Below are 55635 nucleotides of genomic sequence, written 5' to 3'. Positions count from 1 at the left end.
GTCAGGAACTCCGGCAGGCCGCTGAGCGACAGCATGCGCGAATACATGCTGGCCGCGATGATCAGGAAGCAGATGGCGGCGGTGACCTGGCCGGTGTCGGTCAGCACCCGCCAGATGCGCCCGGGCGGCAGCGCGCGCCGGAACAGTCCGATCAGCACCGCGCCCAGCGCGCCGACGGCGCCGGCTTCGGTCGGTGTGAAGAACCCGCCGTAGATGCCGCCCAGCACCAGGGCGATCAGCAGCACGATGGGTAGCGCCTTGCGTCCCATCGCGGCGGCGGACAGCGGCGCGACGTCCTCGGAGATGCTGGAGCCGGCGAAGTCGGGGCGCTTGCGGGCCATCCAGTAGACGCCCAGCCCGAAGGCGATCGCCAGCACGATGCCCGGCACCACGCCGGCCAGGAACAGGTCGCCCACCGATTGCTCGGTCAGGATGCCGTACAGGATGAGCAGCAGGCTGGGCGGGATCAGCATGCCCAGCACCGAGCTGCCCGCCACGATGCCGTAGGCGAAGCGTTTGGTGTAGCCGTGCCGCAGCATCTCGGGCACGGCCACCCGGGTGAACACCGCGGCCGACGCGATCGAGATGCCGGTGATCGCGGCGAAGATCGCATTGGCGCCCACGGTGGCGATGCCCAGGCCGCCCTTGATGCGTCCCAGCATGCGATTGGCGACGTCGAACGCGTCGCGGCCGATGTCGGCCTGCGATACGACGAAGCCCATCAGCACGAACAGCGGCACCACGCCGAAGATGTAGGAGTCGATGGACTCGGTGGCGGCCAGGGCCAGCATGCGGCCCGTGATCAGGAAACTGCCCTTGATCGCCAGCACGCCCAGGAAGGAACAGACGGCCAGCGCGATGGCGACGTGCATGCCGGCATAGATCAGCCCCACCATCCCGAGCAGCGCCAGCGCGCCGATGATCAGATCATTCATTCACGCCTCCGCTTCCACGGCCCGGCCGTTCGTCGCCACGGCCGCGCACAGCGCGCGCGCCGTCCTGGCCAGGAACTGCAGGCCCAGGGCCGCCGTCCCCACCAGCATGACCAGGCGCACCGGCCAGATCGGCGCGGTGAAGTCGCCGATCGCGCCGACGAACAGATCGCGTGTCCAGGCCCGCTCGAACAGCGGCAGGAGGCCGTTGAACAGCACCGCGCAGAACCCGGCGCCGATCAGGCAGTACAAGGCTTCCAGTCCGGCGCGCCCCCGCGGCGGCAGCTTGTCCAGCAGCACCTCGGCCCGCGTCAGCCCGCCCAGCCGCAGCGAATGGGCAATCTGCAGGAAGACGATGGCGACGATGGACATGCTGACCATCTCGGGCACGCCCGAGATGGGATGGCCGAAGAAGGCACGGCCCGCGATGTCCGAGTTGATGGCGATCATCACGCCGACGATCAGCAGCGTACCCAGGGCGTTCAGGACCGCGGTGCAGGCATCCAGGATGCGCAGCAGCGGGTGGACGGGCGCGGGAAGGAAATCGCCCTCCCCGGTGGTGGGGACTTCAGACATGGATGACCTCGCCGCCCGGTTCAGTTCCGATCCCAGTCGCGCACCGGCTTGGCCCCGGCCGCGCGCACTTCCTTCATGTAGGCGTCCAGCACCTGCTTGGCCGGCAGCTTCTGCTTCTGCAACTCGGCAATCCAGCCCTTGGTCGGGTCTTCCAGCACCTTGGCATAGGCGCCGCGCAGGGCGGCCGAATCCGGATTGAGCTTGCCGCCCTTGGCCACCAGTTCGTCCAGCGCGGCCTGCGTGGCCTTGCGCAGGTCGTCGGTATAGGCTTTCTCGAAGGCCTGGGCGCCCGTCTTCAATGCCTTCTTCAGGGCTTCCGGCTGCGCGTCGTACCAGTCCTTGTTGGCCGCGATGCCGCCCGAATACTGCGCGCCGTAGCCGACCTGCGTGATGTAGGGAGCCACCTCCTGGATCTTGGCCGGCAGGGCCGCGGTGGCGAAGGTGACCACGCCGTCGTAGAGCCCCGTCTGCAGCGAGTTGTAGTACTCGGTCAGATTGCCGGCGACACCCACGGCGCCGGTGCCCTTCATCCAGTTGATCGAGGGGCCCGGCGTACCGATCTTGCGGCCCTTCAGATCGGCCACGCTCTTGACCGGAAACTTCGTGAACAGCAGGTAGTCGTCAAGCCCGAAACCACCGCCGATATAGACCACGTCGTTCGCTTCCCAGGCCTTGGCCATGGCCGGGATCTTGCTTTGCACTTCCTGCACGGCATGGGTGACCACGCCGGGATCGGTCGAGACGAAGGGCGTGTAGTAGGTGACGTTCTGCAACGGCAGCTTGGCCGGCTCGAAGATCGTGGGCACCAGCGCGACGTCGGCCACGCCGTCCTGGGCCGCTTCCAGCTCTTCGCCGACCTTGGCCAGCGAACCGCCGTACTGCTGCTTCCACTCGATCCTGATATCCGAACCTTCCAGCGCCTTGTTCACCGCCGGCACGAAGGTCTCCTGCAGATGCTTGACCCAGCGGAATACCGGCGGGTGGCCGTTGACCAGTGTCACGGTAATGGTCTTGGCCTGTACCGCCATCGTGGTGGTGGCCAGCAAAGCCGCCAATGCGGCCGGCAGAATACGCATGCATGTCTCCTTGTCAGGGGGCCGGGCTCATTGCGGCCCGGTTCTCGGTCGGGGCGCCGCCCCGGGGAATCAGCCGGCTCCGGAACCGGAGCGCGGGGGAAAAACAGGAGGACGGCCCGTGCGGCCGGCGGCGCGATCGGCCGCCAGCGCCTCGATGCCGGCGCTGATGAAAGGCACCAGGCGAGCCATGACGGCATCGACGTCGCTGTCGTCGCAGGCGCCGTCCGACAGGCGCCCGGCCCGGCCGGTGGCGGCCATCATGGTCATGCCCACGCCAATGGCGAACATGTAGGACCACACCGCGTCCTCTTGCTGCAACTGGGGCAGGATGCGGCGGAAAGCGTCGATGAAGCGGCGGGCGATCGCGTCGTAGTGGGCGCCGATCAGCGTGCGCGAACGCTCGTCCTCGGCATTGGCCGTGGCCGCCAGCACGCGCGAGAACAGATTGCCCGCGGGCCCCTCGTGGCCGAACTCCACCGTGGGCCGGAACAAGGCCTCCAGCAGGTCGCCCAGCGTGGGCCTGCCCTGCCCGTCCGGCCCGAACAGCCGGTCCAGCGCAGCCGCGCGCACGGCGTTGATGGCGTCGGAGCGGCGCGCGAACATCGCCTCGTACAGCTTTTCCTTGGTGCCGAAGTGGTAATGCAGCAATGCCTGGGCCACGCCCGCCTCATTGGCGATCTGCCGCATGCTGGTGCCGTCGAAGCCATGGGCGGCGAAAACCCCTTCGGCGGCGTCGAGGATGGCGGTTCGGGCGTTCTGGTCGGTCAAGGCGCGCTTCCTGGGTAGGGATGCGCTAGCCTAGGCCCTGACTGATCGATCAGTCAACATAGGGTTAGCGAGCGGCCCATTCGCGTTGTCGGCGGCCCGATGCCGTAGAATGCCGTGGCGGCTCCGCAGGAAAACAAGCTGCGCCACAAACAACGGCTTGAAAAAACGGCGGCTTTCGTGCTATTCTTGCGAGCTTTACGGCGTTGCCCTTGGTCCGCGAGAAAACTCGGTCCGGGAAAATAAAACGTTTCGAGCCTGGCAAACTTGGCTCGCGATGTTTTTAGCGCACGTTTTCAACGCATTCTGGCCCTGCGCCGGGATGCCTTGAGAACCCGTGCGAACCGGGTCGGCATCCATCCTGCCAAGCCGCGCCAGAACTTCGGGGCACTATCCGGCATTGCCGGTCCCCGGATCCGTCTCCCGAATTCACGAAATAGTAGAAGAGGTGTCGCCATGGCACGAGTATGTCAAGTAACCGGTAAGGGTCCGATCACGGGCAACAACGTTTCCCACGCCAACAACAAGACCAAGCGCCGTTTCCTGCCGAACCTGCAATCCCGCAGGTTCTGGGTCGAAAGCGAAAACCGCTGGGTTCGCCTGCGTGTCAGCACCAACGCCCTGCGCACCATCGACAAGAACGGCATCGAAGCCGTCCTGGCCGACCTGCGCGCTCGCGGCGAAGCCGTTTAATCACCGGATCCACAGGAGCACACCATGGCCACCAAGGGTATTCGCGAAAAGATCAAGCTCGAGTCCACCGCCGGAACCGGGCATTTCTACACCACGACCAAGAACAAGCGCACCACCCCGGAAAAGATGCTGATCAAGAAGTTCGATCCGGTCGCGCGCAAGCACGTGGACTACAAGGAAACCAAGCTGAAGTAATCGGCTCGGTTTTGCAAAAAAAACCCCGCCCAGGCGGGGTTTTTTTTGCCTGCGGCAAACGCGCCGCTATGCCCCGCCGGCGGCCGCCATCGTCCGCCGGGCCCGCGCCAGCACCGGCGCATCGACCATTCTCCCGTCCAACCGGAACGCCCCCCGCTGCCCCGCCGCCGCCTCGACGACGCGGCGGGCCCATGCCAATTCCGCGTCCGAAGGACTGAAGGCCTCGTTGATCGCGGCGACCTGCATGGGATGCACGCACAGCATGCCGCCCATGCCCGCCCCGCGTGCCCGCGCGGCTTCGGCGCGCAGGCCGTCGGCGTCGTCCAGTGCCGGATGCACGCCGTCGAGCGGCGCGGGCAGGTCCGCGGCGCGCGCGTGAAGCAGCATGCGGTGCCGGGCATCGTCCAGGACCGCACGGCCCACCGCCGATACCGGATCCAGGTCGAGGTCCAGCGCGAAATCCAGGCTGCCGAACACCAGGCGCTCCACCCCCGGCGCACCGGCGATGGCCTCCAGCGCCAGCACGCCGCGCGCGCTTTCGATCAGCGGCCAGACGGGCCGGCCGGCCGCCGCCGCCCGGGCCACGTCCGCCGCCGACTCCGCCTTGGGCAGCATCACCGCGGCCACCGCGGGACTGGCGGCGCACAGCGCGATGTCCTCGTCGAAATAGATCGTCTGGACCGCATTGACGCGCACCACCACCGGCCGATCCCCGCAAGTTTTCAGGGATGCCGCCACGGCCGCGCGCGCAGCCGCCTTGACATCGGGTTCGACCGCGTCCTCCAGGTCCACGATGACGGCATCCGCGCCGCTGGCCAGCGCCTTGGGCAGCCGTTCGGGCCGGTCCCCCGGCACGAACAAGGCGGAGCGCACGCGCTTCATGGCGCCACCGCCCGGGCGGCGCGCAGGGTTGCGCACGGGATCAAGCGGCCACCACCCGATTGCGCAGCCTGCCGATACCATCGACTTCGCATTCGATCAGATCGCCCGGCCGCAAATAACCCGAGGCGGGGACGATGCCGTTGCCTCCCGACCATTTGCCGCCGAGTTCCTTGTCGGTGGACCAGGCCGTACCGCTGGGCGTGCCCGTGATGATCACCATGCCCGGCCGCAGCGTCAGGTTGATGGAAAACACATGGACGAGTTCGGCCACGCTCCAGATCATCTGTGCGGTATTGCTGCTTTGCCGCAGCTCACCATTGACCCAGGAACGGATGTCCAGGCTTTGCGGGTCGGGGATGTCTTCGGCGCCGACGATGTACGGGCCCAGCGGAGCGCTGGTATCGAATACCTTACCGCGCCCGAGCTCGTACCAACTGCTGCCGTCCGGCCGAAAGCGCACCTGGCGGTCGCGAGCCGTGACGTCGTTGACGATGGTATAGCCGAACACATGCTCCAGCGCCCGTTCGCGTGGGATGTGCCGCCCCGGCTTGCCGATGACCACGCCCAGCTCGACCTCGCCGTCCAGTTTGCGCGTCAGCACCGGATCGTGGACGATCTCGTCGTTCGGGCCGACGACGCAGTCGGCGGTCTTGAGGAAGAACTCCGGCTCTTTGCCGCTTGTGTCGGAGCCGGCCTTTTCGGCATTGTGGCTCAGGTAGTTGCTGCCCGCGCACAGGATGGTGGAAGGCAGCATGGGGGCACAGAGCTGCACATCATCCAGCGCCACGCGTCCCACACCTCGCTCGGCGGCCAGCGCCACCGCCCGCGCGCCCAGTTCCCGGGACTGCGGGGCATGGCGGATGACCTCGGTCATGTCGGCAAACCAGCCCACTTGCGGCCCCAGCCCGCCCACGGCCTGTTCGACCGCTTGCGGATCAACCAGGCACGCACCGTCGAGGATGGCCACGCGCTTGACGCCATCACGGCGATACATTGCATATTTCATGGATTTCCTTTTTATTCGAGTTTGCCGATGCTGTTGATGATCTGCGTCTGATGCCGTTCGTCGGCCCGCCAGAAGGCCTCGAACTCCGGCGCATCCAGATACTGGACGGGCGTCCCCATTCCTGTCATGGCCTTGACGAATGCCGGATCGGCCGCCGCTTCCTTGACGACGGTGCGCAGCTTCGCCATGACGGGCTCGGGCAGGCCCGTCGGCGCGAACAGTCCGGCCCAAAGATAGTATTCAGCGTCGTAGCCGAGCTCTTTCAGCGTCGGCACATCGGGCAGGCTGGCCAGGCGCTCGGCGCTTTGAACCGCCAGCGGCTTGAACTTGCCGCTCTTGATGTGGCCGGAAATGTTGCCGTAGGTCTGCGTCGAGGCCTGGACATGTCCACCCAGCAGCGCCGTCACCTGTTCACCACCGCCCCCATACGGCACGTGCAGCAGCTTGATCCCGGCGGCGTGGGCGAAACGCTCCATCGCTACATGCGTGGTGCCGTAGATGCCGGATGAACTGAAGCTGATCGTGCCTGGCTTGGCCTTGGCCGCAGCCACCAGCTCGCTCACGGATTTCCAGGGCGCGTCGTCGCGCACCACCAGCACGGTGGGATCGGCCGATATGCGAGCGATGGCGGCAAATTGCGAGGTGGAATATGAAGGTGCCTTGCCCGTCAGCTTGTCGGCGGGGGGAATTGCCGAAATACTGGCCAACGCCATCATGAGCGTATAGCCGTCCGGAGCCGCCTTGGCCACATGGGCCATTCCCACTCCACCGCCTGCTCCCGGCCGGTTCTCGATGATGACCGGTTGCCCCAGACGCTTGGCGATGACAGGCGCCAGCGGACGCGCCGTGGTGTCCGACACGCCACCCGGCGAGAACGGCACGACCAGCGTAATGGGACGGGAAGGGTAGCTGTCCGCCGCCAACGCGGCGAGTGGACACAATAAAGCGGCGGCGAAAAGCGCACGGCCTCGATTCATTGGTAGTCTCCTGAGTCGTTTCTTGCTTTCGTTTTGGCGCGTGCCGCTGGCGGCCGCGCAGTGCCTACACTATCACGCGCGGCACGATTTTTTCTGCCGAAGTCGCCCCCCTGCCAGCTAACGGCCCGGCATTTCCTGCCGCGCATGCAGCACGGCGATCTCGGCTTCGTCATAGCCGAGTTCGGCCAGGATGGACAAGGTATCTTCACCCAGGGCCGGTATCCGATCCATGCGGGCCGCGTACGCACCGCCCGTCCCCGGCGGCAGCAACGCGGGCAACATGCCCGCCGGGCTTGCCACCTCGGTCCAGCGGCGCCGGGCAGCCAGCTGCGGATGCGACCAGACGCCGGCCATGTCGTTGACGCGCGCATTGGCGATCTGCGCATCGTCCAGCGCCGCCATGACCTGGCCGGCGGTCATCCCGGCGAAGACCTCCACGATGATGTCGCGCAGCGCGGCCCGGTTGTCGGTGCGCCGCGAATTGGCATCGAAACGGGGATCGTCGGCCAGGTCCGGCCGCGCCAGCACCCGTTCGCAGAACACGCGCCATTCTCGTTCGTTCTGCAGGCCGAGCATCACGGTGCCGCCGTCGCCCGCCGGAAACGGGCCATAGGGATAGATGGTCGCGTGCGAGGCGCCCGATCGCGGCGGCGGGGGCGCGCCGTCGAACGCGTAGTACATGGGGTAGCCCATCCACTCGACCATGCTTTCGAGCATGGAGACGTCGATGCGGCTGCCCTTCCCCGTCGTGGCCCGCAGCAGCAGCGCGGCCAGGATGTTGGAATAGGCGTACATGCCGGCGGCGATGTCGGCCACCGAGGCGCCGGCCTTGGACGGTTCGCCGGGCGTGCCCGTGACCGACAGGAAGCCGCCCTCGCTTTGTATCAGCAGGTCGTAGGCCTTCTTGTCGCGATACGGGCCGCTGTCGCCATAGCCCGAGATATCACAGACGATCAGCCTGGAATGCCTCGCGTGCAGCGCCTCGAACGACAGCCCCAGCCTGTCGGCGGCACCGGGCGCCAGGTTCTGCACCAGCACGTCCACGCGCGGCAGCAACCGCTCCAGCACCTCGCGCGCGCTCTCCTGCTTCAGGTCCAGCGCCAGGCTTTCCTTCGACCGGTTGGTCCAGACGAAGTGGGACGACAGACCGCGCACGCGCTCGTCGTAGCCGCGCGCGAAATCCCCGCTTCCCGGGCGTTCGATCTTGATGACGCGCGCGCCCAGGTCGGCCAGTTGCCGCGTGCAGAACGGCGCCGCGATGGCGTGCTCGAGGCTCAGCACGGTGACGCCGTCCAGCGGGCGCGACGCGGTCGATGAAAGGGATGGGCTCATGACTCCTCCGGCATGAAATCGGACAGGTCGCGCGCGTGCCGCAGGTTCCACAGGCGGGGAATCCATGCATCGATCTCCGCTGGCGTCGCCGCGCCGGAGAAGGCCGCCAGGCGCCTCAGCTTGGTTTCCAGCTCGGGACGCGACAAGGTGTTGTCCGGGTCGCCCTTGGGACTGTCGATGGCGGCCGCCAGGCGCCGGCCGTCGCGCGTCTCGACCTCGACACGGCCCAGCCAGCGGGCGGGATAAGCGCGATCGACCCCGTCGTCCAGCACCATGGTCGTGCGCCGGCGGATGTCCGCCACCGCGGGATCGGTCAGCGCATGGTCGCGGAACTCCTCCAGGCCGGCACGGCCATGGACCGCGATCAGGCCCAGCACCGCCCCCATCGAGAACTTCGCCTGGTGCACGGTGCTGGGTTCGTCCACGTTGCCCAACACGTCGATGGCGGCGCGGTGCACCCGGGCGCGGATCGAAGCGATGTCGCCGTGGGCGATGCCTTCGGTACGCATCAGGTGCAACAGCGCATCGGCGGCCGGATGAGTGTGGCGGCACGAGGCGTGGAACTTGAACGACGTCTCCAGCGTGGCCCAGCGCTGGCCCAGGCGATCGCTCAGCCGGCTCGGATCCGCGTCCGAGGACATGCCCGCCGCCATGCCCTGCCGGCCTTCGAGCACGCCGTGCGCGCCGGTCAGGCCATCCTGTGCCAGATAGGCGGCCAGGAGCCCATTCGCTGCCGCCTGCCCGGTATGGAGCTGCTTGGAATCGGCGGCCTCGCGCAGGAACTCCCACAGGCCCGAGGCCTGGGTTCCGGCCGACCCCAGCGTGTGCGCCAGCGTCCGCGCATCCTGCCCCAGCAGCTTGGCCACGCCGGCCGCGGCCGCCAGCGTACCCACGGTGCCGGTCGTATGGAAGATGCGATAGTGCGTCCGGCCCAGGAATTCGCCGATGCGCACGCCGGCCTCGTAGCCGGCCACCGCGGCCAGCAACAGCTCGCTGCCCGACTTGCCCAGGTCCTGCGCCGCGGCGAACACGGCGGGAAACACCACCGTGGCCGGATGCAGCACCGAGCTGTTGTGCAGATCGTCCTGCTCGACCAGGTGCGACGCCGCGCCGTTGACCAGCGCGGCGAAATGCGCCGACGTGGTGCGCCGGTTGGTCAGGATCGCGCAGCGCCCCGCTGCCGGCCCCATCGCGGCGGCGTAGCGTTCGAACAGCGGCACCGGATGCCCGCCCTTCCCGGCCAGGGCCGACGCCACCCAGTCCAGGAACAGGTCCTCGGTCCGGTCCACCACCGCCGCGGGCAGGTCCTCGAAACGCAGCGCCGCCAGGAATTCACACAGGGCGCCGGTGGCGCCGTCCCGCGCCAGGCTGGTCTTGTCCATGGAAACGCCTCAGAAGGAACGCGGCAGCCCCAGCAGGTGCTCGGCCACATAGGAAAGAATGAGGTTGGTCGAGATCGGCGCCACCTGGTAGAGGCGCGTCTCGCGGAACTTGCGCTCGACGTCGTACTCGCAGGCGAAGCCGAAGCCGCCGTGCGTCTGCAGGCAGACGTTGGCTGCCTCCCACGAAGCCTTGGCGGCCAGGTACTTGGCCATGTTGGCGCTGGCGCCCGCATGGACGCCGCCGTCGTATTCGCGGCAGGCGCGCCAGCGCATCAGGTCCGCGGCCTCGACCTCGATGTGGGCCTCGGCGATGGGGAACTGCACGCCCTGGTTCTGGCCGATCGGACGGCCGAACACCTGCCGCTCGCCGGCATAGCCGCGCGCGCGCTCGATGAACCAGCGGCCGTCACCGATGCATTCGGCGGCGATCAGCGTGCGCTCGGCGTTCAGGCCGTCCAGGATGTAGCGAAAGCCCTTGCCTTCCTCGCCGATCAGGCTGTCGACCGGCAGCTCCAGGTTGTCGAAGAACAGTTCGTTGGTCTCGTGGTTGACCATGTTGGCGATGGGGCGCACCTCCATGCCATGGCCGATCGCCTCGCGCAGATCGACCAGGAAGATGGACATGCCCTCGGTCTTCTTGGCGACCTCGGCCAGGGGCGTGGTGCGGGCCAGCAGGATCATCAGGTCGGAGTGCTGCACGCGCGAGATCCAGACCTTCTGCCCGTTGACGACATAGCGGTCGCCGCGCCGCACGGCGGTAGTCTTGATCCGGGTGGTGTCGGTGCCGGTAGTCGGTTCGGTCACGCCCATGGATTGCAGGCGCAGCTCGCCGCTGGCCAGGCGCGGCAGGAAATGATCCTTCTGCGCCTTCGATCCGTGGCGCACCAGCGTGAACAGGTTGTACATCTGTCCATGCACGGTGCCCGAGTTGCCGCCGCAGCGGTTGACTTCCTCCAGGATCACCGACGCCTCGGACAGCCCCAGGCCCGATCCGCCGTACTCGGCGGGGATCATCGCCCCCAGCCATCCGGCCTCGGTCAGCGCGCGGACGAAAGCCTCGGGAAAGCCCCGGACCTCGTCCACCCCGCGCCAATAGGCGGCGTCATAGTGGGCGCACAGGGCGCGCACGCCCTGGCGGATGTCGTCGTACTCTTGCATGCCGTCTCCGATGGACAGACAGCCGCGCGCACGCTGGCGCGGGCCGCCGTTGTTATCTCTGCACGTAGCGCAGTTCGCCGCGCTGGATCGCGCCCTGCGCATTGCCGGCCCATACCTGCGCCACGCCCTCGCCCGCCATCCGTCCGGCCGCCTCGAAGGGCGTGGGCGCGATCAGCGGCCGCACGCCGCGGTAGGAAAAATGCGTCGGCCGCAGCGACGGATGGGCGCGCACGAAGGCCCCCACCAGCAGCGTCGCGATCAGGGGGCCGTGCACCACCAGGCCGGCGTAGCCTTCCTCGGCGGTGGCATAGGGCCAGTCGTAGTGGATGCGATGGCCGTTGAAGGTGACCGCCGAATACCGGAACAGCAGGGTCGACGTGGGCACGATGGTTTCCGTCCACCCGGCCGGCGGCAGGGGTTCCGGATCGGCGGTGCGCGGCGGCGACGGCTCGCGATAGACGATGTCCTGTTCCTCGCGCACCGCCAGGACGCCGCGCTGCGCGTAATCGTGGCGCACGGTCACGAACAGCAGGGAACCGGTGCGGCCCGCCTTCTCTTCCACCGACAGGATGGTCGAATGGCGCGTGGCATCCTCGCCCACCACCAGGGGCTGGTGGAACGCCAGCCGGCCGCCGGCCCACATGCGATTGCGCCGCTCGGCCGGCGGCAGGAAACCGCCGCGCGCGGGATGCCCGTCGGCGCCGAGTCCGGCCGCGCCCACCGGCTCCTGGAAATAGGCCCAGTGCCACAGTTCGGGCAGCCCGCCGCCCGCTTCGGGCGCCGGCTGCCCCAAGGTGGCGGCGATGCGCCGCGCCAGGTTGCTCGTGATCTGGTCGGCCGAGGTCTCGGTGCGCCCGATCCAGTCGCGTGGGGATGGAGCCTGGTCCTGGCTCATGCTTGCTCCTTGCGGACCGCCCGCGGGCGCCGCCTTGCGTGGAAATGCCGCCAGCATGCGCCCGCGCCAGCCTTCTGTAAATTTTGATTTTCGTTATCCAGTCTTCGCCAAAACGGAAGGGATCAGGTAAGGTGGACGCTTTCCCCCGCCCCCGCCGCCATGCATCTCGACCTGGCCGACCTCAGGCTTTTCATCCATGTGGCCGAAGCTCCCAGCCTGACACAGGGCGCGCGGCGCGCCCACCTTTCGCTGACCGCGGCCAGCACCCGCATCAAGTCGCTGGAAACCCGGCTCGACGCCCGCCTGCTGTACCGGAACAGCCGCGGGGTGGAGCTGACGCCCGCCGGCCGGCGGCTGCTGGAACACGCCCGCCAGGTCATGCGGCAGGTCGATTCCCTGAAGAACGATTTCGCCGACGGCGGCACCGGCACCACCGGCCACATCCGCATCTTCGCCAACACCACCGCGGTCACCGAGTTCATGCCCGAGATCCTGGCGCGCTTCCTGGCCGGCCGGCCCGGCGTGACGGTGGACCTGCAGGAGCGGCTGACCCGCGACATCGTCCGCGGGGTGATGGACGGCTCGACCGACCTCGGCATCACCGCCGGCCCCATCAACGCCCCCGGCCTGGAACGCCTGCACTTCAGCACCGACCGGCTGGTGCTGGCCGTTCCGACCGCCCACCCGCTGGCCGCGCGAGGCCGGGTCACCCTGGACGATACCCTGCGCTACCCCCACATCAGCCTGCACGAGGGCAGCACCATGCTGACCTTCCTGCGGGAACAGGTCGAGAACCGGGGCGCGGGGCTCATCCTGCGCATCCAGGTATCGAGCTTCGAAGCCATCTGCCGGATGGTGGAGGCGAACGTCGGCATAGGCGTGATCCCGGAGTCGGCGGCGCGCCGTCACCGGCGCACCATGGAGCTGTCCATCGTGGAACTGGACGAACCGTGGGCCGTGCGCGAACGCGACCTGCTGGTGCGCGAACTCGAGGCCCTACCCGCCTGCGTGCGGGCGCTGGTCGATGCCGTCCGGACCTACGGCGAGCAGGCCGCCGCCGCGCATGCGGGAAGCGCCGCAGGTTCGCGCGCGAAGGACTAAAATCGCGGGCTTGCGCGGCCGCCACCGCCGCGCCCTTCCCCGCCCGATTCCGCGCGGGCGTTCCACTCATTGCACAGAGACCACGGCTTCATGGGCCATGCCACGTCCCGCCAGGGCAGCTACCGGATCATCGCGCTGATCGTCGCCAGCGCGTTCTTCATGGAGCAACTGGACTCCACCATCATCTCGACCGCGCTGCCGGCCATGGCGCAGTCGCTGGGCACCGATCCGGTCCGCATGAACTTCGCCATGACCGCCTACCTGCTGAGCCTGGCGGCCTTCATTCCCATCAGCGGCAAGATCGCCGACCGCTTCGGCACGCGCAACACCTTCCGCGGCGCGATCACGCTGTTCGTCGTCAGTTCCGTGCTGTGCGGCCTCGCGCAGAACCTGCCGTGGCTGATCGGCGCGCGGCTGCTGCAGGGCGCCAGCGGCGCGATGATGGTGCCGGTGGGCCGGCTGGTGCTGCTGCGCACGGTGGAGAAATCCCAGCTGGTCTCGGCCATGTCCTGGGTGCTGTTTCCCGCGATGATCGGTCCCGCCGTCGGCCCCCTGATCGGCGGCTTCCTGACCACCTACCTGTCCTGGCACTGGATCTTCTTCATCAACGTACCCATCGGGCTGGCCGGCATCGCGCTGGCCACCACCTACATCCCCGACATCCGCAGCGACGCGCCTCCCTCGTCGTTCGACTACCTGGGCTTCATCCTGGCGGCCGCGACCCTGGCCTGCCTGATCGTCGGGCTGGAAGGACTGGGCCACGGCGGACCGTCCCCGACCGCGCTGCTCCTGCTGGCCGCCGCGGCCGCCTGCGCGCTGGCCTACGCCTGGCACAGCCGCCGCCATGCCGACCCGGTGCTGGACTTCAGCCTGATGCGCATCGCCACCTTTCGCGTGGCGATGCGCGGCGGCTTCCTGTACCGGGTGGCCTACGGCTCCTTCCCCTTCCTGATGCCGCTGATGCTGCAACTGGGCTTCGGCCTGTCGGCCGCCGAGAGCGGCGCCATCACATTCGCCGGCGCCGTGGGCGGCCTGGTGATGAAGGCGATCTCGGTGCGCTTCCTGCGAGCCTTCGGCTACCGGAAGGTAATGATCTGGAACGGCCTGCTGTCGGCGGTGCTGCTGGGCCTGTGCGGCGCCTTCCGGCCGGAATGGCCGCTGGCGGCGATCTACCTGCTGCTGCTCCTGGGCGGCCTGGCGCGCTCGCTGCAGTTCAACGCCTACGGCACCATCGTCTATGCCGACGTGCCGCAGCCCCGCATGAGCGCGGCGACCAGCCTGGCCAGCACCAACCAGCAGATGACGGCGGCGCTGGGCATCGGCCTGGCCGCTCTGGTGCTGGACACCTCCATGCATGCGCTGGGCCATGCGGCGGTGCAGTTGACGGACTTCACCATGGCCTTCGCCGCCATGGGTCTGCTGGGCGTGCTGGCCGTCACCCAATGCCGCGAACTGCCGGCCAACGCCGGCGCCGAACTGAGCGGCTACCGCCGCCGGGACGGCGAACCGGCCCGTCGCTGATCCGTCGCCTGGCCGGACCGCCAAAAGAAAAAAGGAGCCGAGGCTCCTTTTTTCTTGCGTCCGACCGGCTGCTCAGGTCGCGTAGCTGCGCAGCCTGGCCGAGAACTCTTCAAGCCGTGCGATGCCGCTTTGCTGGGCGCGGTTGCACCAGTCCTGCAGGTCGCGCAGCAACTGTTCGCTGGAAGCGCTGGAGCGTTCCCAGATGGCGGCCAGTTCGCGCCGCATCTCGACCAGGATGGCCAGCGAACGGTGGTCGGCCAGCAGGGTGTTCAACGCGGAACGGTGCGAATCGGTCAGCGATTCGTCGTCGGCACGATGCAGGAGGGCCTTGGAGCGCCGCAGCAGCTTCCACTGCAGGTGCGATTCCTTGGCGGCCTTCAGGCGGGCAATTTCGTCGCGGCAGGCATGCTTGAGCAGGTCGGCATAGCGCGCCATGATCTCGTAGCGGTGCGTGATCACGGCCTGCAGGGTCTCCAGGTCGACCGGCTTGCCGTGCGCCAGCCGCACCTTGGGGGCGACCTTCTTGACCTTGGCCAGGCGCAGGATCTCCAGGGCCCGGATATAGCCCCAGCCGATGTCGAACTCGTACCACTTGGTGGAAAAGCGCGCCGACGACGCGTAGGCGTGGTGGTTGTTGTGCAGTTCCTCGCCGCCGATGACGATACCCCAGGGGAAGACGTTGCGGCTGGCATCCGGGCTGGCGTAGTTGCGATAGCCCCAGAAATGGCCGATGCCGTTGACCACGCCGGCCGCCCAGAACGGGATCCAGATCATCTGCACCGCCCAGACGGTCAGGCCGATCGCGCCGAACAGCGCGACGTCGATCACCATCATCAGGCCCACGCCCTGCCAGCCGAAGCGCGAATAAACGTTGCGCTCGACCCAGTCGTTGGGCGTGCCATGGCCGAACTTGTCCATCGTCTCGCGGTTGGTCGCCTCGTCGCGATACAGCTCGGCACCCTGGAAGAACACCTTGCCGATACCGTAGACCATGGGCGAATGGGGATCCCCTTCACGCTCGCAGCGGGCGTGGTGCTTGCGGTGGATCGCCACCCATTCCTTGGTGACCATGCCGGTGGTCAGCCACAGCCAGAAACGGAAGAAATGCGCGATGGCCGGATGCAGGTCCAGCCCGCGGTGCGCCTGGCTGCGGTGCAGATAGATCGTGACGCCAAGAATGGTGATATGGGTGACTACCAGCGTGAAGGCGACGATCTGCCACCACGACGCGCCAAGCAGACCATCGGACAAGAACGAAAGCACAAAATCCATATCACCTCACAGGCAGGCCGGCGGCAGTGCCGGCGCGGGAGGCGCCTCGCGCCTCGAAGAAACGGAACTCGTCGGTCCTGGCGCCGGCGGAGCCAGCGGGACCAAGGTCTTAGAAACCGGACGACAGCCGTGGTTCCCCAGGGGAAACCCGCGACCGGATGGCGAAAAGGCCGGAATCCGGCCCTTTGCCATGCGCCCGACACGATAACGCGAATCTGGGGGCGGGACGACCCTTTTCAAAGAGGGGGATAACCCTAATCGAAACAGGGTTATCGTCCCTCTTCTCCGAGGTTCTTGGCCGATCCGGCCTCGTCCCGGGCGGGTTCGCCTTCCGGAGCCTCGATTTCGTCGTCCAGGCCAGCCGCTTCCGCGTCCGGTTCGGGCATTTCGGCCTCGACCGCGGCAGCCTGGGCAGCGGCCGGACCGTGGCGCCGTTGAAACACCGCGGCAAAGAAACCATCGGTCGCGTGCACGTCGGGACGCAGCTTCAGATAGGGGCCGGGCAGCGACAACGCCCCGGCCCGGTCGGCCAGCAGCTCGGGGGCGGACAGCAATTCGAACTCGGGATGGGCGGCCAGGAAAGCCTCGACCTGCCCTTCGTTCTCGACCCGCAGGATGCTGCAGGTCGCATAGACCAGCCGGCCGCCGGGCGCCACGCAGCGCGCCGCCGATGCCAGGATGCTGCGCTGGAGCGCGCACAGGTCGGACACGCTTTCAGGACTCTGGCGCCATTTCAGGTCGGGATTGCGCCGCAGCGTCCCGGTCCCGCTGCACGGCGCGTCCACCAGCACCCGGTGCGCCTTGCGCGCCAGGCGCTTGACGCGGGCGTCGTTCTCATTGGCGATCACCACCGGCACGACGTTGGACAGGCCGCTGCGCGCCAGGCGGGGCTTGAAGCGCGCCAGGCGCGTGTGCGAGACGTCCAGGGCGTACAACCGCCCGGTCGAACGCATCAACGCCCCCAGCAGCAGCGTCTTGCCGCCAGCGCCGGCGCAGAAGTCGATGACCATTTCCCCACGCCGCGGCGCGACCAGCAGCGCGAGCAACTGGCTGCCCTCGTCCTGGACCTCGATGCTGCCGTCCTCGAAGCGCCCCCATCGGGTCAGCGCCGGCCGGCCCTGCAGCCGGATGCCGAACGGCGAATACGGCGTCGGCTCGGCCAGATCGGCAGCCACGCCCGCCCGCAGTTCGGCCAGGATGGTTTCGCGATCGGCCTTCATCGGATTGACCCGGATGTCCAGCGGCGCGGCGCGATTGAGCGCGGCCAGCAGACTGTCGCTGTCCGGTTCGATCGCCAGCGCCTCGGACAGCCAGTCGGGAATGCTCAGGCGGATCTCGCGCGGCAGGGCCGCCTGGTCGATGGCGGACACGCGGCGCAGCCAATCCGCTTCATCGGCGTCGAGGACGGGCAGGATACCGTCCCGGCCCAGCGTGGACGCCAGGCCCAGGATGGCCAGGCGGCGCGTGGCGGCGCCCCGTCCGCCCTCGGCCACGTTGCGGTAGCGCCGCAGGTGGCGCAGCACGTCGTAGACCGCCTCGGCCACCACGCCGCGATCGCGCCCGCCCAGCTTGGGGTGGTCGCGGAACCAGCGGGACAGCACCTGGTCGGCCGGACCGGACCACTGCAGGATCTCGCCCAGCGCGGAGCGCACCTGCTCGATGCGCTGCGCGACGGGATGGGTACCCGCCGGGGCGGTGCGCCGCGCGCCGGGCCGGGCCTGCTGGCCGCCGGGACGCCGGGCGCCCTGCGCCGACCGGGATGAAGAACTCGAACGCTCGGATGTCATGCCTCGTCTCCCCGCGAAACCGCCGCCTGCGGCGCCAGGCCGAACACGCGGTCGGCCACGCCGTCCACCGTGACCCTGCCGTCTTCCAGCCCTACCCGCCCGTGCGCCAGCCAGGACGCCACGGCCGGATAGACCACGTGTTCGATGGACAGCACGCGTTCAGCCAGAGCGTCCTCGGTGTCGCCTGCGCACACCGGCACCACGCCCTGGGCGATCACGGGACCATGGTCCAGCACCGGCGTGACGAAATGCACGGTGCAGCCGTGGACCCGCACCCCCGCCTCCAGGGCCTGCCGGTGGGTGGCCAGGCCGGGAAACAGCGGCAGCAGCGACGGATGGATATTGACCAGCCTGCCGGCATAATGCCGCACGAAATCGTCGGTGAGAATGCGCATGAAACCGGCCAGCAACACGTAGTCGGGTTCGAAGGCGTCGATCTCGCGCGCCAGCGCGGCGTCGAACGAGGCTCGGTCGGGATGGTCGCGATGGGGGACTACCCGGGTGGGGATGCCCTGCCCGGCGGCCCATTCGAGGCCGGAGGCCTGTTCGCGGTTGGCGATCACGGCGGCCACTTCGGCGGGCCAGCCCTGGTCGCGGCAGGCCTGCGTGATGGATTGCATGTTGCTGCCGCGGCCGGAAATCAGGATGACGAAACGGCACCGGCGGGCCGGGGAAAAATGAGAGGCTTTCACCGGCGGATTGTATCATCGGGCCCGGCGGCGGCCGGTGGTTTGCGGCAGACGGCGATCCGAACGGGCCGCCAGCCGCCTCAAGTCGTCGATGAAGGCCTCGACCACCGGCGAGCGCCGCCTCTCGGCACGGGTGATGAGCGCCACCGGACCGAACAACCCAGGCAGCGAAACGGGCAAAGCCCGCACCAGCCCGCTGCCCGAGAACTGTCTGACGATATCAGCCGGCATGACCGCGAGCGTCGCGCTTTCCTGCAAGAGCGCGAGGTTGGTCAGGAGCGAAACGGATTCGACAGCATGGCGCGGACGCGCGCCCGCCTGCTCCATGAACAGGATGTCCAGCCGCTGGCGCAGCGGCGCACTGGCATGCGGGAGGATCCAGCGCTGGTCGGTCAGGTCGGCGAGCCGTATCTCGCGCGCCTTCAGAAGCGGATGACGCGAGCCGCAGACGACCAGGAACTCGTCCTCGTAGAGCAGTTCGAGATCGAGATCGTCCATCGCGGCCCCGCCCATGACCCGCCCCAGCACCAGGTCGAGCTCGCCTCGCGCGAGCGCCGCCATCAACATGTCGTGGACGCCCTCGACGAGCGATACCCGCACGCCGGGGTGCCGCTCGAGCAGCGCGGCCACGGCGCGCGGCACGAGTTCGGACGAGGTGGACGTCATGGTGCCGACAGTAAGGGTACCCGCCGCGCCTGCGGCAAGCGCGTCCAGTTCGTCGCGAGCGGCATCGAGATCCGCAAGCAGGCCACGTGCATGCCGGATCATGGCATCGCCGTAGAGGGTAGGCGTCATGCCCCGCCTCGAACGCTCGAAGAGCGAGACACCCATTGCGGATTCCAATTCATGTAGCAGCTTGGTGGCGGCCGGCTGGGTCATGCCCAGTTGAGCCGCGGCACGGCGCAAGTTCCCGAGGTCGCCCAGCGTGGCAAGCAGCAGGATCTGGCGCATCTTGAGCCGGCTGCGCAGCAGCCAGTGGGGATGTGGAGAGGGAGCCATCGCAATTGATATCTAAAAAGAGATCAAATTGACCGAAAAATAAATTTTACGGCAATCACAGCTCTATTTACTCTTGCCGTCACTCCACGCCGCCGCGTGGCATGCAGCGATGACAAGAGGCAGCCATGGCCGTCAACCCACCCATCGACCTGTACTGGTCGTTCCGCAGTCCCTACAGCTACCTGGTACTGCCACGCGTCGAAGCGCTGGCGCGCGAGCACGGCGTGCACTGCAACGTCAAGATCGTCTACCCGCTAGCCATCCGCTATCCGGAGCACTTCAGCAGACAACACGCACTGGCGCGTCCGTACTTTCTCGCCGACTCGGCACGCGTCGCGGCTTTCCTTGGCATGCCATTCCGCCGCCCGGTGCCCGATCCGATCGTGCAGGAGCCACGCACGCTCGAGATCGCGCACGATCAGCCCTACATCCGGCGCCTGACCCTCCTAGGCATCGAGGCACGGCGGCGTGGCAAGGCGCTGCCCTTCATCGTGCAGGTAAGCCGGCTGCTGTGGGACGGCAGCGTCGATGGCTGGGACCGGGGCGACCATCTCGCTCAGGCAGCGCGGCGGGCAGGCCTGGACCTGGCCGATATGGAGCGGGCCATTGCCGCCAATCCGCAAACGCACGAAGAGACCGTACAGGCGAACCAGCGTGACCAGCACTCGGCGGGACACTGGGGCGTGCCGCTGTTCGTCTTCCAGGACGAACCCTTCTTCGGCCAAGACCGCTTCGATCTGCTGGTATGGCGCCTTGCCCAACACGGCCTCGTTCCGGTGGCCTGACCTCGCCTCGACAGGAGTTTTCCATGCTTACAGACAACCAGAACGCGGCATCCGCCTTCGATCGCCTGGGCCAGCTCATCGACGGCCAGTGGGTCGGCGGCGGCCGCCATGGCGAAACCGTCGTGAACCCGGCGACCGGCGACAGCCTGGGGCGCTTGCCGCATGCCTCGCCCGACGAGCTGGGGCGGGCCGTCGCGGCGGCGGAACGGGCCTTCGGCGCCTGGTCGGCCACGCCGGCCCTCGCCCGGCGGCAGGTGCTACTGCGGGCAGCCCGGCTGCTGGAGGAGCGCAGCGCCACGATCGCCCGCACGCTCACGCTCGAACAAGGCAAGCCACTGGCCGAGGCCCAGGCCGAGCTGACGACGGCAATCGAAGTTTTCGAATGGTATGCCGAGGAAACGCGGCGCCTGTATGGACGGATCATTCCCGCACGGGCCCTGGACGTGACCCAGGCAGTGCATCACGAACCGGTCGGCCCCGTGGCGGCATTCACGCCGTGGAATTTCCCGGCACTGACGCCTGCCCGCAAGATCGCCGGCGCGCTGGCCGCTGGCTGCACACTGGTCATCAAGCCGTCGGAAGAAACACCGGCGACCGCGCTCGAACTGGCGCGCGCCTGCGTCGACGCCGGCCTGCCTCCCGGCGTGCTGAACATGGTCTTCGGCGCGCCGGCCGAGATATCGGAATTCCTCGTCCGCAGTTCGCCCATACGCAAGATCACGTTCACCGGATCGATACCGGTGGGCAAGCATCTGGCACAACTCGCGGCCTCGAACGGACTGAAACGCTGCACGCTCGAGCTTGGCGGCCATGCCCCGGTCCTGGTCTTCGACGACGCCGATGTCGAGCGCGCCGCGCAGGTCAGCGCCGCCGGACGATTCCGGAATGCGGGCCAGGTATGCGTGGCGCCGTCGCGGTTCTACGTCCATCGTAGCGTGGCCGAACGCTTCGCCGCCGAGATGGCCAAGGCCGCCCGGGCCCTCGTATTGGGCAACGGACTGGATACCGCCACGACGATGGGGCCACTGGCCAACCCGCGCCGACTGGCGGCGATGAAGCACTACGTACAGGATGCGTTGCAGGCCGGAGGCCGCCTGGAAATAGGAGGACGGCAACCCGATCGGCCAGGCTTTTTCTTCGAACCCACCGTGCTGAGCGGAATGCCGGACCACGCGGCAGCGATGCGCGACGAAACATTCGGTCCGATCGCTCCGGTGGCGACGTTCGATACGCTGGACGAGGCGCTTGCCCGTGCCAACGGCCTGCCGTACGGCCTCGCGGCATATGCCTTCACGGAATCGCCACGTACCGCGGCGGCAGTATCGCGTGGCCTGTCGGCCGGCATGGTCGGCATCAACCATCTGGCGATTTCGATCGCTGAAGCTCCGTTCGGCGGTGTCCGCGAAAGCGGCTACGGCTCAGAAGGGGGAACCGAAGGCTTGTCCGCCTACCTGACCTCGAAGTTCGTCACGCAACTGGCCACATGATCGCCCGGCATTGAGCGGTCCGACCGCAAAAAAAGGAGCACGCCATGGAAAGAACATATCTCGCGCAAATAGCGCGGGCGAGCGGCCTCGCCGCGGCCACCATGCTGGGATTCTGCGGCGCCGCCTCAGGCGCCTATCCGGATCGTCCCGTGAAGATCGTCGTACCCTTCGCGGCAGGCGGACCCGCCGACATCCTGGGCCGCCTGGTCGCCCACGGCCTGGCGAGCCGGCTGAAGGCCACGGTGATCGTGGAAAACAAGCCGGGCGGCGGCGGCAACATCGGCACGGCGCAGGCGGCCCGGGCCGACGCGGATGGCTACACGCTCGTCATCGGCTACATCGGGCCGTTCGCCGTCAATCCCTCGCTGTACAAGAACCCGGGCTTCGATCCGATCAAGGACTTCTCCCCTGTGGCGCTGCTGGCTACCAGCCCGCTGGTCCTGGTAACCCGTCCGGGACTGGGCGCCGACAGCGTTGCCGGGCTGATCGACATGGCCAGGACGCGCAAACCCGCCTTGACGTACGCCTCGGGAGGTGTCGGATCGGCCAACCACCTGGCAGGCGAACTGTTCAAAGCGGCGGCCGGGATCGATCTCGTCCACGTGCCCTACCAGGGGATCGCCCCGGCGACCACGGACCTGCTCGGCGGACAGACCGACCTGATGTTCAACGGCATTTCGTCGGTCCTGCCGCACATCAAGGCTGGCAAGCTGCAGGCGCTGGCCGTGACGACGTCCAGCCGGCTGGCATCCCTGCCCGGCGTCAAGACGATGGAAGAGGCCGGCGTGAAACCGTTCGACGTAGCGGCATGGTTCGGCCTGCTCGCGCCACGCGGCACGCCCCCCGCCGTGCTGGACACCCTGGAGCGCGCGGTGCGCGACACCATGATGTCGGACGAAGCGTCGCAACGCCTGGCCGCGACGGGGCTGGAACGGCGCCTCATGTCGCAGGCGGAATTCGGCAAGTTCATCGGCAGCGAACTGAAAGTATGGTCGGCGGTCGTGCGCAATTCCGGCGCCAGCGCCGACTGACCGTCGCACAGGTACGACCATGGGCAACCAGAACGACAACGAGGCGGGAATGAACGGCAGGCCGAATATCCTTCACATCATGGCAGATCAATTGACCGCCTTCGCGCTTCGCGCGTATGGCAACCGCGTCTGCCAGACCCCTCATCTCGATGCGCTCGCCGCGCGCGGCACGGTGTTCGAGAACTGCTACTGCAACTTCCCCGTCTGCGCGCCTTCGCGCGCGTCCATGCTCACCGGACGGCTGCCGTCCAGGCTCGGGGTCTACGACAATGCCTGCGAGTTTCCATCCAGCGCGCCCACCATCGCCTATTACCTGAGCGCGCTCGGCTATCACACCAGTCTGGCGGGCAAGATGCACTTCATCGGACCCGACCAGCTCCACGGCTACCAGGAGCGGCTGACGACCGACATCTACCCTTCGGATTTCGGCTGGACCCCGGACTGGCGGCTGATGATTCCCGTGGCAGCCACGGGCCTGAACCTGCGCAGCGTCGTGGAGTCCGGAACCTGCCGGCGCAGCCTCCAATTGGACTATGACGACGAAGTCACGGCCCGGGCGATCCAGCGCATCTACGACTACGGACGTGACCCGGCCTGCCGCCCCTTCTTCTTCACCGTGTCGTTTACCCACCCGCACAATCCCTACGTCATCACCGACGAATACTGGAACCGGTACGACCCCGCGGACATCGACGCTCCGCGGGTGCCGCCACCGGCCCCTGCGCAGGACGATCCGCACAGCCGCCGCCTGCGGGAGATCTACCGTTTCGACGAGTACCGCGTCGACGCCGAAGACGTCCGGCGCTCGCGCCATGCCTACTACGCCATGATCAGCTACGTCGACGACCAGGTCGGCCGCATCCTGCAGGCGTTGCGCGACATGGATCTGGAAGACGACACCGTGGTGGTGTTCACTTCCGATCATGGCGACATGCTGGGCGAGCGAGGGCTCTGGTACAAATGGACGCTGCTCGAAGGCGCGGTCCGCATCCCCTTGATCGTCGCCACACCGGGACAGCTGCCAGGACGGGTCCGCGATCCGGTGTCGCTGCTGGACCTGCTGCCCACGTTGATGGACCTGGGAGGAGGTCGGGACCTGCAACCGGTGTCGGACATGGAAGGCGAAAGCCTGCTGCCCTGGCTGGAAGGCCGCCAGCGCCCCCGCCCCGATCGCCCGGTATTCGCGGAAATGAATGCCGACGGCGCGCTGGGCCCCTGCCTGATGGTACGCCGCGGTCCGTGGAAATACATCTACGCGGAAAGCGACCCTCCCCAGTTGTTCCAGGTGGAGGACGATCCCGACGAGACGCGAAATCTTGCGGGCCGTGGCGAAACCCTGCGCATCGAGCAGGAACTGCATGCGCTGGTGCATGGCCATTGGGATACCGCCCGGCTGGCGAAAGACATGGTGACGAGCGCCGGACAGAGATTGTTCATCCAGCGCACCCGCCAGGCCGGGCAGTTCCCCCCCTGGGACTACGAGCCACGCCGGGACGCCTCCCGCCAATTCGTGCGCAGCGGCGAGAACGGATCGGCCACGGAGGCCAAAGGCAGAGCGAGGTATCCTTTCGTGGCACCGAAGCCTCCCGACTCCCGCCGCTGAACCCGGCCGCAGACCACTCCCAAAGAGAATAGCCATGCTGCATGAACTTCGCATCTACCGCTGTATGCCCGGCCGCCTTGCGGACGTCGCCCGGCGCTTCGAATCCACCACGCTCGCGCTCTGGAAACGGCACGGCATCCGCCAGGTCGGCTTCTGGACCGTCTACATCGGCCAGGACAGCCAGGACCTCTACTACCTGCTGGAATGGGAAAACCTGGCGGAGCGCGAACACAAATGGAACGCCTTCGCGAGCGATCCCGAATGGCTCGCGGCCAAGGCCGAGACCGAAAAGAACGGCCCCATCGTCGCCGCCATTTCCAACCAGATCCTGGTACCGACGGCGTTTTCCGCCATGCGCTGATACGGCGCTGCGGCGTCAACCCGCGGCGGCCTCCTTGCGTGCGGCGCGGTTCCGCTCGGTCGCCGGCGCATCGATCCCGCCATCGGCGCCGAACACGACGCCATAGTCGCGGATCGCCGCCTCGCGCGAGACATAACCCTGCCGCACGTCCCATTCGACGGCCGGCAGTTCTCGCTCCAACGGATCCCCCCAGCCCCCGCCACCGTTGTTGGCGGCACAGACCCGGGTCCCGGCGGGTACCTGCACCGCCACCCGCGTCCCGGTGATGGGCTGGTCCTCTCCCGGCTTGTGGATCTCGCCATGGCCAGGCATGCCGTCCTTGCCGCCGAACAGGCCCCAGGGCGGGAACTTGCTGCGGTCAAAGTCCAGGGTCGCCGTGGCGGGCGTCGGAGTCACCACCTCCATGCGGGTCCCCAGTCCGCCCCGCCAACGCCCGGCCCCGCCGGAATCGGTCACCAGTTCGAAGCGCCGGACCAGGCCCAGGCCCTCGCTTTCCTCCACTTCGATCGGCACACGGCGGCAATCGCCATGGGTAGTCGTGTGCAATGCGGACTGGCCATCGCCGCCCCAGTGCGCGCCCCAGCCGCCCAGCGTATTGCCGCCGCCCTGCCAGAACTGGCGCGTGCCGGCGTAGCGGGCGCGCACGCGCCCACGCCCGTACTGCGCGTTGTTGCCCGCCGGGATCTCGTTCGGAATAGCCTGCGAGAACGCCTTCAGGATCACGTCGATGATCGTCTTGATCGGCGTCGACCAGAGTCCCATCGCCGCGTCTTCCGAAGCACTCACCAGCGTGCCGAGCTTCAGCGCGATCTTCAACGGCCGGAACTCGCCCTCGTTGGGAAGCAGGAATGGCGCCACCGCTCCCTTGAAGGCTACCTTGGCGGCGCTCTCGCCTCCCCCCGTGGCGCCCGAGTTCAACGGCCCGGCCACCTGCGGCGGCATGTCGGTGAGATCGACCGTGATGTCCTCGTCCTCGACTACCACCGTGACGCGGATCGGCACCGGGTCGTCGGTGATGCCGTCGCCGTCCAGGAAAGACTCTGCGTAATAGCGGCCGTTGGGAATCTGGCGGATGCGCTGGCGCACGTAGCGCTCGGACTGGTCCCAGCACTCGTGGATCGCCGCCTCGACCTGGTCCCAGCCATAGCGCGCGACCAGGTCCTCGAAGCGGCGCTTGGCCAGCTGGCAACCCGCGATCTGCGCTTCCAGGTCGCCGAAGGTCTCGTCCGAGTGCCGGGTGTTGTAGCGGATGATGCGTTCGAGTTCGACGTCGATCTTGCCGTTCTTGTAGATCTTCGCGTTGCGGAACTGAATGCCTTCCTGGTAGATCTCGGTGGCCGGCCGCGCCTGGAAGCCGCCGCCGACATCCGGCCAGTGCGTGCGCAGCGCCGAGAAGGCGATGATGCGCCCGCCGTCGAAGATCGGGGTGTACATCACGACGTTGTTCAGGTGCTGGCCGCAGACGCCCGCGTGGTTGTTGATCAGGTAGTCGCCGTCGTGCAGGTCGTCGCCCCACATGGCCACGCCGTCGAGCACGGGCGTGCCCAGGTCGGCCACGAACGAAGGAATGCTGCCGCGGCCCTGGGCGATGGTCTCGCCCCTGGCCGTCACCAGGCCGACGCTGTAGTCCTTGAACTCGCGGATGATGGTGGAAAACGCGGTACGCGTCAGATTGGCCTCGGTCTCGTCCATCATCGCCACCAGCGAATAGCGGATGACTTCGAGGGTGATCGGGTCGACGCGGCGCGCGCCCGGTCCGGTACGCGGCTTGGGCATGGCGGTCATGCGGGGCTCCCTGCTGGGGGTTTCGCGACGATCGGGTTGCCGTAGCGCCCGATCCGGGGGATTTCGAACTCGATGCGGTCGCCGGGCTGCAGGAACCAGGAGCCGTCCTTTTTCTCCATGCCCGTGCCCTCGCATGTGCCGGAAGCGAACAGGTCACCGGGATAGAGCGTCTGGTCCACCGAGTAGTACTCGATGATGCGGGCGAAATCGTGGATCATGTCGGCCGTCGTGCCGTCCTGCCGCAGTTCGCCGTTGACCCACGTGCGGATCGCCACGTCGTGCGGATCCAGCCCTTCGTCGGCCGTCACGATCCACGGCCCCATCGAGGCGGCGCAATCGAAGTTCTTGTGGTGCCGCACCCAGTTCATGTCTTCGAGGTCGCTGTTCTGGTCGCGGGCGCTGTAGTCGCAGAACACCGTGTAGCCGAAGGCATGGCGCAGCGCCTGTTCGCGCGGAATATCCTTGCCCTGCGCGCCGATGATGAGGGCGATCTCGACTTCGTAGTCCAGCTTGCGGGTGCGCGATGGGTAGAGGACCGGCTCGTCGGGCCCGACCACGGTGTCGGCGAACTTGATGAAACCGGCGGGCCGCTTGGGAATCTGAGCGCTGGCCGGCATCTGCGGCCGCGTGTCGCCCGCCGCGGCACGTTCCGCATTGGCTTTCTGCGCCGCCTTGCTGTGCCCGGCGAAATTGCGGCCCATGCAGATCAGCTTGGAGCCGAGGCTGGGCAGCGGCGCCAGCAATGGCGTGGCGGCCAGGTCCATGACCAGCGGCCCGTCCGCCGTGGCGCGCGGCGCCGGCCCTTCGGCCAGCACGAAGTTCAAGGCCGCGTAAGCCGCATCGAGCGCCGCCGGGCCCGCCTTGATGAAATCGAGCAGATCGGCCGGCACCTCGCCCTTGTCGGCCCCGCGCAACTGTGCCGAACGGGCGCGGTTCAGGTCGACGAGCCGTTCCCCGACGACGGCGGCGATTCGGCCGCTTCCGTATTTGGCGATTTTCATGGCAATTCCCGGCGGCCTTGTCGCGCGAACCTCATTCGCTCCATGACATCTCCAGCACGTCGTCCTCGAGCAGCCTGACGTTCCATCCCTGCGGCACGTGCGTGGTGGTCGCGTGGTCCTCGATCAGGCAAGGTCCGGGATAGGACGCACCAGCAGCCATGCCACCGCGGCGGTGCACGGCGTAAGTCTGGAAGTCGCCGGCCTGAATCGAGTAGACCTGGCGCGAGGTGGACGCCTCGTGCACGCGCGCCGACGGCACGCTGGCATCCTGCCCGTCTCCCAGCGCCGCCTGGCAGCTCACGCGCAGCGACACGATCTGCACCGGTATGGGACTGACGTGGCCGTAGCGTTCCGCATAGATCTGATCGAAGCCGCGCTGGAGCGCGGCCGGGCTCAGGTCGTCCAGCAGGCGCACCTTGACGGTCTGGTCCTGGCCACGATAGCGCATCTCGGCATAGTTCTCGAACCGCATCTCGCGCGACGCCCCCAGCTTTTCGGCTACCGTGCCCGCCAGGCCCTGCTCGAGCGTGCGCAGCACATCGGCCAGGCCGGGAACCTCCGCTCCGTGCTCGGGCAGGTCGCAAGTCCAGGTGCGCGAGGCATCGTAACGGGCATCGGCGTACAGCATGCCGAACGCCGAGAAGTGCGCGGGCATGCTGGGAATCAGCAGCGTCCGGATGCCCAGTTCCTCGGCAAGCTCGGCGGCATGCAACGGGCCATTGCCGCCGCAGGCCACCAGGGTGAAGTCGCGCGGATCCTTGCCACGCTCGATCGAGACGCGGCGCAACGCGCCCGACATCGTCACGTTGGCGATCCGGATGATGCCCGCGGCCATCGTGCGGGCGTCATAGCCCAGCTTCGCGCCCAGATTCCGGAGCGCCTTCATGGACAGGTCGCCGTCGATCTTCATCTCCCCGCCCAGAAAGCGCGTGGGGTCCAGACGTCCGAGCGCGATGTTGGCGTCAGTGACGGTGGGCTGGTCGTTGCCCAGGCCATAGGCGGCCGGCCCCGGATAGGCGCCGGCGCTGCACGGCCCCACGCGCAGCGCGCCAAGCTCGTCGATCGCCGCGATGCTGCCGCCGCCGGCCCCCACCTCGACCATGTCGACCACCGAGGTCTGCAGCGGATAGCCGTGCTCGAATCCATCCACGTAGTACAGCGAATCGAAGCTGACCACACCGTCCTGCACGAGTGCGCTCTTGGCCGTCGTGCCCCCCATGTCGAAGGTGATCAGATTGCGCCGCCCCAACTTTTCACCAAGCTTGATCGCGCCTGCGATCCCGCCGACCGGCCCCGATTCCATCAGCAGCACGGGCAGGCGCTTGACGGTCGCGACGTCGGCCACGCCGCCGTTCGACTCCATCAGGAAAAACCGGCCCTTGAAGCCGCCTTCGGCCAGCAGCCTCTCGAGCTTGCCCAGGTAGGTGCTGACCTTGGGTCCGACGAAGGCGTTGAGCACCACCGTGGACGTGCGTTCATACTCGCGGTACTCCTGCGACAACGTATGCGATGCCGTCACGAACCAGTCGCCACACTCGGCGGCAATCTCGGCCGCGCGCCGTTCGTGCTCGGGATTGCGATAGGAATGCAGGAAGCAGATGGCGATGGCCTCGGCGCCCTTGTCCCGGGCCTCGGCCAGTACCTCGCGCAGTTGCGCCTCGTCCAGCGGCACGACGGCCTTGCCGTCGGCGCCCATGCGCTCGTTCGCTTCGAGCCGGAACTCGCGCGGCACGAAAGGTTCATGGCGCTTGAACAGGTAATTGAATGATTCGGTCCGGTTGCCCCGGCCGATCTCCAGGACATCGCGAAAGCCGTCGGTGGTGATCAGGGCCGTGCGCGCGCCCTTCTTTTCCAGGCAGGCATTGATGACCAGCGTGGTGCCGTGCACGAATGTCTCGAACTCCTCGGGCGATCTGCCCAACTTGGCCAGGCAGTCGCGGATGCCGCGCGACGGATCGTCGGGCGTGGTCGACGCCTTGGCGAACCAGCGTTCGCCGGTACTCGGGTCGACCGCGGCCAGGTCGGTGAACGTGCCGCCGATGTCGACGGCGACCCGCAGCGCCGATGGCGCCGCGGACTCGGAAGGGTGGCTCATTGCGGGCGTGCTCTCTTCAGTCGATCTTGAGGTCTTTCATGCGCGCGAGATAGTTCTTGCGCGAGGCATCCAGTTGCTTCGCCAGTTCGGCGCCGCGATAGGGATAGGCTTCCATGCCGTTGATATCGAGGAACTCTTCGGCGAACGCCGGCGCATCGACGATCCTGGCGGTGTCCTCGGCAAGCTTGTCGACGATCGCCTTGGGCGTGCCCGCGGGCAGGTAGAACGAGAACACCCCGCTCGGACGGTCGAAGCTGTACCCCAGTTCGGCCAGCGTCGGGACATCGGGCAGCAGCTTGGACCGCTGGCTGCCGGTGTAGGCGATGGTCTTGATGCGGCCCTGCCTGGCCAGCGGCAGCGCGGTGCTGACGGTGGTCACCGCCATCTGTACCTGATTGGACGCCAGCGCCAGCATGAGTTCGTTGCCGCCCTTGTAGGGAATGTGCGAGAACTCGGCATCGATCCCCTTGGCGAAGGCGGCGGCGTCGAGGTGGGCGACGCTGCCGACGCCCCAGCTTCCGTAGTTGAGGGTACCCGGTTGCTTGTGCGCCAGCGCGGCGAGTTCCTTGACGTCGTTGGCGGGAATGCCGTTGCTGATGGAGACTACCGACCGGACCTGGGCCAGCCCGACCACCGGGATGAAGTCCTTGACCGGGTCGAACGGCAGGTTCTTCTGCAGCAGCGGCGCGGCTTCCATGTTGTTGGCCGTGCTCATGAGAATGGAATAACCGTCCGCCTCGGCCTTGGCGACCTGATTGCCGGCGATGCTGCCGGTGGCTCCGGGCCGGTTCTCGACGATGACCGGCTGGCCCCAGGCCTTGGACAACCGCTCGGCCACGCCGCGCGCCAGCAGGTCCTGCACGCCCGCGGGCGGAACGCCGATGACGATCCGCACCAGGCGCGAGGGATAGGCCTGAGCCGAAGCCACGGCCGGCAGCACCGCCGCCAGCGCGGCCAGTGCGAGCAACGCTCTGCGAGAACTCATGGGATGTCTCCTTGTGCGCCGTCTGCGTGCGGCCATGGGTATGGGGCAGATATTCAGCGAATCAGCGAATTGATTCAATCGGGTCTTTTGGAAATAATTGTTCCATACACGGCACAATCCAGGAGCACCGATGAAGCCCGAACTGCTGCGCAATGTCGCGGTATTCGTCGAAGTGGCCAAGGCCAGGAGTTTCACCAAGGCGGCATCCGCGCTGGACCTGCCCAAGTCCACCGTCTCAAGGCGCATCCGCGAGCTGGAGCGGGACGTGGGGCTGCGCCTGCTCAAGCGCTCCACGCGCATCGTCCAACTGACCGAGGAAGGCATGAACTATTACGCGTCATGCCGCACGCTGCTCGAAGGACTGGAAGCCACCCACGACGAATTGCTCAGCGCCCGGCACCGGGTCCAGGGACACTTGCGCGTGGCGATCCCCACCAGTTTCGCCTTGCGCCTGATCGACAACCTGCCCGCGTTTGCCGCGAAACACCCGGAACTGCACATGGAGTTCGACTTCACCATGCGCCCGGTCGACCCCGTCAGCGAAAACTGCGACATCGCGATCTGCTTCGGAGAACCGGCCGACTCCGGCCTGACGGCCAGGAAGCTGGCCGACATCCCGATGTACGTCTACGCCTCGCCGGCCTATCTCGCGGCGCACGGCGAACCGGCCGTACCGGCGGATCTGTCGACCCACACCTGCGTACTCGGCACCCGCATCGACCACGTCGGCAACCAGGGCGTCTGGCGGCTGCGCAGCGGCCGCCGGCGCATCGAGGTCATGGTCGGAGGCACCATGTCGTTCAACAGCGTCGGCATCATCCGCCAGGTCGTGCAGGCAGGTGGTGGCCTCGCCATTCTTCCCGAGAAGCTGTGCCGGCAGGACGTACAGGAAGGCCGTCTGGTGCGCGTGCTGGACGACTGGAGCGCCCCGCCGGTGTCGGCCTACGCGCTGACGGCGACGCGGCTCATGCCCGCCAAGACGCGCGCCTTCCTCGATTTCGTTTCGGCGAATCTGTAGCAGCGCATGCCCTGACGCTGCGGCTCGATGCTATCTGCGACCGGCCGCCAGCGGCGCCAGCACACCGACGTCCTTCGCCTGCGGCAAGCCCCGCACCTGGTCGACCAGCCGGTCAACCTCGGGTTCCGTATAGCGCCGCGCCAGTTCGGCACGAACACGCATCACGTGGTCTTCTTGTGAATAGGGCCGCGACACCGAGCCCTTCGGTGCCGCGACAAACCGGTTCACGCGCCGGCCGTCGCGCAAGGCCAGCGTCACGCGGGCCCCGACCGATTCGGCGGTGCTGGCGCGCTCGGCCTCGTCGTCGATCACGCACTCGACCTTGGCGGCCAGCCCCATCACCACGGGATCCTCCAGGCCTGCCTCGAAATCGTCGATGTTCAGCGCGTAGACCTCGCTGCGGATCCGCTTGCGGATCGCCAGCGCCACGCTGAAGGGTGCGCTCATTTGCGCGCCTTGCAGGCTGGCGGGCGCATTGCCGGTCAGGCGGCCCTGGATGACGCGCGGAATGCCCAGCGTGACGGCCTTGATGTCGCCGGCCGCCACATCGTGCTCGCGGCACAGGTCCACCGCCGCCTCGACCGCCGCCAGCACGCGGGCGCTGCACGCATGCGGCTTGATCGATACCTCCGTCATCCGATAGACGGAGCCGAGCCGGTCGGACAGCGGCGCGAAATCGATCTGATCGGCATATGCGCGGGCAAAGCCGTCCTGCCCCTCAAGGATGTCGAGCGGGCCCGAAAAACCGGCCTCGGCCAACAAGGCGGCATGTACGCCGGAACGCGCCGCCTGGGCGGCATGGATACGCTTGACCGTCGACCCCGAATGGAAGAACTGCACCAGCCCGCCACTGAACGATGCCGCCAGGCCCATCGTCTGCGCGATGCGGCGCGCGTCGCCGGGGAACAGCAAGGCCGACGCCGCGACCGCCGAGCCGAACACGCCGCAGGTGGCCGTGCTCTGGAAACCCCGCTTGAAATGGCTGGGCTGGATGCACAGCGCGATGCGGATCATCGCCTCGTAGCCGGCCACCACGGCCGCCAGCATGCGCTCGCCCGCGAACCCCCGGCTCTGGCCGATGGCCAGAGCCGCCGAAAAAACGATGCAACCGGGATGCAGCATCGCACCGACGTGCGTATCGTCGGCATCGATGCTGCCGGCATAGACCGTGTTCAGGAAAGCGGCGCTGGCCGGATCCGTGCGCTGGTCAGAGAACAACACCGGCGCCTTGCCCAGGCCGCCGGTCTGCCGGACATAGTCGCGCGCCCACTGGCTCCAGGGCATGCGCTCGCCCAGCGATGCGACGCGCAGGTAGTCGAGCGCGAATTCGAACAAGGCGGACCGCAGGGGCGTCGGCAGCCGTCCGTAGGTCAGCGCGGCGGCGAATGACGCCAGTTCCAGCGTCGGGGCCGGTCTTTCCATGATTGCTCCTGATTCATCCACGCAGCGAGAACAACGGCGCCACCGACGCCAGCCGTTCGGGATGGCGGGCCTGTTCCAGCCAGGCATCGACCGGACCGGCGCCAAAGCGCGGCGCGGCGATGGCGGCAAACCGCTGCACGACTTCGTCGGCCGTGATGGGATTGCGCGGACAGCCCTTCGGGTGTTCGACGAATTGCTCGACCCGGCTGCCGTCCTTCATCGTGATGGTGACGCGCGCCGGCACCGCCTCGGCCGTCGTCAATGCCTCGACCCTGGCATCGACCACGCATCGGGTACGGGCCGACAGGTCGCGGATGGCGGGGTCGTCCAGATATTGCTCGAAATCGTCGACCGACAGCGTCAACGGGCCTTCGCGCCCAGGCGCCAGCGCCACGGCCATCGCGGCGGCGAACGGCGTGCTCAGTTGCGCCTGCTGGTAGTCGACCGGCCTGTTGGCTGCCAGCTTGCTCATCATCGCGCCATGCACGCCCAGCTCCATCGACGCCACCTGTTCGACCCGCGCGCCGGCGCGCGCCAGCATCGCCGCGCCTTCGATCGCGGCCTGCATGCGCACGCTGCCGGCATGCGGCTTGAGCGAGACCCATTCCGTGGGGAAATGCCGGCCGAGGTCCTTGACCGCCGTAGACGGGTCGAAGCGGTCGGAAAAAGCCCGCCCGAATCCCTGGCTGCCCTCGATGGCGTCGCGCGGACCGGTCAATCCGGCGCGTGCCAGCAGCGCGGCCTCGATGCCGTTGGCGGCCGCCTTGCCGGCGTGGAAGCGCTTGATGTCGGACCCTGACACGAAGAACTGCGACAGGCCGCAGGCAAAGGTGGCGGCGATACCCAGCGCATCGCGCAGGCGCTCGGCAGGCAGCCGGAACAGGCGCGCGCAGGCAACGGCCGCGCCCAGCGCGCCGCACGTGGGCGTGCCCTGGAAGCCGCGCAGCGAATGCTCGGGCTGGATCGACATGCCGACGCGAATGGCCACCTCGTAGCCGGCCAGCACCGCGGTCAGCAGCTCGCGGCCGCTGGCGCCGGCGATCTCGGCCGTGGCCAGCGCCGCCGGCCAGATGCATACGCCGGGATGGATGATGGCGGCAACGTGGGAATCGTCCCAGTCCAGGCCGCCGGCGGCCGTGCCGTTGATGAAGGCGGCGCGGCCGGCCTCGACCCGCCGGCCCGCGTACAGCAGGCTGGCGCAGTCGGCGCCGCTGGCCGAACCGAAGGCCTGCCCGACGGCACGTGTCCAGGGCTTGTCGCTTCCCACCGCGGCCGCGCGGAACATGTCGATCATCAGCACCGGCATGATGGCCTGGACATGCGGCGGCACCGTCTCCCAGTCGAGCGCGGCGGCGAAGCGCGCCAGCTCGTCGGTGACGGCAATGGACGAAGATTGGGCTGGGTTCATGGCAGGGACTTCAGGCGGCAGGACGGAAAGGGACGGCGCGGAACATCATTCGGGCGAAATGCCGGCGGCCTTGACCACCTTGCCCCAGCGATCGTAGTCGACTCGCAGATAGGCCGTCAGATCGGCCGGCGTGCCGCTCAGCAGGTCCACCCCTTCCGCATTGAAACGATTGATGGCCTCGGGGCTGGTCAGGATCTTGGTTGCCGCGGCATTGAGCTTGTCGACGACTTCCTTGGGCAAGCCGGCCGGCCCCCACAGGCCCCACCACTGGTTGGCCTCGAAACCCGGCAGGCCGGACTCGGCAATGGTGGGCAGCCCCGGCGCCAGCGGCGTTGGCTTCAGGCTGGTGATGGCCAGGCCGCGCAGCTTGCCCGACTTGACCATGGGCGCCACGCTGGCGTAGTTGGAAAACAGCACCGATACCTGGCCCGCGGCGGTATCGGCCACGGCCGGCGCCGCGCCCTTGTAGGGCACGTGCAGCATTTTCACGCCCGCCTGCTGCATGAACATCTCGCCCATCAGATGGCTGAGCGTACCGACCCCGTTGGAGCCGAACGCGATCTTGCCCGGCGCGGCCTTGGCGGCGGCGATGACGTCTCCGACGGTCTTGTACGGCAGCGTGCTCGTCACCACCAGTTCATTGGTGGCATAGCCGACCAGGGAGATGGGCGTGAAGCTGGTGAACGGGTCGTATGGCCGCTTGGCCGTCAGGTGCGGGTTGATCGACATCGTGCTGGACGATGTCAGCAACACGTATAGCCGTCAGGATGGGCCCGCGCCACGTAGCTCGTGCCGATGGCGCCGCCGGCGCCCGCGCGGTTGTCGACGATGAAGGTCGCATCCATTTCCTTGCCCAGTTCCTGGGCCATCAGGCGGATCACCACATCGGCCGCGCCTCCCGGCGGGAATGGCGTCACCAGGCTGACGGGCCGGCTGGGATAGTCCTGCGCGTGGGCCGGCGCCCCGGCGGCCAGTACGGCCAGTACGGCCGCGGCGAACAGGGTTTGAATCGTGCGTAGGTGGGTCTTCATGATGTGTCTCCTCGTTCTTTGTGGCCCATGATTGCATATTTATGCATATAAATGCAATCTTGATGCAATCCGACCAGGACGGGGCGGCGGCGGAAAACCGCTAACATCCTGTCTGCGTGCCGGATTCGCGGTGCGCAGCCTCTGCTTTTCTCCGACACGCTGATAGTCCCCACTCCGGAACATGTCGACCGCCCAACGTCCGCGCAGCGAATCCCGCACAGCCGTCGTCCCCGAACTGGCCGGCCGCATCCTCGCCCACGCCAACGCCCAGGGGCTGCCTGCCGGCACCCACCTCACGGCCCAGTCGCTGGGCGATCATTTCGGCGTATCGCGCTGGACCGTCAGCCAGGCCCTGCAGCTGCTGGCCGACAAGGGCGTGCTGCGCCACGAGGCCAATCGCGGCTATTTCCTGTCCGACGCCGAACTGGCGGCGCCCGAACAACTGGGCCTGAGCGCCCAGCCGGAACTGACCCGCGTCTACTTCCAGATCGCCGAAGACCGGCTGCGCGGCCAGCTCAAGGACCACGTCACCGAAACCTATCTGCGCCAGACCTACCGGCTCACGCACCGGCAGTTGAGCGAACTGCTGCGCAAGATCTCGCGCGAAGGCTGGGCGGAACGGCGGATCGGCTACGGCTGGACCTTCTCGCCCATCCTGCGCACGCCCGAGGCGCTGGAGCAGACCTACAGCCTGCGGCTGGCGATCGAACCGGCCAGCCTGCTGGAACCGAGTTTTCACCTGAGCCCCGAGGCCGCCGCCCGGCTGCGCGAAGTCGAGGGCCAGATCCTGGCCGGCGGCGCCGACACCATGACGGCCGACGAACTGTACGAACACGCGGTGAAATTCCACGAAACCCTGGCCGAGGCGTCGCAAAACCCGTTCTTCAGCGACGTGCTGCGCCGGGTCAACAAGGTGCGCCGCCTGCTGGTGTACCGCGCCATGGTCGACCGCCAGCGCTATTACCGCCAGGCGCGGGAGCACCTGCACATCCTCGATCTGATCGAGGCCGGCCGCAATCGGGAAGCGGCCGACGCCATGCGCGATCACCTGCAGGGCGTGGTGGTCAATCTGCGCGGCGCCCGGGCGGGCGGCGACGCGCCTATAATCAACGATCTGCCCCCAGGCAGCTAGAATTCGACTCCCAGCTTCCGCTTTGCCACCGGCTTGAATCCGTCCGCCTCGTCCGCTCCGCCGTCCGCCCTGCGCATCTTCCGGGGCCTGCCGCCGCCTTCGCTGCGTCGTCCGTGCGCGCTGGCGATCGGCAATTTCGACGGCGTGCACCGCGGCCACCAGGCCATCCTGGCCCGGGTGCGCGAAGCGGCCCATGCCCGGGGACTCGTGCCGACGGTCATGACCTTCGAGCCCCACCCCCGAGAATTCTTCGCCGAACTGCACAAGCGCCCCGAACTGGCCCCTACCCGCATCGCCGGATTGCGCGACGAGCTGTGCGCGCTGGCCCGCTACGGCATGCAGCACGTGGTGGTGGAACGCTTCAACGCGCGCCTGGCCTCGATGCCAGCCCAGGCCTTCATCGACCAGTTGCTGATCGAGGGCTTGCACGTGAAATGGCTGCTGGTGGGAGACGACTTCCGCTTCGGCGCCCACCGCACCGGCGACATCGCCATGCTGCGCGCCAGCGCCGCCCAGCATGGCTTCGAGGTCGAATCCATGGAGTCCGTCACCGACCAGGGCCAGCGCATCTCCAGTTCCGCCGTCCGGACGGCGCTGGCGGTCGGCGACCTGGACCGCGCCGCCGAACTGCTGGGCCATCCCTACAGCGTCAGCGGCCACGTCATCCATGGCCAGAAGCTGGGCCGCACGCTGGGTTTTCCCACTCTGAACCTGCGCGTCTCGCGCCGCTGCCCGGCCCTGTCCGGCATCTTCGTGGTGCAGGTGCACGGGCTGGCCCCCGAACCGTTGCCCGGCGTGGCCAGCCTGGGGGTGCGCCCCACGGTCGACGACAGCGGCCGGGTCCTGCTGGAAGTCCATGTCTTCGATTTCAGCGGCAACGCTTACGGTAAACTCGTGCAGGTGGAATTCCTGAAAAAGCTGCGCGACGAAGAGAAGTTCGTCGACCTGCCGACCCTGAAGGCGGCCATTGAAGACGATGCTCTCCAGGCGCGCAAATATTTTGGTCTCCTCCCTACGCGCTGACGCGCTCCCCCAGAGGCGAAACCGGCGGACTGGCAAAGCCAGATCCGCGGTTTCCTGAACCTAGGGAAATCATCCTGGGCTGACGCACCGTTGCTACCGCTGGCAGCCAGCGATAGCAACAACGCAGCAGGCCAAGACACTTCCCCTGGACCCAGGATGCGGTGGATCCGGCTTTGCCGGTCCACCCGCATCGCCCCCTGGGGGGCGCGCGTCAGCGCGTAGGGGGGGGCAACGACATGGACTACAAGAAAACTCTCAATCTTCCCGACACTCCGTTCCCCATGCGCGGCGATCTCGCCAAACGCGAGCCCGGCTGGGTCGCGGCCTGGGAAGAAAAGCACCTGTACCAGGCCATCCGCGCGGCCAGCGCCGGGCGGCCGCGTTTCGTGCTGCATGACGGCCCGCCCTACGCCAACGGCGACATCCACCTGGGGCACGCGGTCAACAAGATCCTGAAGGACATCATCGTCAAGAGCCGCACGCTGGCCGGCTTCGATGCGCCCTACGTGCCGGGCTGGGACTGCCACGGCATGCCCATCGAGATCCAGATCGAGAAGAAATACGGCAAGGGGCTGCCGGTGGCCGAGGTGCAGTCCAAGGCGCGCGCCTACGCGACCGAGCAGATCGACCGGCAGCGCAAGGACTTCAAGCGCCTGGGCGTGCTGGGCGACTGGGACCACCCCTATCTGACCATGAATCCGCGCAACGAGGCCGACGAACTGCGCGCGCTGGGCGCCATCCTTGAAAAAGGCTTCGTCTTCCGCGGCCTGAAGCCGGTGAACTGGTGTTTCGACTGCGGCTCGGCGCTGGCCGAGGCCGAGGTCGAGTACGCCGACCGCACCGACCCCGCCATCGACGTGGCCTTTCCCTTCGCCGATCGCGCGGCGCTGGCCAAGGCCTTCGGGCTGCCCTCGATCGACGAGGAAGGCGCCATCGTCATCTGGACCACCACGCCGTGGACCATCCCGTCCAACCAGGCGCTGAACGTCCACCCCGAGATCGACTACGCGCTGGTGCGCGTGAAGACGCCGCAGGCCTGGGGCACGCTGCTGATCCTCGCCCGCGAGCGCGTCGAGGCCTGCCTGCAGGCCTGGGACCTGGAAGGCGAGATCGTCGCCACCTGCAAGGGCCTGGCGCTGGACCACATCGCCTTCCACCATCCGCTGGCCCGCAAGGACCCGGGCTACGACCGGCTCTCGCCCGTCTACCTGGGCGACTACGTGACCCTGGACACCGGCACCGGCATCGTGCACTCGGCGCCGGCCTACGGCATCGAAGACTTCATCTCCTGCAAGAGCAACGGCATGCCGGACGCGGACATCATCAGCCCGGTCATGGGCGATGGCCGCTACGCCTCGACGCTGCCGCTGTTCGGCGGCCTGACCATCTGGGACGCCAATCCCCGGATCGTCGCCACGCTGGAGGAAGCCGGCACGCTGCTCAAGGTCGAGAAGCTGCGCCACAGCTACATGCATTGCTGGCGCCACAAGACCCCCATCATCTACCGCGCGACCAGCCAATGGTTCGCCGGCATGGACATCCTGCCCGCCGAAGGCGGCGGCACGCTGCGCGAACGCGCGCTGGAAGGCATAGAGGCGACCCGCTTTTACCCTTCCTGGGGCAAGGCGCGGCTGCACGCCATGATCGCCAACCGGCCGGACTGGACGCTGTCGCGCCAGCGCCAATGGGGCGTACCCATGGCCTTCTTCGTGCATCGCGAAACGGGCGAGCTGCACCCCCGCACGCCCGAGCTGATCGAACAGGTCGCGCAACGCATCGAACAGGACGGCATCGAGGCCTGGCAATCGCTGGATCCGCGCGAGCTGCTGGGCGACGAGGCCGACCTGTACGAGAAGAACCGCGACACGCTGGACGTCTGGTTCGATTCCGGCACCACCCACCAGACCGTGCTGCGCGGCTCGCACGCTGCCGACGGCGCCTGGCCCGCCGACCTGTATCTGGAAGGTTCGGACCAGCACCGCGGCTGGTTCCATTCGTCGCTGCTGACCAGTTGCATGCTGAACGGCACACCGCCCTACAAGGCCCTGCTCACCCACGGCTTCACCGTGGACGGACAGGGCCGCAAGATGAGCAAGTCGCTGGGCAACACGCTGGCGCCGCAGAAGATCTCCGACACGCTGGGCGCCGAGATCCTGCGCCTGTGGATCGCCAGCACCGACTACTCGGGCGAACTGTCGATCTCGGACGAGATCCTCAAGCGCGTGGTGGAGTCGTATCGCCGCATCCGCAACACGCTGCGCTTCCTGCTGGCCAACCTGAGCGACTTCGACGTCGCCACCCAGGCCGTGCCCGACGCGCAGATGTTCGAGATCGACCGCTACGCGCTGGCCATGACCGCCCGCCTGCAGGAAGAGATCACGGCGCTGTACGACCGCTATGAATTCCACCCGGCCACGGCGCGGCTGCAAACCTTCTGCTCCGAAGACCTGGGCGCGTTCTACCTCGACATCCTGAAGGACCGCCTCTACACCACCGCACCCGGCAGCGTGGCCCGGCGGTCGGCGCAGACCGCGCTCTGGCACGTCACGCAGGCGCTGCTCAAGCTGATGGCGCCCATCCTGTCGTTCACCGCCGAGGAAGCCTGGGCGCTGGTCAAACAGGGTTCGCTCACGATCTTCACGGAAACCTTCCACGCCGTGCCGGCGCAGCCGGACGCCCAGGCCCTGCTCGAGAAATGGGGCCGCCTGCGCCACCTGCGCGGGGAAGTCACCAAGAAGCTGGAAGAAGTCCGCGCGGCGGGCGGCATCGGCTCCTCGCTGCAGGCCGAGATCGACATCCACGCGCCGGCGTCCGACCACGCGCTGCTTGCCAGCCTGGGCGAGGACCTGCGCTTCGTGCTGATCGTCTCGCGCGTGGGCCTGCATGCCGCCGAAGGCGACCTGCGGATCGACGTCGCCCCGTCCGGCCACAAGAAGTGCGAGCGCTGCTGGCACTGGCGCGAGGACGTGGGCGTCGATCCCGAACAGCCCGAGATCTGCGGCCGCTGCGTCGCCAACCTCGAGGGCACGGGCGAACCGCGCGAGTTCGCCTGATGGGCGCGCCCGCCCCGCGTTCCCGGCTGGCGGCCTGGCTGGCCATCGCCGCGCTCATCATCGTCGCCGACCAGGTCACCAAGGTCGCGGTGGACAAGCTGTTCGCCTATGGCGAGCGGCTGCCGCTGCTGCCGGTGCTGGACTTCACCCTGCTGTACAACCGCGGCGCGGCCTTCAGCTTCCTGGCCGGCGCCGACGGCTGGCAGCGCTGGTTCTTCACCATCCTGGCGCTGGGAGTCTCCGGCTTCATCGTCTGGATGCTGTCCCGCCACGGCCACCAGCGGCTGTTCTCGTGGGCGCTGACCCTGATCCTGGGCGGCGCCCTGGGCAACGTGATCGACCGCTTCATCCACGGCCACGTCATCGACTTCGTGCTGGTGCACTACGGCGACTGGTTCTTCCCCGCCTTCAACCTGGCGGACTCGGCCATCACGGTCGGCGCGGTGCTGCTGATCATCGATGAAGTAAGGAAGAAACCTTCCTCTGCATAATAGAGCAGCTATTTGTCCACGTTGCGGCCTGACTCCAGCATTTCGGCCGCAGCTTCGTAGATCCCACCATCTCGGCGCCCTACGACCAGAACGACAATGTCTGGTGGGATCGCCTCGTCCCGCACCAAATAGACCAATCTGTAGCCGACGCCGCGTAGCTTGATCTTGTAGCAATCGACCAAGGGCGAGCGAAGCTGTGAGCCTGGTAGCCGTGGAGTCTCCAGCCGCTTTTTTAACGCGGCTTTGAACTGGGTCTTGAGCGAACCATCCAACCCATCCCACTCTTGCCGAGCCTCAGGCAGGAAGAATAGTCTGTACGACATTTACAGGTCGTCGAGGCTGACTTCGACGGCCTGATCGAGGGACTTCAGGCGCGAGCGCACCACTGGTTCGAGCTGGCGTTCGTCGTACAACTCGGCCATTTGCGCCATGAGCTCCGGGGAGACGGTGTAGAAGGCAGGCCGATTATGGTTGAGCACGGCCACCGGCTGCCCATGGGCCTCCTCGACCACCTTGCCAGGGTTCTGCTTGAACTCGGAGATGCTGACGCTCAGCAAGCTATGGATCTCTTCCATGCCTCCTCCTAAATAGGGCTAAATTCAGCCCTATTTTAACGGGAGCGGCGTGTAGTGTCCAGGTTCGAGTAGAGGGCCCGTTCATGCTGACAGGAGCCCCACGGGCTCCTGCGCGCAGGGGAAGGCGCGGCGAAGTGGAGCCGTATAATGAACCATTCCAATTTCCCCAGTCCGGCCCCATGTCCGACCTCGCCAACAAGCGCCTCGTCCTCGGTATGACCGGCGGCATCGCCTGCTACAAGATCTGCGAGCTGGTGCGGCGCCTGACCGAGCGCGGCGCGACGGTGGACGTGGTCATGACCGAGGCCGCGACGCATTTCGTCACGCCGGTCACGATGCAGGCGCTGTCGGGCCGGCCGGTCTACGTGGACCAGTGGGACGCGCGCATGCCCAACAACATGGCGCACATCAACCTGACGCGCGGCGCGGACGCGGTGCTGATCGCGCCCGCCAGCACCGACTTCCTGGCCAAGCTGGCGCACGGCATGGCCGACGACCTGCTGACCACGCTGTGCGTGGCCCGCGCCTGCCCGCTGCTGGTGGTGCCGGCGATGAACCGCGAGATGTGGGCCAATCCGGCCACCCAGCGCAACGCCGCGCAGTTGCGCGCCGACGGCGTCACGCTGCTGGGCCCGGCCGAAGGCGACCAGGCCTGCGGCGAAGTCGGCTCCGGCCGCATGCTGGAACCGCACGAGATCCTTGAAGACCTGATCGCCCACTTCCAGCCCAAGGTCCTGGCCGGCAAGCGGATACTGATCACGGCCGGCCCCACCTCCGAGCCGATCGACCCGGTGCGGGTGCTGACCAACGTGTCCTCGGGCAAGATGGGCTATGCCATCGCGCGCGCGGCGCGCGAGGCGGGCGCCGAGGTCACGCTGGTGTCCGGCCCCACCGCGCTGGCCGCGCCGCGCGGGGTGCGCCGGGTCGACGTGATGACGGCGCGCGACATGCTCGATGCCGTGATGGCGGACGTGCAAAATGCCGACATCTTCGTCGCCGTCGCGGCGGTGGCGGACTGGCGGGTCAAGGAGGTCAGCGCCAGCAAGCTGAAGAAGACCGACGGCGGCCCGCCGGCCCTGGAGTTCGTGCAGAACCCCGACATCCTGGGTACCGTGGCGGCCCTGCCGCGCCCACCCTATTGCGTGGGCTTTGCCGCCGAGACCGAGGACCTGGCCCGCCACGCCACCGAGAAGCGCGCGCGCAAGCGCGTGCCGCTGCTGGTGGGCAACCTGGCCCAGGACGTGCTGGGCCGCGACGACACCACCCTGGTACTGTACGACGATGCCGGCGAACATCCGCTGGCCCGCCTGTCCAAGCTCGCGGCCGCGCGACAGCTGGTGGCAGAAATCGGCCGGCGCGCCGGCTCGTGAACGATCCGAGGAGGACCGTCATGCCCTTCGACGCGGAACCCCCAAACGGCGACTACGCCGCCTATATCGACAAGATGGTCAACCGCGGCGCCGGCACGCCGGGGGAACAAGGCCTGCTCAAGACCGGCACGGGCGGCTTCCGCTCGGCGCTGCGGCTGCCGGGCTCGCAGAAGGACACGCGCAGCCCGGGCCAGCAATACACCGCCGGCACCGGCATCCCGTCCGCCCCCACGGCGCCGTCGGCTCCCTCGGCCAACATGCCGGCCGGCGTCAGCGAACCGGCCTCGCAGTCCACGCTGGCGGCGCAGGGCAACAGCGCGGTCAAGGGCGCCGTGCAGGTCCTGCTGGGCGTGCTGTTCGGCTTCCTGACCATCGGCAGCATCGCTTCGGCGCTGATGGACCACGATCCGCTCGAACCCTTCAACATCGTCCGCACCCTCATCCTGTTCTTCGTCGCGCGCTCGCTGTTCCGGCGCGGTCGCCAGACGCTGCGCGGCGCGCAAGGCATACCCGGCACGACGCTGCCGCCCTTCGTGCCGCCCAACCGCAATCAACGTTCATCCCACCGCAACGCATGAAATCCGTAGACCTGAAGATCCTCGACGCGCGCATGCGCGACTACCTGCCCGCCTACGCCACTCCGGGCTCCGCCGGCCTGGACCTGCGCGCCTGCCTGGAAGCCCCGCAAACCATCCAGCCCGGCCAGACCGTGCTGGTGCCCACGGGCCTGGCCATCCATATCGCCGATCCCGGCTACGCCGCGATGATCCTGCCGCGCTCGGGCCTGGGCCACAAGCACGGCATCGTGCTGGGCAACCTGGTCGGGCTGATCGATTCCGACTACCAGGGGCAGTTGATGGTCTCGACCTGGAACCGCGGACAGGAAGCCTTCGTGCTCCAGCCCATGGAACGCCTGGCGCAGATGATCATCGTGCCGGTAGCCCAGGTGAGCTTCAACGTGGTGGACGATTTCACGGAATCCGACCGCGGCGCGGGCGGATTCGGAAGCACCGGCAAGCATTGACCGCGCGTCCATGGCGAAGACCGACAGCGAGGGGGCCGAGACGGATCTCGAGGCAGTGCGCATCTACGAGGCGCTGCGCAAACGCATTTTCCAGGGCGAGTTCCAACCCGGCCATGAGCTGAACCAGGTCCATATTTCGCAGAAATATGGCGTCAGCCGCACGCCGGTGCGCGAAGCGCTGCGCATGCTCCAGGCCGACGGGCTGGCCGAGGCACGCTTCAAGTACCGGATGACGGTCACCCAGCTCACGGCCGAGGAAGTCGACCAGATCTACGGACTGTGGATCGCCTGCCAGGCCATCGCCACCCAGGTTTCCATGGGGCGCCTGAGCCGGACCGAACTGGCCGCCTGCAAGAAGGTCGTGGACAGGATGTCGCGCCAGGACGACGAGCAGTCCAGCCACTGGCGCGACCTGCACCTGGATTTCCACCGCCGCCTGAACCGGCCCGCGGGCCGGATGTACATCGACAAGATGGACGAATACTGGCATCGGACCGAACGCGCGCGCTACTCGCTCGAACAGACCTCGCCCTCGCTCTTCGCCGACGACCTGGGCGACCATGCCGGGCTGCTGCACGCCTACGAAACCGAAGATCTCCAGGCGGCGCAGCGTATCCAGACCCTGCAGCTCGTGCGTTCGGCCACGGCGTCGATCAAGCTGATCGACCCGGACTATGCGCCGGTCTTCATGCAGAACGCGGTCGCGGTCCTGCGCGTGCGCCTGTAGTCCGGGGCGGGGTTCAGTCCATGAAGCGCCCGCCCGACATGTTCAGCGTTTCCCCCGTGATGTAGCCGGACAGGCGCGAGGCCAGGAACAAGGCCGCCGCGGCAGCCTCCTGCGAGCGCCCCACGCGCCCGACCGGGATGCCCTTGAGCACGTGCTCCAGGTCTTCCCCCGTCTTGGTCACCTGCACGTCGAACAGCGCGGTGGCGATGGCATTGACCGTAACCCCCTGCGGCGCCAGCTCGGCCGCCAGCGAACGGCTGAATGCGATCAGGCCGCCCTTGGCCGCGGCGTAGGGACTGACGCCCGGGTGCGCGCCGGTCTTGCCCGACATCGAGCAGAACGACAGCAGGCGCCCGAATCCGCGTCCCGCCATGCGCCCGGCGGCTTCGCGCAGCAACAGCACCGGCAGGACAAGCTCGTCGCGCGCGACCTGGGCGTACAGCCCCGGATCGAGGTCCAGCGCCTTGCCCACCGAGACCGGCGGCGAGACGAAGATCAAGGCATCGAGCGGACCATTGGCGGCCTCCACCCGATCCAGGAAATCGCGGATCGCGGCCGGATCCGCGCCGGCCGGCACGCGGTCGCCGGGCCGGTCCGCGCTGCTGCCGCCCGGCGCCAGATAACCGGCATGGACCCTGGCGCCATGCGCGTCGAAACCGTCGACCACGGCGGGCCCGACACCGCCCTCCGCCCCCACCACGAGCACCGACATGCCGGTGACGTCGATCACCGCGGGAAACTGCTGCGCGCCTGCCTGCATCGCCTTACTCCTCCGCCTTGATGTTGTATTGCGCGATGACTTCGCCGTAGCGCCGGAATTCCTTGCCGACGAATTCACGCATCTCGGCGGTCGTGGACGGCCGCATCGTCAGGCCGAACTTGTCGAGCTGGCCGCGTACGGGGTCGTTGCTGACGATCGCATGGATGTCGCGGTACAGCTTTTCGGCGATCGGCGCGGGAACGCCGGTCGGCAGCATGAAGCCGTACCAGGCCTCGGTCGAGAAGTCCTTCACGCCCAGCTCGGCGAAAGAAGGAATCTCGGGTGCATGGGAATTGCGCTGCTCGGCGCCCACCCCCAGCGCCTTCAACTGGCCCGAGGCCAGGTAGGGCTTGACGGTATGGGTGGCGATGAAGAACGCCTCGACCTGGCCGCCGATCAGATCGGTCACGGCCGGGGCCGTGCCCTTGTACGGCACGTGCAGGAACTCGGTGCCCGTCTTCTGCTGCAACTGAGCGATGAAGATGTGCGAGGGCGAGCCTATTCCGGCGCTGGCGAACGCCACCTTGCCGCGGTTGGCCTTGGCGTAGTCCAGGAACTCCGTCAGCGTATTGAAGCGCGACTTGCCCGACACCACCAGCGTCATGTCGCCATAGCCGGCGATGACCAGGGGCTGGAGGTCTCGCATCGGTACGAAGGTATCGGATTTCATCAGGTGGGCGGTCACCGAGATGTTGCTGCCCATGACGCCGACGGTATAGCCGTCGGGCTGCGACTGGGCCAGGACCTGGGCGCCCACGTGGCCCGACGCCCCGAGGCGGTTTTCCACCACGACCGGGACTTTCCAGACCTTCGTCAATTCTTCGCCGACCAGGCGGGCCAGGCGGTCAGGCCCCGTGCCCTGCGAGAAGGGCACGATGAACCGCACGGCCTTGTTGGGGAAATCGTCGGCCAGCGCCGCTGACGAACTCGCGGCACAGAAGAGGACAAGCAGGAATTTCCAGACTGAACGGGTAAGCATGGCAAGGACCTCTCATAGAAGCTCTACACAGGCACATCCACCGGCAGGCGCATGGCCTGCTCGGCATCCAGAGGCGATGGCCTTCAGGCCACCGTCTCGTCCACCAGTTTCCGTACGTCGACGCAGGCATCGAGGTTCGCGACCGCCGAGATCAAGGCCTCGGCCCGCGCGGCCCGGCCCGCCCCCAGGTTCTCCTTGAACTTCTCGACCAGGGTGTCGAACGAGATCGGCACGCCGGCCGACCCGGGCGCGGCCTCGCGGCCGCCGCTCCAGCGATGGCCGGACTCGTCCTCGATCACCACCTCCGACAACAGGTTGGACGGCGAGGCCTGCCCGGCCTGCACCACCTTGATGCGGCCATCCAGCAGCCGGCGCAGTTCGGGCGACTCGCGCAGCGGCGCCTCGAAGCTGGCCGGACTGATGCCGCCCTGCACCAGGGCGGCCGCCACGATATAAGGCAGGGAATGATCGGCCGCCTCGCGCGTGCGGGGCACGAACGGATCGACGCGGATCTCGTACAGGTGGCGATACACGCCAGGATCGGCATGCACCGTCACCCTGGCGATCGCGTCCGGCGACCGCCCTGCCTCCCGCCACGCGGCACGCGCGCGCAGCGCCGACTGGATGGCGCTCTGGCCGCGCGATCCGACCGGCCAGCGCTTGAAGCTGCCGCGGGCGATGCCCTCGAAGCGCTCGATGCCCTGGATGCGCCGCACGGCCTGCTCGGCCTCGTCGGCGGTGGCCTGCAGCTTGGCGAGATAGCCGAACTTCCCCTCGAAGGGACGAACCACGCCCTCCACGCCGCACTTGGCCAGATAACAGGCGTAGATCGCGTGCCGCACACCGTCGCCGCCGTTGAAGCGCTTCCACATGGTCAGCTCGCCATGCGCATCGAACTCGGAGGACTCCGCTTCCAGCGACGGATAGTTCGCGTTCACGGTGATCGAGAATGCCTGCCGGAACTGCGCATGGTCGAGTTCCAGCATGTCGCCGATCGCGGCCGTGGCGCCCAGCGCGGTCAGGCACGGGTAGTCCCAGCCGGCCCGGTCGGGATCGATGTAGTCGCTCATGGCCACGATCATCTCGTAGCCCAGGCACAGGGCCCGTGCCACGTCCAGGCCGCCCGCGCCGGCCGACTCCGCCACGGCGATCACGCCGGTCAGGATGTCGCTGGGATGCGCGCCACCCAGGCGGCCGAGATAGAAGTCGTTGAAATCGTAGGCACGCAGCGGCGGGCTGTTGAGCAGCGCGGCGTGTTCGATGCCGACACGCTCGCCGGTTCCCCACAGCCTGGCTCCGCCTTCGGGCACCGGGAAACAGGCGGCGAACTTGCGCGCGCGCTGGGCGGCGCGGTGGTCCAGCGCGCCCAGCACCACGCCGAACGAGTCCAGCACGATTTTCCTGACGGCGTCGCGGCAGACGGCATCGATCTCGAAGCGGCGGGCACGGATACAGAACGCGGCCAGGTGGTCAAGAAACGCATCGTTGGGAGAGACAGCGCGCATGCGGAATTCCTGTGGCGAAGGGTTGACGGCGGATCAGCGGGTGATGCGGTATTTCTGCGTGCCCAGGCCGGCGATGCCCAGTTCGACCAGCTCGCCGCCCCGCAGGTAGCGCGGGGGCTTCATGCCCAGGCCGACGCCCGCCGGCGTGCCGGTGATGACGAGGTCGCCCGGTTCCAGGGTCATGCACTGGCTCAGGTAGCTGACGATGGCCGGGCACTTGAAGATCATCTGGCGGGTATTGCTCTGTTGCACCCGCTCGCCATCCACCGAGAGCCAGATGTCGAGCGCGTGCACGTCGGCGATCTCGTCGTGCGTCACGAGATAGGGCCCGACGGGGCAGAAACGATCGAAGCTCTTGCCCTTGTCCCACTGGCCGCCGCGATCGAGCTGGAAAGCCCGGTCGGACAGGTCGTTGGCCAACACGTAGCCGAAGATGCTGCCGGCCGCCTCGACCTCGGACACGTCGCGGCAAGGCTTGCCGATGACGATGCCCAGCTCGACTTCCCAATCCATCTTCTCGGCCCTGGCCGGCCTGGGCACGTCGTCGTACGGTCCGGACAGCGTCGACGGCGCCTTCATGAACACCACGGGCTCGGCCGGAATCGCCATGCCGGATTCCTTGGCATGGTCGACGTAGTTCAGGCCGATGGCGATGATCTTGCCCGGCCGCGCCAGCGGCGATCCCAGGCGCGGCGTCCCGTCGACCCGGGGCAGGCGCTCGGCGTCGACCGCGCCCAGGCTGTCCTGGAGGCCACGCGCCATGGCCCGTGGATCGATGTCCCGCAGCAGTCCGGACAAATCCCTCAACCCGCCCTGCCCGTCCAGCATGCCCGGCCGCTCGCACCCTTGGGCGCCATACCTGACCAACTTCATGTGCCGTGCTCCCCGTGTATCAGTAGATGAAGGCGAGATTGCCCTGCCAGCCCGCGCGGTCGAGCAGGTGGACGCGTTTCTCGTGGATCCGGAATCCCTTGTCGCCGCGGCGCAGGAGATAGTCGACGCGGGCGACGATGGCGTTCTTCTCGCCCAGGCCGACCTGGGTCCAGTCGCCGCCGCGGGTCTCGTGGATCAACTGACTGCTCGATACGGACCAGAGGCCGTCGCGCTCGTCTGCCACCACGTTCGAAACGAAGTGCAGCGTACGCGACGGCGGCTGCTGCGCCGGAAACCAGTGATTGACCAGGTGATACACGCGTTCTTCGCGGGCCATCCTGTCGTCGTTGACGATGGCGGCCTGCCGCCCCGGCTGCGCCTCGTCCACCAGGGGCACGATGTAGAGGCCGTCGTCGTCGAACAGGCTCAGCCAATCGTCGAGCCGCCGGTCGTCCAGCAACCGGGCTTCGCGATAGATGAACTGGGTGATGTCTTGCAACATTGCGCTTTCCATACTCGATTCCCGCCTCAAGCGTGCTTCGATGCCTGCCGCATCATGTTTTCCCAGGCCCGCCACAGAGCGCGCTGCGGCGCTTCGCTGGACGGCAGGCCGCGGTAGTCGCCGCTCTCGGTCCTCTCGTCGCTGTCCATGCCGCGGTCGAACACCAGCCACTCCACGCTGCTGGCGCGCAGGCCCTGCGTCACGCGGGCGAATATCTCGGTGTCGTCGGCCATGCCGAAACCCGACGGCCCGTAGAACCGCTCCTGGCTGCGCAGCATGCCGGCGTTGAACGCATCGGGCGCACCCTCGATCTCGTAGGGGTAGATCAGCACCTCGGTCTCGTCGACCGAGATCGGACGCCAGACCCGGATCTGCTGGTGGATCATGCCCATGCTGGGGAATACCGTGGAGGTCGCCTTGGCGGTGATGCCCGCGAAGGCCGCTTCGCCGTGCCTGTCCAGCAATTCGCGATACATGCGTCCGAATTCGCCGTCGAGCAGATAGCCCGGATCGGCCGCCGGCACCCGCGCGAAGCCATGCCCTTGCCGGCAGGACCAGGTCTCGCCGCGAAAGCGCTGCTCCCGCATCTCGCGCGAACTGCGTCCCTTGTGCACGCCGAAGTCGCCGGTGCTGTCGCCGTACTTCGCCTGCAGCTTCACGAAGGCGCCGTGGGTATGCATGAAGTGGTAGGCGTCGACGATGTTCTCGGTCTGCAGCTTCCAGTTGCCCTTGTATCGACAGACGTAGGGCTTGGAGGCGATCGCGATGCGCCCCACCGGCGAGAGGTCGAGCTTGGCATCGATGACGGCCTTGAGCTCGCCCAGGTAGGATGCCAGCGGCTCGATGCCGGCGTCGAGCGACACGAACAGAAGGCCGCGGTAGCTTTCCATGCGCGGCACGCGCAGCAGGCCTTGCGGTTCGAGGAAGTTGGCGCCGTAGCCGCCGGGGTCGCCCCGCTCGGACACCAGGCGCGTCCTGCCCGCGAGGTCGAAGATCCAGCCGTGGTACGGGCAGCGCATTTCCTGCACGACGCCCTGCGGCTCGCGCAGCAGGGTCGCGCCGCGGTGCATGCAGCGGTTGAAGAAGGCGCCGATCTTCCCTTCCTTGTCGCGGATCACGACGATGGGCTGGCGGCCGGCGTAGGCGGTCTTGAAACTGCCCGCAGACGCAAACTCGGATTCGTGTCCGACGTAGATCCAGGTCCGCTCGAAGATGTGCTTCATCTCCAGCTCGAAGACGTCCTCGTCCGTATACGCCTCGGTGCGGACCAGGAACTGCTGCCCGGGTATCTCGCGGACGTAGTCCCCAACATCGATCTCTGGTGTCCTGCTCATGCTTGCCTTTGACACTATCTCTGTCGTGAAAAAGTGGATACACTTTTAGTCTGTTGGCAGCCAGAATCTTTGTCAATCACTTTTCGTTCGAATCCACGCCCATGCGTGAAAACCCCCAACGGGAGGCAGTCATGTCCAAAGTCCTTCGCCTGGCGATCGCCGAAAAACGCACCGTGTTCGGCGGATGGTGCGCGCTACCTTGCGCCTTCGGCGCGGAACTCCTGGCTGCGGGAGGACTGGACTACGTCTGCGTGGACCAGCAGCACGGCCTGATCGACTATGCCGACGTCACGCCCATGTTCACCGCCATCGAACGCGCCGGCGCCATTCCCGTGACGCGGGTGCCCGCCTCGACCGACTGGATGATCGCCAAGGCGCTGGACGCGGGCGCGCAGGCCGTGATCGTGCCGATGTGCGAGACGCCCGAGCAGGCGGCCGCCGCGGTCGCGGCCTGCCGCTACCCGCCCACCGGCATCCGCTCCTACGGCCCCATCCGTTCGGCGCTGGTGCGCCAGGCGCGCGATACGGCCACGCTGGGCGACGAGCCCATGTGCTTCGTGATGATCGAAAGCCGCCGGGGGCTCGACAACCTGGAAGCCATCGTCGCCACGCCCGGCCTGGACGGCATCTACGTCGGCCCGGCCGATCTGGCGCTGGGCCTCGGGTTGGAGCCCGACCTGGACAAGCCGGAGAAGGAACATGCCGACGCGGTCGCGGCCATCCTCGAGGCCTGCCGCCGCCATGGGCGCGTGGCGGGCATCCAGTGCTCGGGAGGCGCCTCGGGACGCCGCTATGCCGACCAGGGATTCGGCTTCATCACCATCGCCAAGGACAGCGCGCTGCTCCAGGCAGGCACGCGGCAGGAGCTGGCGCGTGCCCGCGGCGACGCGGCCAATCCCGCCGCATCGGGCTACACCTGAAGCCGCCGTTGCGGGGCGGCCACATACTCTTAAATTTACCCGGGTAATATTGAAATTCTATTTTTATCCGGGTAAATTGTCGCTACTTTCTTTCTTGTGGTGAATGCCATGACTGCCCTGACCTGCACCGCCTTCGGCGGCCATCGCCTGCTCGCGAGCGGCCTCTTGCGCGACGTCGCGCTGGCCGTGCGGCGTGCCGCGCGCGCACCGGACCACACGCCGATTCTCATCTTCGACGACGCGACCGGGAAAGCCTTCGACATCGACACGCGCGGCTCGGAACGCGAGGTGTTGGCACGCCTGGGTCCGCCGCCGTCAGCCGTCCCCGACGAAGCCAGCGCAGCCGAGCAACCCTTGGCGCCACGAGGCAAGGGTCGGCCCAGGCTGGGCGTGGTCGCGCGCGAGGTCACGCTGCTGCCGCGCCACTGGGAATGGCTCAATGCCCAGCCCGGCGGCGCGTCGGTGGCGCTGCGCAAGCTGGTGGAGGAGGCCCGCCGCGCCCACGCGGACCAGGACGGCCAGCGGCGCGCGCGCGAGGCGGCCTACCATTTCATGTCCGCCATGGCGGGCGACCTGCCCGGGTTCGAGGAAGCCGCCCGCGCGCTGTTCGCGGGCGACGGCGAACGCTACGCGGCGCAGCTGCGCGACTGGCCGGCCGACGTGCGCGACTACGCGCTGCGCCTGGCGACGGATGCTACCCCTCGATGACGGCGACGACCTGGCCTTCCTCGACCGGGTCGCCTTCGCCCACGCGCAGTTCCAGTACCGTCCCGGCGGCGGGCGCCGGGACGGGGATCTCCATCTTCATGGACTCCACGATCAACAGCGCCGCCTCCGCCTCGACGGCCGCCCCCACGCAAGCCTCCACCTTCCACACGGTGCCGGTGATTTCCGATAGCACTTCGATACGCGCCATGCCACCCTCCCTTGTCGATGTCCGCCGGCCTTACGCGGCGTTCGCCGCGGCGGCCGCCTTCATGTCCCGCACGACCTCGGCCGCCAGGCCGGTGTCGATGTCCGCGTTGACGAACCGTTCGTTGCGCAGCAGCGCCAGCACGAACGGAATGTTGGTCCTGACCCCCTCGACCACCGTGGCGCGCAGGGCCTCTTCCAGCGCGGCCAGCGCGCGCGGGCGATCCTCGGCATGCACGATGAGCTTGGCGATCATGGGGTCGTAGTACGGCGTGACGCGGTTGCCCTGGGCATAGCCGGTCTCCACCCGTATGCCGGGGCCGGACGGCCATTCCAGCCTGGCCAGCGGCCCGGGCGAAGGCAGGAAGCGCAGCGGGTCCTCGGCATAGATGCGCGCTTCGATCGCGTGGCCGTTCAGGCCGATCGAGGACGGCAGCACCGCATCCAGCCGTTCGCCGAAGGCCAGCCGCACCTGGGCCTGCACGAGGTCGATGCCGGTGACCGCCTCGGTGACCGCGTGCTCCACCTGCAGCCGGGTGTTCATTTCCAGGAAGTTGAAGCCGCCCTCGCCGTCGTACAAGGTCTCGACCGTGCCGATCACGTCGTAGCGCATGTCGGCCAGGATGCGGGTGACGCGGTCGGCCGCGGCATCCAGCGCGGCGCGCGGCAGGCCGGGCGCCGACGCTTCTTCCACGACCTTCTGGTGGCGCCGCTGGACCGAGCATTCCCGCTCGTACAGATGCCGCACGTTGCCGTGCCGGTCGGCCAGCACCTGGAACTCGATGTGCCGGGGCCGTTCGACCAGGCGTTCCAGGTAGAGATCGGCGCAGCCGAAGCTGCGCTGGGACAGCGAACGCGCCTGCGCGACGGCGGCCAGCAGTTGCGCGTCGTCGTGCGCGGCCAGCATCCCTATGCCGCCACCGCCGCCGGCGGGCTTGACCAATACCGGATAGCCGATACGCCGCGCGGCCGCCAGGGTCGCCTCGGCATCGTCGTCCAGCAGCCCGGAACTGGGCCCCAGCGGCATGCCGCGCGCGGCCATCAGGTCGCGGGCCCGGGTCTTGTGGCCCATGGCCTCGATCCAGTCCGCGCCCGGCCCGATGAAGCCAGCGCCCTGCTCGGCCACGCGGCGCGCGAAGCCGGCGTTCTCGGACAGGAATCCATAGCCGGGGTGCAGGCCGTCGGCCCCCGTGTCGGCCAGCACCGCGAGCAGCGCGTCCTGGTTCAAGTAGCTGGCGCGCGCATCGGCGGGCCCGATCGCGCGGGTTTCGTCGGCCCACGCCAGATAGGGCAGGTCGCGGTCCGCCTCGGAATACACGGCAACGGTCCGGATACCGAGCTGCTTGAGCGCGCGCAGCACGCGGGCTGCGACCGCGCCGCGATTGGCCACCAGCACCTTATGGAACATGGCGGTCGCTCCTCATGCCGGCTCCCCGGATGCGCCGCAGGCCACGATGCCGCGCTCGACCAGGACGTCGATCTCGCGCGGCGACAGTTGCAGTTCGTCGGCCAGCACCTGCCGCGTATCCTGGCCCAGGTCCGGGCCCGTATGCATGATCTGGCCGGGGGTGTCGCTCAGCCTGGGCACGATGCCGGGATGATGCAGCGAGCCCAGCTCGGGATGCGGGATTTCCGGCAGCATGCCGCGCGCGGCGAACTGCGGATCCTCGAAGATGTCGGCCATCGTGTAGACCCGCGACACCGGCACTTCCGCCTCGAGCAGCATGCGCTCGATCTCGCTGCCATCGTGCTGCAGCGTCCATTCGCTGACGACGCTGTTGCAATAGGGAATGTTCGATCCGCGCGCGCGGATCGAACTCATGCGCGGATCATCGATCAGCTCGGGGCGGCCCATGACGGCGATCAACCGTTCGAAGGTGGGATTGCTGTTGGCGGCGATCAGCACATAGCCGCCGTCGCGGGTGGGATACAGGCTGTTGGGCGCCATGTTGGGCAGGTTGGGGCCTACCCGCTTGGGAATCAGATTCAGGGTCTTGAACGCGGGCACGTAGACTTCCATCTGCGTGAACGCCGTCTCGTACAGGGCCACGTCCACCACCTGCCCCTTGCCCGTGCGGGTCCGGTTCAGCAGCGCCGATACCGTGCCGAACGCGGCATAAACCGCCGACAGGTAATCGGTCGTGGCCACCGCCACGCGCGCCGGCGGCCGGTCGGGATCGCCGGTCAGGTGGCGCACGCCGGCCATCGCCTCGCAAATCGCGCCGTAGCCGGGCCGCATCCTGTAGGGGCCGCTCTGGCCATAGCCGCTGATGCGCACCATGACCAGGCCCGGGTTGTCACGCGACAGGTCCTCGTAGCCCAGCCCCAGCCGCTCCATCACGCCGGGCCGATAGTTCTCGACCAGCACGTCGGTCTTGGCCGCCAACCGGCGCACCAGGTCCCGGCCTTCCTCGGTCTTCAGGTCGATCACCATCGCGCGCTTGTTGCGCAGGGCCGTGGCGGCGTACAGCGACACATCGCCCACGTGCTTGCCCATGTTGCGCAGCGGATCGCCGCTGGGCGGCTCGACCTTGATGACGTCCGCGCCGAAATCCGCCAGGATGCGCCCGCACGCGGGACCGGCCACCGTGGAGCAGATCTCGATCGCCTTGTAGCCGCTTAGCGGGCCGGTATGCCCGGTCAGCCTGGCATTGCTCATTTGCCCGCCCCCAGCAGGCCCAGCTTGGCGACGATCTCGCGCATGCTCTGGTACTCCTCTTCGTAGAACCGCGCCGCGTCGCGGTGCCCCATGAAATTGGGCCGGCTCTGGTTGGTCTCGGCCAGTTGCTCCCACATCGGCGACTTGCTCATGCGCCGGCACATGTCTTCCCAGAACTGGATCTGGTCCTCGGAGATGCCCTTGGCGGCGACGATGCCCATGGCCGAACTGAAGGTCGAATCGATGCCCTGCTCCTTCCACGTCGGCACGTCCGCGAACTGCCCGCCCAGCCGCTGGCCCGCGCTGACCGCGAGCACGCGAATCTTGCCGGCCTTCTTCAGCGCGATGACGTTGGGCGTGGTGGCGGCCACCACGTCCAGGTGGCCGCCCACCAGCGCGACCATGGACTCGGCCGAGGACTTGAACGGCGCCACCACGAGCTTGCGCACGTCCACGCCCGCCGCGCCCAGGGCCTTGGCGGTGCCGATGTGGATGTGATTGCCGATGCTGGTGGCCACGCCTATGCGCTGGCTGGTGGGATCCTTG

General features: G+C 67.8%; 55 protein-coding genes (2 of these 55 running past the window's edge). 20 read left to right on the top strand and 35 right to left on the bottom strand.

All coding sequences use genetic code 11. The features are described 5' to 3' along the window. The 4 genes from WKR98_RS24005 to WKR98_RS23990 form a co-directional block, all read right to left on the bottom strand. Positions 1-935 carry the 5' portion of a TRAP transporter large permease gene (locus tag WKR98_RS24005; protein WP_341434871.1) on the bottom strand. 376 nt of this gene lie to the left of the window's left edge, so 935 of the gene's 1311 nt are visible here — the first part of the coding sequence; the start codon lies at positions 933-935; its stop codon lies off the left edge, out of view. Then, positions 936-1508: a TRAP transporter small permease subunit gene (locus tag WKR98_RS24000; RefSeq protein WP_124690265.1), complete on the bottom strand. Its 573-nt coding sequence runs from the start codon at positions 1506-1508 to the stop codon at positions 936-938. Between the two features lie 20 nt (positions 1509-1528). Continuing rightward, positions 1529-2584 (bottom strand): C4-dicarboxylate TRAP transporter substrate-binding protein, encoded by a 1056-nt coding sequence (locus WKR98_RS23995; protein ID WP_341434870.1) that lies wholly within the window; start codon positions 2582-2584, stop codon positions 1529-1531. 69 nt (positions 2585-2653) lie between these two features. Further along, a complete protein-coding gene (locus WKR98_RS23990) occupies positions 2654-3352 on the bottom strand; it encodes a TetR/AcrR family transcriptional regulator (protein ID WP_124690267.1) in 699 nt (232 codons plus the stop codon). Positions 3353-3805: 453 nt separating this feature from the next. On the opposite strand from WKR98_RS23990, the gene rpmB reads away from it, so the two are divergent. After that, positions 3806-4042 (top strand): 50S ribosomal protein L28, encoded by a 237-nt coding sequence (gene rpmB, locus WKR98_RS23985; protein ID WP_124690268.1) that lies wholly within the window; start codon positions 3806-3808, stop codon positions 4040-4042. A gap of 24 nt (positions 4043-4066) precedes the next feature. After that, positions 4067-4237, top strand: coding sequence for a 50S ribosomal protein L33 (rpmG, locus tag WKR98_RS23980; protein ID WP_124690269.1), 171 nt, complete (start codon positions 4067-4069; stop codon positions 4235-4237). A gap of 66 nt (positions 4238-4303) precedes the next feature. Here the strand turns inward: rpmG and WKR98_RS23975 are convergent, their stop codons facing one another. The 7 genes from WKR98_RS23975 to WKR98_RS23945 form a co-directional block, all read right to left on the bottom strand. Continuing rightward, positions 4304-5119, bottom strand: coding sequence for an HpcH/HpaI aldolase/citrate lyase family protein (locus tag WKR98_RS23975; RefSeq protein WP_341434869.1), 816 nt, complete (start codon positions 5117-5119; stop codon positions 4304-4306). 40 nt (positions 5120-5159) lie between these two features. Further along, entirely contained in the window at positions 5160-6125 is a 966-nt protein-coding gene (locus tag WKR98_RS23970) for a fumarylacetoacetate hydrolase family protein (RefSeq protein WP_341434868.1), read from the bottom strand. Positions 6126-6136: 11 nt separating this feature from the next. After that, positions 6137-7102 carry a tripartite tricarboxylate transporter substrate binding protein gene (locus WKR98_RS23965; protein ID WP_341434867.1) on the bottom strand — a complete coding sequence of 322 codons (966 nt, stop codon included), beginning with the start codon at positions 7100-7102 and terminating at the stop codon, positions 6137-6139. A gap of 117 nt (positions 7103-7219) precedes the next feature. Next, positions 7220-8434: a CaiB/BaiF CoA transferase family protein gene (locus tag WKR98_RS23960; RefSeq protein ID WP_341434866.1), complete on the bottom strand. Its 1215-nt coding sequence runs from the start codon at positions 8432-8434 to the stop codon at positions 7220-7222. Beyond that, positions 8431-9816, bottom strand: a complete 1386-nt coding sequence (locus WKR98_RS23955; protein ID WP_124690274.1) for an MmgE/PrpD family protein — start codon at positions 9814-9816, stop codon at positions 8431-8433. Before WKR98_RS23955 ends, WKR98_RS23960 begins: the two co-directional genes overlap by 4 nt. Positions 9817-9825: 9 nt before the next feature. Beyond that, positions 9826-10974 carry an acyl-CoA dehydrogenase family protein gene (locus WKR98_RS23950; RefSeq protein WP_341434865.1) on the bottom strand — a complete coding sequence of 383 codons (1149 nt, stop codon included), beginning with the start codon at positions 10972-10974 and terminating at the stop codon, positions 9826-9828. 52 nt (positions 10975-11026) lie between these two features. After that, positions 11027-11869: an FAS1-like dehydratase domain-containing protein gene (locus tag WKR98_RS23945; protein WP_341434864.1), complete on the bottom strand. Its 843-nt coding sequence runs from the start codon at positions 11867-11869 to the stop codon at positions 11027-11029. 159 nt (positions 11870-12028) lie between these two features. Between WKR98_RS23945 and WKR98_RS23940 the strand changes: the two genes are divergently transcribed. Together WKR98_RS23940 and WKR98_RS23935 are read left to right on the top strand one after the other, a co-directional pair. Next, on the top strand, positions 12029-12970 hold the full coding sequence (locus WKR98_RS23940) for a LysR family transcriptional regulator (RefSeq protein ID WP_124690277.1): 942 nt from the start codon (positions 12029-12031) through the stop codon (positions 12968-12970). A gap of 90 nt (positions 12971-13060) precedes the next feature. Next, positions 13061-14491 carry a DHA2 family efflux MFS transporter permease subunit gene (locus WKR98_RS23935; protein WP_124690278.1) on the top strand — a complete coding sequence of 477 codons (1431 nt, stop codon included), beginning with the start codon at positions 13061-13063 and terminating at the stop codon, positions 14489-14491. 72 nt (positions 14492-14563) lie between these two features. Here WKR98_RS23935 and WKR98_RS23930 read toward each other — a convergent pair whose 3' ends face one another. From WKR98_RS23930 to WKR98_RS23915, 4 genes are all read right to left on the bottom strand, one after another. After that, complete coding sequence (locus tag WKR98_RS23930) at positions 14564-15763, bottom strand: DesA family fatty acid desaturase (protein ID WP_124690279.1); 1200 nt, start codon at positions 15761-15763, stop codon at positions 14564-14566. A gap of 269 nt (positions 15764-16032) precedes the next feature. Beyond that, the gene (locus WKR98_RS23925; protein ID WP_124690280.1) at positions 16033-17550 is read right to left on the bottom strand and encodes an RsmB/NOP family class I SAM-dependent RNA methyltransferase; all 1518 of its coding nucleotides are present in this window, start codon (positions 17548-17550) and stop codon (positions 16033-16035) included. Then, positions 17547-18242, bottom strand: a complete 696-nt coding sequence (purN, locus tag WKR98_RS23920; RefSeq protein ID WP_445936153.1) for a phosphoribosylglycinamide formyltransferase — start codon at positions 18240-18242, stop codon at positions 17547-17549. The genes WKR98_RS23925 and purN overlap by 4 nt, the downstream gene beginning before the upstream one ends. Positions 18243-18254: 12 nt before the next feature. Then, complete coding sequence (locus WKR98_RS23915) at positions 18255-19238, bottom strand: LysR substrate-binding domain-containing protein (protein ID WP_341434862.1); 984 nt, start codon at positions 19236-19238, stop codon at positions 18255-18257. 125 nt (positions 19239-19363) lie between these two features. Between WKR98_RS23915 and WKR98_RS23910 the strand changes: the two genes are divergently transcribed. The 5 genes from WKR98_RS23910 to WKR98_RS23890 are packed head-to-tail and all read left to right on the top strand — an operon-like array spanning position 19364 to position 24505. Continuing rightward, complete coding sequence (locus WKR98_RS23910) at positions 19364-20023, top strand: 2-hydroxychromene-2-carboxylate isomerase (RefSeq protein ID WP_124690283.1); 660 nt, start codon at positions 19364-19366, stop codon at positions 20021-20023. Between the two features lie 23 nt (positions 20024-20046). Beyond that, entirely contained in the window at positions 20047-21510 is a 1464-nt protein-coding gene (locus WKR98_RS23905) for an NAD-dependent succinate-semialdehyde dehydrogenase (protein WP_341434861.1), read from the top strand. 44 nt (positions 21511-21554) lie between these two features. Continuing rightward, entirely contained in the window at positions 21555-22541 is a 987-nt protein-coding gene (locus WKR98_RS23900; protein WP_124690285.1) for a Bug family tripartite tricarboxylate transporter substrate binding protein, read from the top strand. Positions 22542-22560: 19 nt separating this feature from the next. Further along, complete coding sequence (betC, locus tag WKR98_RS23895) at positions 22561-24144, top strand: choline-sulfatase (protein ID WP_445936152.1); 1584 nt, start codon at positions 22561-22563, stop codon at positions 24142-24144. Positions 24145-24178: 34 nt separating this feature from the next. Next, on the top strand, positions 24179-24505 hold the full coding sequence (locus tag WKR98_RS23890; protein ID WP_341434860.1) for an NIPSNAP family protein: 327 nt from the start codon (positions 24179-24181) through the stop codon (positions 24503-24505). Positions 24506-24520: 15 nt separating this feature from the next. Here the strand turns inward: WKR98_RS23890 and WKR98_RS23885 are convergent, their stop codons facing one another. From WKR98_RS23885 to WKR98_RS23870, 4 genes are read right to left on the bottom strand one after another with little or no spacing between them, the layout of a single operon-like run. Beyond that, a complete protein-coding gene (locus tag WKR98_RS23885) occupies positions 24521-26290 on the bottom strand; it encodes a hydantoinase B/oxoprolinase family protein (RefSeq protein WP_341434859.1) in 1770 nt (589 codons plus the stop codon). After that, entirely contained in the window at positions 26287-27291 is a 1005-nt protein-coding gene (locus tag WKR98_RS23880; protein ID WP_341434858.1) for a fumarylacetoacetate hydrolase family protein, read from the bottom strand. The genes WKR98_RS23885 and WKR98_RS23880 overlap by 4 nt, the downstream gene beginning before the upstream one ends. 31 nt (positions 27292-27322) lie before the next feature. Then, positions 27323-29386, bottom strand: coding sequence for a hydantoinase/oxoprolinase family protein (locus tag WKR98_RS23875; protein WP_341434857.1), 2064 nt, complete (start codon positions 29384-29386; stop codon positions 27323-27325). A gap of 16 nt (positions 29387-29402) precedes the next feature. Continuing rightward, positions 29403-30371 (bottom strand): Bug family tripartite tricarboxylate transporter substrate binding protein, encoded by a 969-nt coding sequence (locus WKR98_RS23870; protein WP_161567865.1) that lies wholly within the window; start codon positions 30369-30371, stop codon positions 29403-29405. 130 nt (positions 30372-30501) lie between these two features. On the opposite strand from WKR98_RS23870, the gene WKR98_RS23865 reads away from it, so the two are divergent. Continuing rightward, entirely contained in the window at positions 30502-31389 is an 888-nt protein-coding gene (locus WKR98_RS23865) for a LysR family transcriptional regulator (RefSeq protein WP_124690291.1), read from the top strand. Between the two features lie 30 nt (positions 31390-31419). Here WKR98_RS23865 and WKR98_RS23860 read toward each other — a convergent pair whose 3' ends face one another. The 4 genes from WKR98_RS23860 to WKR98_RS23845 are packed head-to-tail and all read right to left on the bottom strand — an operon-like array spanning position 31420 to position 35250. After that, a complete protein-coding gene (locus WKR98_RS23860; RefSeq protein WP_161567866.1) occupies positions 31420-32811 on the bottom strand; it encodes an MmgE/PrpD family protein in 1392 nt (463 codons plus the stop codon). A 13-nt stretch (positions 32812-32824) separates the two neighbouring features. After that, positions 32825-34219: an MmgE/PrpD family protein gene (locus WKR98_RS23855; RefSeq protein ID WP_341434856.1), complete on the bottom strand. Its 1395-nt coding sequence runs from the start codon at positions 34217-34219 to the stop codon at positions 32825-32827. A 45-nt stretch (positions 34220-34264) separates the two neighbouring features. Further along, a complete protein-coding gene (locus WKR98_RS23850) occupies positions 34265-34969 on the bottom strand; it encodes a Bug family tripartite tricarboxylate transporter substrate binding protein (RefSeq protein WP_341434855.1) in 705 nt (234 codons plus the stop codon). Next, positions 34963-35250 carry a Bug family tripartite tricarboxylate transporter substrate binding protein gene (locus WKR98_RS23845; RefSeq protein WP_341434854.1) on the bottom strand — a complete coding sequence of 96 codons (288 nt, stop codon included), beginning with the start codon at positions 35248-35250 and terminating at the stop codon, positions 34963-34965. The genes WKR98_RS23850 and WKR98_RS23845 overlap by 7 nt, the downstream gene beginning before the upstream one ends. Before the next feature lie 181 nt (positions 35251-35431). Here WKR98_RS23845 and WKR98_RS23840 point away from each other — a divergent pair, with 181 nt between their 5' ends. From WKR98_RS23840 to lspA, 4 genes are all read left to right on the top strand, one after another. Beyond that, positions 35432-36382, top strand: coding sequence for a GntR family transcriptional regulator (locus WKR98_RS23840; protein ID WP_124690295.1), 951 nt, complete (start codon positions 35432-35434; stop codon positions 36380-36382). Between the two features lie 69 nt (positions 36383-36451). Continuing rightward, entirely contained in the window at positions 36452-37405 is a 954-nt protein-coding gene (locus tag WKR98_RS23835; protein WP_341434947.1) for a bifunctional riboflavin kinase/FAD synthetase, read from the top strand. Between the two features lie 236 nt (positions 37406-37641). Continuing rightward, positions 37642-40458, top strand: coding sequence for an isoleucine--tRNA ligase (ileS, locus tag WKR98_RS23830; protein WP_341434853.1), 2817 nt, complete (start codon positions 37642-37644; stop codon positions 40456-40458). Further along, on the top strand, positions 40458-40949 hold the full coding sequence (lspA, locus tag WKR98_RS23825; protein WP_124690297.1) for a signal peptidase II: 492 nt from the start codon (positions 40458-40460) through the stop codon (positions 40947-40949). Before ileS ends, lspA begins: the two co-directional genes overlap by 1 nt. Before the next feature lie 8 nt (positions 40950-40957). Here the strand turns inward: lspA and WKR98_RS23820 are convergent, their stop codons facing one another. Further along, on the bottom strand, positions 40958-41272 hold the full coding sequence (locus WKR98_RS23820) for a type II toxin-antitoxin system RelE family toxin (RefSeq protein ID WP_341434852.1): 315 nt from the start codon (positions 41270-41272) through the stop codon (positions 40958-40960). Next, positions 41273-41524, bottom strand: coding sequence for a type II toxin-antitoxin system Phd/YefM family antitoxin (locus tag WKR98_RS23815; RefSeq protein WP_341434851.1), 252 nt, complete (start codon positions 41522-41524; stop codon positions 41273-41275). It lies immediately after the preceding gene. 179 nt (positions 41525-41703) lie between these two features. Here WKR98_RS23815 and coaBC point away from each other — a divergent pair, with 179 nt between their 5' ends. Genes coaBC through WKR98_RS23795 form a run of 4 tightly spaced genes read left to right on the top strand, consistent with a single transcriptional unit; the run spans position 41704 to position 44645 of the window. Further along, entirely contained in the window at positions 41704-42894 is a 1191-nt protein-coding gene (coaBC, locus tag WKR98_RS23810) for a bifunctional phosphopantothenoylcysteine decarboxylase/phosphopantothenate--cysteine ligase CoaBC (RefSeq protein ID WP_124690300.1), read from the top strand. Positions 42895-42914: 20 nt separating this feature from the next. Further along, complete coding sequence (locus tag WKR98_RS23805) at positions 42915-43472, top strand: hypothetical protein (protein WP_124690301.1); 558 nt, start codon at positions 42915-42917, stop codon at positions 43470-43472. Beyond that, complete coding sequence (gene dut, locus WKR98_RS23800; RefSeq protein WP_124690302.1) at positions 43469-43918, top strand: dUTP diphosphatase; 450 nt, start codon at positions 43469-43471, stop codon at positions 43916-43918. Before WKR98_RS23805 ends, dut begins: the two co-directional genes overlap by 4 nt. 10 nt (positions 43919-43928) lie before the next feature. Continuing rightward, positions 43929-44645, top strand: coding sequence for a GntR family transcriptional regulator (locus tag WKR98_RS23795; RefSeq protein ID WP_124690303.1), 717 nt, complete (start codon positions 43929-43931; stop codon positions 44643-44645). 13 nt (positions 44646-44658) lie between these two features. Here WKR98_RS23795 and WKR98_RS23790 read toward each other — a convergent pair whose 3' ends face one another. From WKR98_RS23790 to WKR98_RS23765, 6 genes are all read right to left on the bottom strand, one after another. Beyond that, positions 44659-45405, bottom strand: coding sequence for an SDR family NAD(P)-dependent oxidoreductase (locus tag WKR98_RS23790; protein WP_341434850.1), 747 nt, complete (start codon positions 45403-45405; stop codon positions 44659-44661). Between the two features lie 4 nt (positions 45406-45409). Next, entirely contained in the window at positions 45410-46384 is a 975-nt protein-coding gene (locus tag WKR98_RS23785) for a Bug family tripartite tricarboxylate transporter substrate binding protein (RefSeq protein WP_124690305.1), read from the bottom strand. Between the two features lie 83 nt (positions 46385-46467). After that, positions 46468-47889, bottom strand: a complete 1422-nt coding sequence (locus WKR98_RS23780; RefSeq protein WP_341434849.1) for an MmgE/PrpD family protein — start codon at positions 47887-47889, stop codon at positions 46468-46470. Between the two features lie 33 nt (positions 47890-47922). Beyond that, the gene (locus WKR98_RS23775) at positions 47923-48762 is read right to left on the bottom strand and encodes a fumarylacetoacetate hydrolase family protein (protein ID WP_124690307.1); all 840 of its coding nucleotides are present in this window, start codon (positions 48760-48762) and stop codon (positions 47923-47925) included. A gap of 19 nt (positions 48763-48781) precedes the next feature. Next, on the bottom strand, positions 48782-49264 hold the full coding sequence (locus tag WKR98_RS23770; RefSeq protein WP_341434848.1) for an aromatic-ring-hydroxylating dioxygenase subunit beta: 483 nt from the start codon (positions 49262-49264) through the stop codon (positions 48782-48784). Between the two features lie 26 nt (positions 49265-49290). Beyond that, entirely contained in the window at positions 49291-50598 is a 1308-nt protein-coding gene (locus WKR98_RS23765; RefSeq protein WP_341434847.1) for an aromatic ring-hydroxylating oxygenase subunit alpha, read from the bottom strand. 131 nt (positions 50599-50729) lie between these two features. Here WKR98_RS23765 and WKR98_RS23760 point away from each other — a divergent pair, with 131 nt between their 5' ends. Together WKR98_RS23760 and WKR98_RS23755 are read left to right on the top strand one after the other, a co-directional pair. Further along, positions 50730-51518 carry an HpcH/HpaI aldolase family protein gene (locus tag WKR98_RS23760; protein WP_161567868.1) on the top strand — a complete coding sequence of 263 codons (789 nt, stop codon included), beginning with the start codon at positions 50730-50732 and terminating at the stop codon, positions 51516-51518. A 108-nt stretch (positions 51519-51626) separates the two neighbouring features. Further along, on the top strand, positions 51627-52226 hold the full coding sequence (locus WKR98_RS23755; protein WP_341434846.1) for a DUF2239 family protein: 600 nt from the start codon (positions 51627-51629) through the stop codon (positions 52224-52226). Here WKR98_RS23755 and WKR98_RS23750 read toward each other — a convergent pair. The 4 genes in view from WKR98_RS23750 to WKR98_RS23735 are tightly spaced (at most 30 nt apart) and all read right to left on the bottom strand, a layout consistent with a single transcriptional unit that may run on beyond the window. After that, positions 52213-52434 (bottom strand): acetyl-CoA carboxylase biotin carboxyl carrier protein subunit, encoded by a 222-nt coding sequence (locus tag WKR98_RS23750; protein ID WP_124690312.1) that lies wholly within the window; start codon positions 52432-52434, stop codon positions 52213-52215. The two genes, WKR98_RS23755 and WKR98_RS23750, sit on opposite strands and share 14 nt — an antisense overlap. A 30-nt stretch (positions 52435-52464) precedes the next feature. Beyond that, a complete protein-coding gene (locus tag WKR98_RS23745) occupies positions 52465-53838 on the bottom strand; it encodes an acetyl-CoA carboxylase biotin carboxylase subunit (RefSeq protein WP_341434845.1) in 1374 nt (457 codons plus the stop codon). 12 nt (positions 53839-53850) lie between these two features. Next, complete coding sequence (locus tag WKR98_RS23740; protein ID WP_341434844.1) at positions 53851-55089, bottom strand: CaiB/BaiF CoA transferase family protein; 1239 nt, start codon at positions 55087-55089, stop codon at positions 53851-53853. Then, positions 55086-55635 carry the 3' portion of a tripartite tricarboxylate transporter substrate binding protein gene (locus tag WKR98_RS23735; protein ID WP_341434843.1) on the bottom strand. It continues 473 nt past the right edge of the window, so the window shows 550 of its 1023 coding nt (coding positions 474-1023); its start codon lies off the right edge, out of view — the gene reads right to left on this strand; the stop codon is at positions 55086-55088. The genes WKR98_RS23740 and WKR98_RS23735 overlap by 4 nt, the downstream gene beginning before the upstream one ends.

This window comes from Pigmentiphaga sp. YJ18 (assembly GCF_038066655.1).
Classification (GTDB): Bacteria; Pseudomonadota; Gammaproteobacteria; order Burkholderiales; family Burkholderiaceae_B; genus Pigmentiphaga.
This window is presented reverse-complemented; position numbering and strand designations above follow the sequence as displayed.

Coding starts and splice junctions, on each gene's coding strand:
- WKR98_RS24000 (WP_124690265.1), bottom strand. CDS start 1,508: ATGTCTGAAGTCCCCACCACCGGGGAGGGCGATTTCCTTCCCGCGCCC.
- WKR98_RS23995 (WP_341434870.1), bottom strand. CDS start 2,584: ATGCGTATTCTGCCGGCCGCATTGGCGGCTTTGCTGGCCACCACCACG.
- rpmB (WP_124690268.1), top strand. CDS start 3,806: ATGGCACGAGTATGTCAAGTAACCGGTAAGGGTCCGATCACGGGCAAC.
- rpmG (WP_124690269.1), top strand. CDS start 4,067: ATGGCCACCAAGGGTATTCGCGAAAAGATCAAGCTCGAGTCCACCGCC.
- WKR98_RS23975 (WP_341434869.1), bottom strand. CDS start 5,119: ATGAAGCGCGTGCGCTCCGCCTTGTTCGTGCCGGGGGACCGGCCCGAA.
- WKR98_RS23970 (WP_341434868.1), bottom strand. CDS start 6,125: ATGAAATATGCAATGTATCGCCGTGATGGCGTCAAGCGCGTGGCCATC.
- WKR98_RS23965 (WP_341434867.1), bottom strand. CDS start 7,102: ATGAATCGAGGCCGTGCGCTTTTCGCCGCCGCTTTATTGTGTCCACTC.
- WKR98_RS23960 (WP_341434866.1), bottom strand. CDS start 8,434: ATGAGCCCATCCCTTTCATCGACCGCGTCGCGCCCGCTGGACGGCGTC.
- WKR98_RS23955 (WP_124690274.1), bottom strand. CDS start 9,816: ATGGACAAGACCAGCCTGGCGCGGGACGGCGCCACCGGCGCCCTGTGT.
- WKR98_RS23950 (WP_341434865.1), bottom strand. CDS start 10,974: ATGCAAGAGTACGACGACATCCGCCAGGGCGTGCGCGCCCTGTGCGCC.
- WKR98_RS23945 (WP_341434864.1), bottom strand. CDS start 11,869: ATGAGCCAGGACCAGGCTCCATCCCCACGCGACTGGATCGGGCGCACC.
- WKR98_RS23940 (WP_124690277.1), top strand. CDS start 12,029: ATGCATCTCGACCTGGCCGACCTCAGGCTTTTCATCCATGTGGCCGAA.
- WKR98_RS23935 (WP_124690278.1), top strand. CDS start 13,061: ATGGGCCATGCCACGTCCCGCCAGGGCAGCTACCGGATCATCGCGCTG.
- WKR98_RS23930 (WP_124690279.1), bottom strand. CDS start 15,763: ATGGATTTTGTGCTTTCGTTCTTGTCCGATGGTCTGCTTGGCGCGTCG.
- WKR98_RS23925 (WP_124690280.1), bottom strand. CDS start 17,550: ATGACATCCGAGCGTTCGAGTTCTTCATCCCGGTCGGCGCAGGGCGCC.
- WKR98_RS23915 (WP_341434862.1), bottom strand. CDS start 19,238: ATGGCTCCCTCTCCACATCCCCACTGGCTGCTGCGCAGCCGGCTCAAG.
- WKR98_RS23910 (WP_124690283.1), top strand. CDS start 19,364: ATGGCCGTCAACCCACCCATCGACCTGTACTGGTCGTTCCGCAGTCCC.
- WKR98_RS23905 (WP_341434861.1), top strand. CDS start 20,047: ATGCTTACAGACAACCAGAACGCGGCATCCGCCTTCGATCGCCTGGGC.
- WKR98_RS23900 (WP_124690285.1), top strand. CDS start 21,555: ATGGAAAGAACATATCTCGCGCAAATAGCGCGGGCGAGCGGCCTCGCC.
- betC (WP_445936152.1), top strand. CDS start 22,561: ATGGGCAACCAGAACGACAACGAGGCGGGAATGAACGGCAGGCCGAAT.
- WKR98_RS23890 (WP_341434860.1), top strand. CDS start 24,179: ATGCTGCATGAACTTCGCATCTACCGCTGTATGCCCGGCCGCCTTGCG.
- WKR98_RS23885 (WP_341434859.1), bottom strand. CDS start 26,290: ATGACCGCCATGCCCAAGCCGCGTACCGGACCGGGCGCGCGCCGCGTC.
- WKR98_RS23880 (WP_341434858.1), bottom strand. CDS start 27,291: ATGAAAATCGCCAAATACGGAAGCGGCCGAATCGCCGCCGTCGTCGGG.
- WKR98_RS23875 (WP_341434857.1), bottom strand. CDS start 29,386: ATGAGCCACCCTTCCGAGTCCGCGGCGCCATCGGCGCTGCGGGTCGCC.
- WKR98_RS23870 (WP_161567865.1), bottom strand. CDS start 30,371: ATGAGTTCTCGCAGAGCGTTGCTCGCACTGGCCGCGCTGGCGGCGGTG.
- WKR98_RS23865 (WP_124690291.1), top strand. CDS start 30,502: ATGAAGCCCGAACTGCTGCGCAATGTCGCGGTATTCGTCGAAGTGGCC.
- WKR98_RS23860 (WP_161567866.1), bottom strand. CDS start 32,811: ATGGAAAGACCGGCCCCGACGCTGGAACTGGCGTCATTCGCCGCCGCG.
- WKR98_RS23855 (WP_341434856.1), bottom strand. CDS start 34,219: ATGAACCCAGCCCAATCTTCGTCCATTGCCGTCACCGACGAGCTGGCG.
- WKR98_RS23845 (WP_341434854.1), bottom strand. CDS start 35,250: ATGAAGACCCACCTACGCACGATTCAAACCCTGTTCGCCGCGGCCGTA.
- WKR98_RS23840 (WP_124690295.1), top strand. CDS start 35,432: ATGTCGACCGCCCAACGTCCGCGCAGCGAATCCCGCACAGCCGTCGTC.
- ileS (WP_341434853.1), top strand. CDS start 37,642: ATGGACTACAAGAAAACTCTCAATCTTCCCGACACTCCGTTCCCCATG.
- lspA (WP_124690297.1), top strand. CDS start 40,458: ATGGGCGCGCCCGCCCCGCGTTCCCGGCTGGCGGCCTGGCTGGCCATC.
- WKR98_RS23820 (WP_341434852.1), bottom strand. CDS start 41,272: ATGTCGTACAGACTATTCTTCCTGCCTGAGGCTCGGCAAGAGTGGGAT.
- WKR98_RS23815 (WP_341434851.1), bottom strand. CDS start 41,524: ATGGAAGAGATCCATAGCTTGCTGAGCGTCAGCATCTCCGAGTTCAAG.
- coaBC (WP_124690300.1), top strand. CDS start 41,704: ATGTCCGACCTCGCCAACAAGCGCCTCGTCCTCGGTATGACCGGCGGC.
- WKR98_RS23805 (WP_124690301.1), top strand. CDS start 42,915: ATGCCCTTCGACGCGGAACCCCCAAACGGCGACTACGCCGCCTATATC.
- dut (WP_124690302.1), top strand. CDS start 43,469: ATGAAATCCGTAGACCTGAAGATCCTCGACGCGCGCATGCGCGACTAC.
- WKR98_RS23795 (WP_124690303.1), top strand. CDS start 43,929: ATGGCGAAGACCGACAGCGAGGGGGCCGAGACGGATCTCGAGGCAGTG.
- WKR98_RS23790 (WP_341434850.1), bottom strand. CDS start 45,405: ATGCAGGCAGGCGCGCAGCAGTTTCCCGCGGTGATCGACGTCACCGGC.
- WKR98_RS23785 (WP_124690305.1), bottom strand. CDS start 46,384: ATGCTTACCCGTTCAGTCTGGAAATTCCTGCTTGTCCTCTTCTGTGCC.
- WKR98_RS23780 (WP_341434849.1), bottom strand. CDS start 47,889: ATGCGCGCTGTCTCTCCCAACGATGCGTTTCTTGACCACCTGGCCGCG.
- WKR98_RS23775 (WP_124690307.1), bottom strand. CDS start 48,762: ATGAAGTTGGTCAGGTATGGCGCCCAAGGGTGCGAGCGGCCGGGCATG.
- WKR98_RS23770 (WP_341434848.1), bottom strand. CDS start 49,264: ATGTTGCAAGACATCACCCAGTTCATCTATCGCGAAGCCCGGTTGCTG.
- WKR98_RS23765 (WP_341434847.1), bottom strand. CDS start 50,598: ATGAGCAGGACACCAGAGATCGATGTTGGGGACTACGTCCGCGAGATA.
- WKR98_RS23760 (WP_161567868.1), top strand. CDS start 50,730: ATGTCCAAAGTCCTTCGCCTGGCGATCGCCGAAAAACGCACCGTGTTC.
- WKR98_RS23755 (WP_341434846.1), top strand. CDS start 51,627: ATGACTGCCCTGACCTGCACCGCCTTCGGCGGCCATCGCCTGCTCGCG.
- WKR98_RS23750 (WP_124690312.1), bottom strand. CDS start 52,434: ATGGCGCGTATCGAAGTGCTATCGGAAATCACCGGCACCGTGTGGAAG.
- WKR98_RS23745 (WP_341434845.1), bottom strand. CDS start 53,838: ATGTTCCATAAGGTGCTGGTGGCCAATCGCGGCGCGGTCGCAGCCCGC.
- WKR98_RS23740 (WP_341434844.1), bottom strand. CDS start 55,089: ATGAGCAATGCCAGGCTGACCGGGCATACCGGCCCGCTAAGCGGCTAC.